Raw genomic sequence first — 56,660 nt, 5'->3', positions numbered from 1 at the left:
CCTCAAGCCGATCCCGCAAGGGCATCACGAGGAGAAGAAGGGCTTCTTCGGCTGGTTCAACCGCACGTTCAACACCAGCCGCGACAAGTACCACGTCGGCGTGCACCACGTGATCAAGCGCTCGGGCCGCTGGCTCATCATCTATCTGGTCGTGATCGTCGCGGTCGGGCTGCTGTTCGTGCGCCTGCCGAAGTCGTTCCTGCCCGATGAAGACCAGGGCCTGATGTTCGTGATCGTGCAGACGCCGTCGGGTTCGACGCAGGAAACGACCGCGAAGACGCTCGCGAACATTTCCGACTACCTGCTGAAGGACGAGAAGGAAATCGTCGAATCGGCGTTCACGGTCAACGGCTTCAGCTTCGCGGGCCGCGGCCAGAACTCCGGTCTCGTGTTCGTCCGCTTGAAGGACTATTCGCAGCGTCAGCATGCGAACCAGAAGGTGCAGGCGCTGATCGGCCGGATGTTCGGGCGTTACGGGAGCTACAAGGACGCGCTCGTGATTCCGTTCAACCCGCCGTCGATTCCGGAACTCGGTACCGCTGCCGGCTTCGACTTCGAGCTGACGGACAACGCCGGTCTCGGCCACGACGCGCTGATGGCCGCGCGTAACCAGCTGCTCGGGATGGCTTCGAAGGATCCGACGCTGCAGGGTGTCCGTCCGAACGGCCTGAACGACACGCCGCAGTACAAGGTCGACATCGACCGCGAGAAGGCGAATGCGCTGGGCGTGACGGCGGATGCGATCGACCAGACGTTCTCGATCGCGTGGGCGTCGAAGTACGTGAACAACTTCCTCGACACCGACGGCCGGATCAAGAAGGTGTACGTGCAGGCCGACGCGCCGTTCCGGATGACGCCGGAAGACATGAACATCTGGTACGTGCGCAACGGGTCGGGCGGGATGGTGCCGTTCAGCGCGTTCGCGACCGGTCACTGGACGTACGGTTCGCCGAAGCTCGAGCGCTACAACGGCGTGTCGGCGATGGAAATCCAGGGCCAGGCCGCACCGGGCAAGTCGACCGGTCAGGCGATGGCCGCGATGGAAACGCTCGCGAAGAAGCTGCCGGTCGGTATCGGCTATTCGTGGACGGGCCTGTCGTTCCAGGAAATCCAGTCCGGTTCGCAGGCGCCGATCCTGTACGCGATCTCGATTCTCGTCGTGTTCCTGTGTCTCGCGGCGCTGTATGAAAGCTGGTCGATTCCGTTCTCGGTGATCATGGTCGTGCCGCTCGGCGTGATCGGTGCGCTGCTCGCGGCCACGATGCGCGGCCTCGAGAACGACGTGTTCTTCCAGGTCGGCCTGCTGACCACCGTGGGCTTGTCCGCGAAGAACGCGATCCTGATCGTCGAGTTCGCGCGCGAACTGCAGCAGACGGAGAAGATGGGGCCGATCGAGGCCGCGCTGGAAGCGGCGCGCCTGCGGCTGCGTCCAATCCTGATGACGTCGCTCGCGTTCATTCTCGGCGTGATGCCGCTCGCGATCAGCAACGGCGCGGGTTCGGCCAGCCAGCACGCGATCGGTACGGGCGTGATCGGCGGGATGATCACGGCGACGTTCCTCGCGATCTTCATGATCCCGATGTTCTTCGTGAAGATCCGTGCGATCTTCAGCGGCGAGAAGGAAGATGCCGACGAGGCGCTGCGCCTGGCTCAGGAGCACTCGCACCACGAAGAGAAGCCGGGCAACGGCGACCAAGGCAACAAGGGACAGTGATGATGCAAAAACACGCTTTGACTGCAATCGCAGTCGCGCTCTTTGCCGCGGGCTGCACGATGGCGCCGCATTACACGCGGCCCGATGCGCCCGTCGCGCAGGCGTACCCGGCCGGCGGCGTCTACGCGACGCAGCCGGGCGCGGCCGGCGCGCGCAGCGCGAACGGCCAGGCGGCGACTGCCATCGGCTGGCGCGAGTTCTTCGTCGATCCGCGCCTGCAGCGGCTGATCGAGATCGCGCTGAAAAACAACCGCGACCTGCGCGTGTCGGTGCTGAACGTCGAGGCCGCGCGTGCGCAGTACCAGATCACGCGTGCGGGGCTGTTCCCGACGCTCGACGGGACGGGCACGGGCAGCATCCAGCGCGTGCCGCAGGGTCTTTCGCAGACCGGTGCGCCGTACATCTCGCGCGCCTACAACGTCGGCCTGTCGGCGTCGTGGGAGCTCGACCTGTTCGGTCGCGTGCAGAGCCTGAAGGACCAGGCGCTCGCGCAGTACCTGTCGACGTCGTACGCACGGCAGGCGTCGGAGATCTCGCTGGTGTCGCAGGTGGCGGATCAGTACCTGACGCTGCTGTCGACCGATGACCTGCTGAAGGTCACGGAGGACACGCTGAAGACCGCGCAGGCGTCGTACGACCTGACCAAGCTGCAATTCGACAACGGCACGGGCTCCGAGCTCGAGCTGCGTCAGGCGCAGACGGTGGTCGAGACGGCGCTCGCGAACCAGCAGGCGCAGGCACGTGCGCGCGCACAGGCGCTGAACGCGCTGGTGCTGCTGATCGGCGAGCCGCTGCCGGACGATCTGCCGGCGGGCATGCCGCTCGACGCGCAGAACCTGCTGACGGACGTGCCGGCCGGGTTGCCGTCGGATCTGCTGACGCGTCGTCCTGACGTGATGCAGGCCGAGCAGACGCTGCTGGCCGCGAACGCGAACATCGGCGCGGCGCGCGCGGCGTTCTTCCCGAAGATCTCGCTGACGGGCGCGTTCGGCACCGGCAGCCCGACGCTGGGCGGCCTGTTCAAGGCCGGCACGGCGGCGTGGTCGTTCGCGCCGCAGATCACGATGCCGATCTTCGAAGGCGGTCAGAACATCGCGAACCTGAATCTCGCGCATGTGCAGAAGCGCATCGAGATCGCGAACTACGAGAAGGCGATCCAGTCGGCGTTCCGCGAAGTATCGGACGGGCTCGCCGCACGCGGCACGTACGATCAGCAGATCGCGGCATTGGAGCGCAACGAGCACGCGCAGCAGCGTCGCTTCGATCTGTCGGACCTGCGTTACAAGAACGGTGTGGACAGCTATCTGTCGGTGCTGACCGCGCAGACGGATCTGTACTCCGCGCAGCAGTCGCTGATCAGCGCGCGCCTGGCGCGCTGGACGAACCTGGTCGATCTGTACCGCGCACTCGGCGGTGGGTGGATCCAGCGCGCCGGCGAAGCGCCGCGCGCACCGGATGCACCGGTCGACTACGACAAGGCGGCGGCTCCGGCGCCTGCGTCGGCGACGAACGGGTAACATGCGGTAATCCTGCCTGCGTGCGGTCGCTTCGCGCGCAGGCAGGACGTTGTTAGTCCTGTCGCAAGCTGGCCGTTACGAACGATGCGAAGCGTAACGAAGGAAACGTAAGGCTCGTCCATGATTGTTGGTCCTTAAGTGCGCGGTAACCTCGCGTGGGAGTGCTGCGGCGATCCACGCGGGACACGCGTCTACATCTGCAGCGGGCGCGAAATCCAGGGGCCGGGCGCCGTCGAGCACGACGCGTACGGACTAACCGTGCAGATTCTCGTTTCGCCCAATCGATGATCATCCCTCTCCGGTAGCCTGTCGCCCGGCCGCCAAATCCCCGCTCATTTCGCCCAACTCAGGCTCATTTGCTGTTGGACGGTCTTTATAACGATTAGTTATACGAAATTCGAACTCGTCTGATTGGTTCTTTTTTCTCGTCCGTGCAAATTGTGCATGGAGCATTTCTCACCCATTGTCGAGAAAGGAAATCCGGATGAAGAGCGAGCAGACTGCACCGCCCGATCTTTTTGCCACCATCGGCGCGCTCACTGAGCGCGGTGGGCGGGTAACCGAGGCTACGAGCGGCCTCACAGTCGCCGGGCTGGCGATGTCGTCACTTGCGAGGATGGCAGCGAGGCCGTCATCGTGGATGGTGCAGGCGAATATGCGATTTGCAGCGACAAGCCGTTTGCGCTGGTGGGTAGCAGGTTGAGCAACGGCGATCGTATCGTCGAAACGCTTCAGCGGTTGTCGGGAATTCACGTACCGGTTGGCGAAACGGCCGGAGGGTTGTTTAACGAGGATTATGCGCCGCCGCCTGCACTGCCGCGATACAGGTTGGCTGTACGAGGAGCCACGACGGCGCGAGGCGGTGCGTTGCGCGAAGCTACCGGCACGTGGGACACCGATGTCCGGCTTGGCAGGGCTGGTGTCGTAGGTGATCAGATTCACTATGCAGACGGTTCGACCGCGCGAATCATAAGCGGTCTTGGGCTGGTGGATAACGGACACTTCCAGCCGCTGGCTTTCGTCGGTCGCGAACTGGATAACGGCGACGTCATTACCGATAGCCCTGAGCGCGAGGGTCTGGTATCCGCTAACGCCTTCACCGTGGTGAAGCGTTCGACCGTTGTGCATCAAGGCGAGACCTCATGATTCGTTATTTCCTTGCCAAAGGGGATCAGGGCGGCAGCGCCACGATTACGGAAGGATTGGACGACGTAACCTGTTCCAATCCGCCGCCGCGCGTGCATATCGCAACGCTGTACATGAAGACGTACTGCACGGCATGCAAGCAGGAAGGGTTTGTCGCCCCGGTGGGTCCACGCTGGCCGGGCACAGGGCCAAACGGCAAGCCGTGGGCGTTGAGTGGTGATATCAACGTCTGCGATTGCAAGCCGCCACCGGTTTTCTATGCCGAGCGCGGCATGAAGATGACCTTTGCCGCAGACGAGGTGGCGCGGTTGACGGGCAAGCATGGCTTAGGCGTCGCCCCTGTAAGAAGAGGCACGGCAGTCCACGATCAGCAGTTCGTTATTCGCAACAAGAAGTCCAGGAAACCTGTTGTTGGCGCGCGGTATTGGATCACAAATTGCCGTGGCGACGTGCTGGCTTCAGGGATTACCGATGCGCAGGGGCATACTGTGCGAGTGATCACGCCGGAGGCCGAATCGGTAAAGCTCGAGGTCATCGGAGAAATAGAATGAGTGACGGCGATCGTGTGGCGATTGCAGAGGCGATGACGGACACGAGAGAAGGTTCGTTAATCGAAGCGTTGATATCGAATGGGCCACCCATCTGCCCAAACATGACTGATGCGGAATTTCGCCGTATGGTTCTAACGTTACGCGACAGAGCCGTACAAATGATTGATGTACGGCTCGTAGACTTGCGCAAGTGGGGGGCGGTCGAACGTCAGCGCGTCGCAACGTGGTTTGGCTCAAGCGATGAAACGATTCGGCAACGTCTGACAGTCGGCCTCGCACGAGTCAGTCGGGTGATGCGCGATCTCAAGCCTGGAAATTTTGTTCGCCAATCAGAGGAGCTTGATCGATATCTTGGTTGTACGCCGAATAACAAGGACCCTGATGGTGCCGTCGCGCATGTTTGCACCCCGGACACCGCTACACATACTATTTGTATCCACGAGAATTTTTGTGGGATGCGCCCCATATCCAGTGCAAAGGACTCGATGTTGTCGACACTGATTCATGAGTGCACTCATTTTGCCGACACTTTTGGCGCTCAGGATCATCAATATTTCATGCGCGAGTGCTTGGTATTGGCTCGGACGCGCCCCGATCTCGCAATCGATAATGCGGATAGCATTGCCGGGTATGTTATCTATGAGGATTAGAGGCGGTGTGGCAGCGCGATCCTGGTTGAATCTGATTGGGTCCAACGGAAAATTGATATGGGCATGTATCGCACTCGCATTTTTCTCGGCAGGGACATTCGCCTGCTCCCCAGTCCATACGCTTGATGTTTCGTTTGAAAGAGATTCTGCCAAGGTGTCCGGCGATGAGCTCACAAGGGTGGCCAATTGGGCGATAGACCTTCAACTCAAATATCCCAATCTCGATCGTACGTCTGTCGGTGGCCTTGCCGAAGCTGACGAAAGACAGCCGCACGTGCTGGCTCAACAACGCGCGGAAAGTATCAAGGGGCTTCTAGTCACATTGGGGCTTGGTCGAGCACCTATCGACGTCGACGCCAGGCTTTATAAGTCGCATCATTTGAGCGGTGTGCCGGATAATGGCCGACGAGTAGAAATCGACTTCCTTCCCGGTTGCCCGCATGAATGTCCTTGCCAAGTGAAATGAGGCCTTGGCCGCGAGCCGCCGCGCAGTGCTGCACATTTTGATGGTGTGCAGCAACCCCTTGCGCACCATGCGGTAAGCGCCGGCCGCCACAAGCCGACGCGTGCTTGGTGTCCGTCATCGCACACCGCACTTCGCACGATCGCTCCGTGCGTCCCCGCCTTTCGCCGTCCCCGCAAAGCAAAACGCCACGGCATGCCGTGGCGTTTTTCGTTACCGCTTCTCCGCGCGGACGCTCGCCGCGAGGCGATCAGTGATGCACGTCAGCGGGCCGCCCGTCGAAATCGTGCCCCGCGCGCCGAATCTCGCAGCGCGCATCCTTTTCGCCTTTCACGCCGTTGAACACGATGTTCAGGATCACGGCGCTGGCCGACGCCAGCAGGATGCCGCTGTGCAGGATCGGCGCGAGCGCGGGCGGCAGCTTCGAGAAGAAGTGCGGCGACACGACCGGCACGAGGCCCATGCCGACGCTCACGGCGACGATGAACAGGTTGTGCGAGTTGTTCACGAAGTCGACCTTCGACAGCACCTTGATGCCGTTCGCGGCGACCATCCCGAACATCACGATGCCCGCGCCGCCGAGCACGAACGGCGGCACCGACGCGACGACCTGCGCCATCTTCGGGAACAGCCCGAGCAGCACGAGGATCACACCGCCAGTCGCGCACACGAAGCGGCTCTTCACGCCCGTCACGCCGATCAGGCCGACGTTCTGCGAGAACGACGTATGCGGAAACGAGTTGAAGATGCCGCCGATCAGCGTGCCGAGGCCGTCGACGCGCAGGCCGCGCACGAGGCGCTCCTGGTTGACCGGGCGATCGACCATGTCGCCGACCGCGAGGAACATGCCGGTCGATTCGATGAACGTGACGAACATCACCGTGACCATCGTCACGATCGACAGCGGGTCGAAGTGCGGCCAGCCGAAGTGGAACGGCATCACGAAGCCGACCCACGGTGCAAGCGACACGCCTTCCGTGTTCACGCGGCCGATCGCGAACGCGATCACGAAGCCGGCGACGATGCCGAGCAGCACCGAGATGTTCGCGATGAAGCCGCGGCCGAACTTGTTGATCAGCAGGATCAGCGTGAGCACGACCAGCGACAGGCCGAGATAGACGGGGCTGCCATACTCGGGGTTGCCGACGCCGCCGGCCGCCCAGTTGATGCCGACTTCCATCAGCGACAGCCCGATCACCGCGATCACCGTGCCGACCACCACGGGCGGGAAGAACCGCAACAGCTTGCCGATCGTCGGCGCGAGCACGATGCCGATGATGCCGGCCGCGATGGTCGAACCGAAGATGTCGAGAATGCCGAGGCCCGGGTTCGTGCCGATCGCGATCATCGGACCGACGGCCGCGAACGTGCAGCCCATGATGACCGGCAGGCGGATCCCGAAGATCCACAGGCCGAGCGTCTGGATCAGCGTGGCGATGCCGCACGAAAACAGATCGGCGCTGATCAGGAACGCGATCTGGTCTTTCGGCAGCTTGAGCGCCGCGCCGACGATAAGCGGCACGGCGACGGCGCCGGCGTACATGACGAGGACGTGTTGCAGGCCAAGCGTTACCAGCTTGCCGGTCGGCAGCACCTCATCGCACGGATGGACCGTGTTCGATTGCATCTGTCTCACTCCATGATCTTGTTTTCGGGGTGATACGAAGTTATTCGGAATGAATCCATGCAACAAGAGCACTGGGTTCTATTCCGTTCTTTGCTGGTTCGATATGCCATTTCGGTATGGAACAGGGGGGCGATCATCGGGAAACTGCCGCGGGAGTGAGGTGTACCGGTTTTATAGCGCTTCAAAATAGCGCCGGCCCCCCTGTCAAATATGGGGTGCTTTATGGTGTGTATCGGGCGGGCCGCATAGTGGCAAAAAGCGGTGTTCGGAAATCGTGCCGGGTTAACCCGCGAACGGCCGCTTTTGCGTGCAAGGTGCAGCCCGGTGGAACGCGCCGGCCCGACCCCACGGTCGATGCGTCGACGCGGCGGCAAAAAGCGCGGTGCGCATCGCGATCCCGTTATCATCGACATCCGTTCATTCGAATCCCTCTTAGCTCATGCGCCTGCTCGGAATCGACCTCGGCACCGGCTCTGTCAAACTCGTCACGCTCGATGCCGACGGCGTCGAGCGGGCCGTCGCGAGCGAACCTTACGGGTTGTCGTCGCCGCAGCCCGGCTGGGCGGAAATCGCGCCCGACGCGTGGTGGCAGGCGCTCGTGCGCGCGGCCGCGCGGCTGCCGGGCGACGAGCGTGCGCAGGTCGCGGCGATCGGCTTTTCGGGCCAGATGCATGGCGTCGTGCTGATCGACGCGGCCGGCCAGCCGGTGCGGCCCGCGCTGCTGTGGCCCGACACACGCGCGGTGCGCGAGGCGGACGCGGCCGACTGGCCTGCCGCCGGATGGCCCGTCGCCGGATTACCCGTCGCCGGATTGCCCGTCGCCGGATTACCCGTCGTCCCGAACCCCGTCGCGCCCGGCATGGCCGGCCCGCTGTTGCGCTGGCTGGCGGCGCACGAACCCGACGCGCTACGCGCCGCGCGCTGGGCCGTGCAGCCGAAGGACTGGCTGCGCATCGCGCTCGGCGGCGACGTGGCGGCCGATCCGAGCGACGCGTGCGCAACGGCGCTCGCGACGCCCGACGGCGCGTGGGACACTGCATTGATCGACACGCTCGGCCTGACGGCCGACCGCTTCGCGCCGGTTCGCGCGTCCACCGCGCGCTGCGGCATGCTCGGCGCGCAGGCCGCCGCCGCGCTCGGCCTGCCGGCCGGCGTGCCGCTCGCGACGGGCGCGGCCGACACCGCATGCGCGGCGCTCGGCAGCGGGCTGGCCGCGGCAGGGGATGCGTTGCTGACGACCGGCAGCGGCGGGCAGATCGTCGTGCTCGCGGATGCGTTGCCGCCCGCGCGGCGCGGCTTGCATCGCTATCGTGCGGCGACGGGCGGCGGCTATTACACGATGGCGGCGATGCAGAACGTCGGGCTCGCGCTCGAAGCCGTGCGCGGCTGGCTCGGCTACGCGCAATGGGCCGATGCGTATGACGACGCGTTCGCGCAGCCGGCGTCCGAGCGGTTGTGCTTCCTGCCGTACCTGACCGGCGAGCGTTCGCCGTGGATGAACCCCGATGCGCGCGGCGGCTGGCTCGGCCTCGGGCTCGGCGACACGCGCGGCGCGATGATGCGCGCCGCGTTCGAAGGCGTCGCGTTCGCGTTGCGCGCGGGGCTCGATGCGATCCGCGATGCCGATCGCCGTGACGCGGTGACGACGCTGCGTCTCGCGGGCGGCGGCTCGGTCGATCCGCGCTGGCGCCAGTTGCTCGCCGATGCGCTCGGCGCGTCGCTGCATGCGATCGATTGCCCGAACGCCGCGACGCGCGGCGCCGCCTTGCTCGCGGGCGTCGCGATCGGGCATTGGCGTGAAGACGGGTTGCGCGCGCTGGCGCCGGCTGCTGCGCCGGTCGCGGCACCGCACGACGACCGCCTGCTGGCCGTACGCCAAGCGCGCTTCGTCGATCTGTATGCCCGCACGGATGCATGGTTCACGACGGGCGTTTAAACTCGACCACTTGTTCTTTTGCGCCAGCGATGACGCATCCTGGCAAGCCGGCGACCGTTTCGCGCACGCGATGCGCGGCGGGAGCGGCCATCATGGCGAGCACGATATTCTTGCGCCGTGCCGCGCGGCACGGCTTCGACCGCCTTGCATGAAACCCGGGCCGGCGCCGCACGCCGGCCCGGGCCGATCTCACCGACACACAGAGGAGTGACACGATGAAAACGAAAGCCGCGATTGCATGGAAGGCCGGTGCGCCGCTGACGATCGAGGAAGTCGATCTCGAAGGGCCGCGCGCTGGCGAAGTGCTGATCGAAGTGAAGGCGACGGGCATCTGCCATACCGACTACTACACGCTGTCGGGCGCCGATCCGGAAGGGATCTTCCCGGCGATCCTCGGCCATGAAGGCGCGGGCGTGGTGGTCGACGTCGGCCCCGGCGTTGGCACCGTGAGAAAGGGCGACCACGTGATTCCGCTCTACACGCCCGAATGTCGCGAGTGCAAGTTCTGCCTGTCGCGCAAGACCAACCTGTGCCAGAAGATCCGCGCGACGCAGGGCAAGGGCCTGATGCCCGACGCGACGTCGCGCTTCTCGCTCGACGGCAAGCCGCTGTTCCACTACATGGGCACGTCGACGTTCTCGAACTACATCGTCGTGCCGGAAATCGCGGTCGCGAAGGTGCGCGAGGACGCGCCGTTCGACAAGATCTGCTACATCGGCTGCGGCGTGACGACGGGCGTCGGCGCGGTCGTGTACTCGGCGAAGGTCGAGGCCGGCGCGAACGTGGTCGTGTTCGGCCTCGGCGGGATCGGCCTGAACGTGATCCAGGGCGCGAAGATGGTCGGCGCGGACAAGATCATCGGCGTCGACATCAACCCGAAGCGCGTCGAGCTCGCGAAGAAGTTCGGGATGACGCACTTCATCAACCCGAACGAAGTCGAGAACGTCGTCGACCACATCGTGCAGCTGACCGACGGCGGCGCCGACTATTCGTTCGAATGCGTCGGCAACGTGAAGCTGATGCGCCAGGCGCTCGAATGCACGCACAAGGGCTGGGGCCAGTCGTTCATCATCGGTGTGGCGGCAGCGGGCGAGGAAATCAGCACGCGTCCGTTCCAGCTGGTGACGGGTCGTGAATGGAAGGGCTCGGCGTTCGGCGGCGCGCGCGGGCGCACCGACGTGCCGAAGATCGTCGACTGGTACATGGAAGGCAAGATCAACATCGACGACCTGATCACGCACACGCTGCCGCTCGAGCGGATCAACGAAGGCTTCGACCTGATGAAGGCCGGCGAGTCGATCCGCTCGGTCGTGCTGTACTGACCGGGAGCGTACCGCCATGCTCGAACTCGTTTCCTCGCATGCGTGCCACGGCGGCGAGCAGCGTTTCTACCGTCACGATTCGGCGGCCATCGGCCTGCCGATGAAGTTCTCGGTGTACCTGCCGCCGCAGGCCGCGCAGGGCCGCGTGCCGGCGCTGTTCTATCTCGCGGGGCTCACGTGCACCGACGAGACGTTCGCGATCAAGGCCGGCGCGCAGCAATACGCGGCGCAGCACGGCATCGCGCTCGTGATGCCCGATACGAGCCCGCGTGGCGCGGGCGTGCCGGGCGAGACCGATGCGTGGGACTTCGGCGTCGGCGCGGGTTTCTACGTCGACGCGACCCAAGCGCCGTGGTCGACGCATTACCGGATGGAGTCGTACGTGACCGGCGAGCTGCGCGAGCTCGTCGTGGCCGAGCTGCCGATCGACGGCGCGCGGCTCGGCATCTTTGGTCACTCGATGGGCGGGCACGGCGCGCTGACGCTCGCGTTGCGTCATCCGGGCCTGTACCGGTCGGTGTCGGCGTTCGCGCCGATCGCCGCGCCGACGCGCTGCCCGTGGGGCGAGAAGGCGTTCTCCGGTTATCTCGGCGCCGATCGCGATGCGTGGAAGGCGCACGACGCGAGCGAGCTGGTCGCCCGTGCCGATGCGCCGAAGTTCGCGGACGGCATCCTCGTCGATCAGGGGCTCGCCGATCAATTCCTCGCGAACCAGCTGAACCCCGACGTGTTCGAAGCCGCGTGCGCGAAGGCCGGCCAGCCGCTGACGCTGCGCCGCCATCCGGGCTACGACCACGGGTACTACTTCATCTCGACGTTCATCGCCGATCACCTCGCGCATCATGCGCGCGTGCTGGCGCGGTGAGTTGTCCCTGACGCCACGTCGTTGCGCTCCAACGGGCGACGTGGCTGTCATCCATCGTTACGCATTCCACCGGGGCATTCGCCCGGAAAAATCACCTGCCGCCGCAAATTCGTACTCGTTCTATAGGATGCCAAATCGATTCGCCGAATAATGATCGCCGATTCAATCGTGGTGAAATTAATTCGAGCGAGGCTTTGACCTGAATGGGCGACATGGTTTGCGAGGTATCAAACAATTCCCCGAACTGGGGGGTTGATCAATCTGTTTGCGTGGAAACTTGTGCCCGAGCGATGGAGTGGTGGCATCAAATACATCCAGGCGTTCAAGGATGCGTGGGTCGTGCACAACAAGTCCCATATCCGAGCAGCAGCGGGGCGCCACCGTCTACCTCGGGAAATGCTCGCGGGCGTATGTTGGATCGAGGTTGGTGGCGACCCTGAATTCATCGATCGCGTTGCATTCGAAGTGCGCACGTTCGACTGGAGTGGTCCGCCGTTCGTCGACAGGCATCTGACACTGACACGTCATCCAGCGATGACATCGTTCGGCCCGGTGAGCATGCAGCTTCGCACGGCCGCACAAACGCTTGGAATGGATCCGTCGCAAATGTCAGCGTCGCAATTTCGGAGTTTGGCCCGCTGCCTTCAACGCGATATTTTTAATATCGATGTGGTTGCGCGTCATCTCGCCCAGTTGGCGAAGCGCGATGGGATCCAATATCCGTTCTCGATGGATCAAATTCGCATCATCGGCGCGCGCTACAACCGAGGAAGTGGGTTGTCTCTCGAGCAAATAAGACAAAATACCAGCTACGGTAACTTCATCGTTACGCATTGGTCGCGCTTCACTCGGCTCATGCAGTAATGCATCAGGATGCAAACATGGCCCGTCTCCTCCGCTTCGTCACTCATGTCGCATGTGTCATCGGATTGCTCGTCGTTATCACGATCACCGGGAACAAGTATGCGTGGATGCATGAAATCGATCCATCCGTCGCGATCGATGCGATCAAGGACGAAGCTGGCGACCATACGCTGGTCAGCTATGCATTGCTCATGGTCGTTGCGATCACACAGGTCGTGTTGCTCGCGAGGTCCAGGGCCACAGGTGCCAAACCCTGGGTCGGGTTCCTGATGCTCGCGGCAACGGCAGTGTGCGCATGGAAAACGATCACGTAACGCCATCCGCACGCATGCGAGTCGTCATGCCCTGCGCAACAAGCTCGCGCCGTACACGAGCGCCGACAGCGCGGTGATCCAGAAGCTCGTCGGCCAGTCGGTGTGATACGCGAGCACGATGCCGAGCCACGCTTCGAACAACGCGAACAGCGCGGCGAGCAGCACGCCGGTCGACAGCCGCGTCGTCACGTTCTGCGCGGCGGCAGCCGGCCCGACCAGCAGCGTGAACACCAGCAGCACGCCGACGATCTGCGTCGCCGCGGCCACTGCGAGCGCGCACACCGCGAGGAACAGCATCGACACCGTGCGCAGCGACACGCCCTTCGCTTCAGCGAGTTCGGGCTGGAGCGACGCGAACAGCAGCGGCCGTGCGATCAGCGCGAGCGCGAGCAGGCTCACCGTGCCGATGGCGGCGAGCACCGCGAGCGTGTCGTGGCTCACCGCGAGCACGTTGCCGAACAGCAGCGCGGTGACCTGCGTCGCGAACGACGTGTAGAAGTGCAGGAACAGCAGGCCGAAGCCGAGCGCGCCGGACAGGATCACGCCGATCGCGACGTCGCGGCCCGCGAGCTTTTCGCCGAGCGCGCCCATGCCGATCCCGGCCGCGAGCGTGAAGCCGACCATCCCCCAGATCGGCGAGATGCCGAGCAGCACCGCGCCCGTCGCGCCGGTGAAGCCGACGTGCGACAGCGCATGGCCGGCGAAGGTCTGCCCGCGCAGCACCAGGAAATAGCCGACGATGCCCGCGAGCACCGCGACGATCCCCGACGCGGCGAACGCGTTGATCATGAAGTCGTATTCAAACATCGTGCGAATGCCCGGGATGAGCGTGTCCGTGGTGGTGATGGCCGTGGCCGCCGCCACCGCCGTGCGAATGGCCGTCGTCGTCCTCGTGTTCGTGATCGTGTTTCTCGATCTCGACGTCGCCGGACATCACGAAGATCTTGCCGTTCACGCGCATCACGTCGATCGGCGATCCGTAGAGCCGCGACAGCACGGGCTTCGTGATCACCTCGTCGACGGTGCCGAGCGCCGCGACGCCGTTGCCGAGATACAGCACGCGATCGAGCGCGTTCAGCAGCGGATTCAGTTCGTGCGCGGAGAACAGCACGGTGATGCCGAGCTCGCGCTGCACGTTGCGCACGAGCTCGACGACGCCGCGCTGGTGGTTCGGGTCGAGGCTGATCAGCGGCTCGTCGAGCAGCAGCAGCTTCGGGTTGCCGAGCAGGCATTGCGCGAGCAGCAGCCGTTGGCGCTCGCCACCCGACAGTTCGGACAGCGGCCGGGGCGCGAGCGACGGGCCGCCGACGAGATCGAGCACGCGATCGACGTCGCGGCGCGTGGCCGCGTTCGTGTGCGGCAAGCCCCAGCGATGGCCGTCGGCGGCCATCGCGACGAAATCGTAGCCGCGCATCCGGCGGTTCGCGAGGCCGCTTCTGATCTGCGGCATGTAGCCGATCGACGCGTTGCCGCGCACGACCGGCACGCCGCCAACCGACAGCGTGCCGGCCGACACGGGGACGAGGCCGAGCACCGCGCGCATCAGCGTCGTCTTGCCCGCGCCGTTCGGCCCGAGCACGCCGACGAATTCGCCGGGCTCGATCGAGAAGCTGACGTCGCGCAGGATCGTGCGGCCGCCCAGTTCGAGCGTGACGCGATCGAGGGCGAGGGCGTGGGGAGTGGCGGTCATGTCGTGACGGTCGTCTATTACTTACTTGCCGGCTGAAAGCGCGCTGCCGAGCGCGTCGAGCTGGCCGATCATCCATTGCTGGAAGGTCTTGCCGGCCGGCTGCGTTTCGGTGACGCTGACGGTCGGCACGCCGCCGTCGCGTGCGATCTTCAGCATGCGCTTGGTCATCGGCTCTTCGGCCTGGCTGTTGTAGATCAGTGCGCGCACCCGCTTCTTGCGCAGGTCGCCCTCGAACGCGGCGACGTCCTGCGCGCTCGCCTCGGTGTCGTTCATCGTCGCGAGCTGGAAGCGCTGGTTGCGCATGTCGAGGCCGATCGCGTCCGACATGTAGCCGAACACGGGCTCGGTGGCCGTCACCGGCACGCCCTTGTACTTCGCGCGCAGCGCGGCGACCTTGTCGTCGACGGGCTTCAGCGACGCGACGAACTTTTGCAGGTTCGCATCGTATTCGGCCTGGTTCGCCGGGTCGGCGCGGCCGAGTTCGGCCGCGATCGCGCGTGCGGCGGCCGGCATCGTCGCCGGGTCGTACCACAGGTGCGGGTTGTCGCCGGCCTTCTTGCCGACGAGATCGGCGACGACGATCGTCGCGCGCTTCGCCTGCTTCGATGCGCCGAGCAGCTTGCCCATCCACGGATCGTAGTCGGCGCCGTTGTAGATCACGACCTGCGCGTGCTGCAGCGCGCGGGCCGTCTTCGGGCTCGCTTCGAACAGGTGCGGATCCTGGTCCGGATTGCTGAGGATGCTCGTGACCGCGACGTGGCGGCCGCCGATCTGCGACGCGACGTCGCCGTAGAAATTCTCCGCGGCGACGACGTTGACGGTCGCGGCCTGCGCGAACGCGGGCGCGGCGAACGACAGCGCGGCGACGGCCGCGGCGAGCCAGCGGGCAGGCGACAGGGCGCGCCGCGGCGCGCGCTTCAGGGCAATGGACATGGAACTCCTCGTTGGAAGGGCGGCGCAGGCGCCGCGCGATGCGGCGTCAGCGCTGCGCGGGCTTGCGCTTGCAGTGCCCGCACAGGCCGTTCAGCTCGACGACCTGGTGATGGACTTCGAATCCGTGCGCGGGCTCGCTCGCGGACAGCTGCTTCGCGAGGTCGCTGCCGGGAATCTCGACGGTGTCGCCGCACGAATCGCAGATCAGGAACTGGCCTTCGTGCGGCACGCCGATCTCGCAGCACGCGAGGAACGCGTTCTTCGATTCGATCCGGTGGATGAAGCCGTGCTCGACGAGAAAATCCAGCGCGCGGTAGACGGTCGTCGGCGGCACGCGGCCGCGTTGCGGTTCGAGTTCGGCGAGCAGGTCGTACGCGCCGATCGGGCGCTGCGCGGCCAGCACGCGTTCGTAGACCTGGCGACGCAGCGGCGTCCACGCGAGCCCGTGCTCGGCGGCGAATGCGTCGGCCCGGGACAGCCGGGCGTCGATGGACGATGAGGTAGCCATGGCGTGAAGCAGGGCGATGAAACACAGTATCGCGATGATATAACGTATCGCTGCGCCGTGCAGTGCCAATTCCGTTTTCCGTCCTTCCTCCATCCCCGTCAGCATCGATGCCACTGCGCCGCACCGTGCCCTTCTTGCCTTGCAGCGCGGGCGCGGCGGGATGCAGCCGTGCGCCGTCGTGCCGCAGCGCGTCATAGAAAGCCGTCGCGTCGTCTTGACAGCGCGTATCGCGTATCCGATCATTCGATCACTAACAGAGCAATTGATCGGTCGGAGAGCGTTCGCTCACCTCGCGACCGTCGTGCAGCAAGAACGAACCGGAGACAGCCAGTGAGACTGGAACACAAGGTCGCGATCCTGACGGGCGCCGCAAGCGGCATCGGCGAAGCGGTCGCGCAACGCTATCTGGACGAGGGCGCGCGCTGCGTGCTCGTCGACGTGAAGCCGGCAGGCGGTTCGCTCGCGCGGCTGATCGAGTCCAACCCCGGCCGCGCGGTGGCCGTCACGGCCGACGTCACGCGCCGCGACGACATCGAGCGGATCGTCGCGACGGCGGTCGAGCGCTTCGGCGGCGTCGACATTCTGTTCAACAACGCGGCGCTGTTCGACATGCGCCCGCTCCTCGACGAATCGTGGGACGTGTTCGACCGGTTGTTCTCGGTCAACGTGAAAGGGCTGTTCTTCCTGATGCAGGCCGTCGCGCAGCGGATGGTCGAGCAGGGGCGCGGCGGCAAGATCGTCAACATGTCGTCGCAGGCCGGCCGTCGCGGCGAGGCGCTCGTTTCGCACTACTGCGCGACCAAGGCCGCGGTGATCAGCTACACGCAGTCGGCCGCGCTGGCGCTCGCGCCCCACCGGATCAACGTGAACGGCATCGCGCCGGGCGTGGTCGACACGCCGATGTGGGAGCAGGTCGATGCGCTGTTCGCACGCTACGAGAACCGGCCGCTCGGCGAGAAGAAGCGGCTCGTCGGCGAAGCGGTGCCGCTCGGGCGCATGGGCGTGCCGGGCGACCTGACGGGCGCCGCGCTGTTCCTCGCGTCGGCCGACGCCGACTACATCACCGCCCAGACGCTGAACGTCGACGGCGGCAACTGGATGAGCTGAAAATGCTGCCGCTCGCACGCGCCACCTGCCGGCCGGCCCGCGACGCGGCGCCCGCCGTCGACCGAGGAGGGCTCGCCTGATGGCCGAGATCGTCGTCGCCGGCGAACTGCTGGCCGAATTCGTCGCCGCCGAGCGCGGCCAGGGTTTCGATACGCCCGGCCTGTTCGAAGGACCGTTCCCGAGCGGCGCGCCGGCGATCTTCGCCGATCAGGCCGCGCGGCTCGGCGCGCGCGTCGCATATGCGGGCTGTGTCGGCCGCGACGCGTTCGGCGATGCGATCGTCGCGCGGCTCGCCCGCGACGGCGTCGACGTCGCGCGCATTCGCCGCGTCGCGCGCCCGACCGGCACCGCATTCGTCGCGTATCGCGACGACGGTTCGCGCAGTTTCGTGTTCACGCTTTCGACCAGTGCGGCCGCGTGCGTCGATGCGTCCGACGTCGACACCGCGATGTTCGACGGCTGCCGCTACTTCCACGTGATGGGCTCGTCGCTGACGAGCGAATCGGCGATCGCGGCCGTGCAGCGCGGCGTGATCGAGGCCGCGCGCGCGGGCGCCAAGGTGTCGTTCGATCCGAACGTGCGGCCCGAAATGCTGAGCTTCCGCCCGATGCGCGCGGCGCTCGACGAGATGCTCGCCGCGTGTCACCTGTTCCTGCCGAGCGAAGCCGACCTGCCGTTCTTCTGCGGGCCGCAGCCGGCCGAGCGCGCGATCGCGGGCCTGCTCGCGACGCATCCGCTGCTCGAGCGCGTCGTGCTCAAGCGCGGCGCGCAAGGCAGCGTCGCGTTCGATCGCGCGAACCGGGCCGAAGCGCCGGCCTTTCCGGTCGACGAAGTCGATCCGACCGGCGCCGGCGACTGCTTCGGTGGCACGCTGGTCGCGAGCCTCGTCGCGGGCTTGGCCGTCGACGTCGCGCTGCGCCGCGCGAACGCGGCCGGTGCGATCGCGGTCACGCGGCGCGGCCCGATGGAAGGCAACAGCAGCGCGGCCGAGATCGACCGTTTCCTGACCGAACGAGGTATCGCATGTCCGGCCTGACGACCGTTGCCGAGCGCACGCGCACCGCGCACGCGGACACCGTGCTGCGGATGATCTTCGACGCGAACCGCGCGGACGCGCAGCGCGGCATCTATTCGATCTGCAGCGCGCACCGGCTCGTGCTGGAGGCCGCGTGCGAAGCCGCGCGAGCCGACGGCTCGCCGCTGCTGATCGAGGCGACCTGCAATCAGGTGAACCATCTCGGCGGCTATACGGGCATGACGCCCGCTGATTTTCGTCGCGACGTCGATGCGATCGCCGCACGCTGCGGGCTCGCGCCGTCGGCGCTCGTGCTTGGCGGCGACCATCTCGGCCCGAACCCGTGGCGGCACCGCCGCGCGGCCGACGCGATGCGTGAAGCGGCCGCGATGATCGCGGCCTACGTCGAAGCCGGTTTCGAAAAGATCCATCTCGATGCGAGCATGGCGTGCGCGGACGATCCGGCGCGGCTCGACGATCGCACGATCGCCGCGCGCGCGGCCGAGCTGTGCCGCGTCGCGGAAGACGCGGCGGCGCGCGCCGGGATCGCGCCCGTCTACGTGATCGGCACCGAGGTGCCGACGCCGGGCGGCGAAGTGAGCGGCGAGGCAAGTAACGACGCGAGCGGCGACGCGATCGCGCGGATCGCGGTCACGCGCAGCGACAGCATCGCGGCGACGCTCGACGCGCACCGCCGCGCGTTCGCGGCGGCCGGGCTCGACGATGCGTGGATGCGCGTCGTCGCGATCGTCGCGCAGCCGGGCGTCGACTTCGACGATCGCCACGTGCTCGACTACGACAGCGCGAAGGCGGCGTCGCTCGGCGCGAGTATCCTGCAGACACCGCGCCTCGTATTCGAAGCGCATTCGACCGATTATCAGACCGAAGCCGCGCTTGCCGCGCTCGTGCGCGACCACTTCGCGGTGCTGAAGGTCGGCCCCGCGCTGACGTTCGCGCTGCGCGAGGCGCTGTTCGCGCTGACGTACATCGAGGACGCGCTGATCGACGACGTCGCGCAGCGCTCGCGGTTGCGCGACGTCGTCGACGCGGCGATGCGCGCGCAGCCCGAGCACTGGGCGCCGTACTACCGCGGCGACGAGACCGCGCAGCGGCTCGCGCGCCAGTTCAGCTACAGCGACCGCATCCGCTATTACTGGCTGCAGCCGGCCGTCGCGGCCGCGGTCGAGCAACTGTTCGACAACCTCGCGCGGCAGCCGGTGCCGGAGACGCTCGTCGCGCAGTGGCTGCCGGACGTCTACGCGGCGTGCCGCGCGGGCGGCCTCGCGAAGGAGCCGCGCGCATGGGTGCGCCACCGGATACGCGACGTGATCGCGCACTATGCGCGCGCGTGCGGGATGCAGCGGCCGGCATGACGGGCCGCGAAGGAAGCGACGCAACACCACGCAAGACCGACGACATTTCGAACAATCACAGGAGACATGCCATGCAACGAAAGATGCTCGACGCCGCCGCACGCTGTTTCGCCGGAGCCGCGCTCGCGACGGCGGCCTGCGCGGCGTCCGCCGGCACGCTGACGATCGCGACGCTGAACAATCCCGACATGATCGAGTTGAAGAAGCTGTCGCCGGCGTTCGAGAAGGCGAACCCCGACATCAAGCTGAACTGGGTGATCCTCGAGGAGAACGTGCTGCGCCAGCGCGCGACGACCGACATCACGACCGGCAGCGGCCAGTTCGACGTGATGGCGATCGGCACCTACGAAACGCCGCAGTGGGGCAAGCGCGGCTGGCTCGCGCCGATCACGGGCCTGCCCGCCGACTACGACCTGAACGACATCGTGAAAACCGCGCGCGACAGCCTGTCGTACAACGGCCAGCTGTACGCGCTGCCGTTCTACGTCGAAAGCTCGATGACGTTCTACCGCAAGGACCTGTTCGCGGCGAAGGGGCTGAAGATGCCCGACCAGCCGACCTACGACCAGATCGCCGAATTCGCGGACAAGCTGACCGACAAGTCGAAGGGCACCTACGGGATCTGCCTGCGCGGCAAGGCCGGCTGGGGCGAGAACATGGCGTACGTGTCGACGGTCGTGAACACGTTCGGCGGGCGCTGGTTCGACGAGAACTGGAATGCGCAGCTCACGTCGCCCGAATGGAAGAAGGCGATCAATTTCTACGTGAACCTGCTGAAGAAGAACGGCCCGCCGGGCGCGAGTTCGAACGGCTTCAACGAGAACCTGACGCTGACCGCGTCCGGCAAGTGCGCGATGTGGATCGACGCGACGGTCGCGGCCGGGATGCTCTACAACAAGCAGCAGTCGCAGGTGGCCGACAAGATCGGCTTCGCGGCCGCGCCGGTCGCCGCGACGCCGAAGGGCTCGCACTGGCTGTGGGCGTGGGCGCTGGCCGTGCCGAAGACGTCGAAGCAGCAGGACGCCGCGCGCAAGTTCATCGCGTGGGCGACGTCGAAGCAGTACATCGAGATGGTCGGCAAGGACGAAGGCTGGGCGTCGGTGCCGCCGGGCACGCGCACGTCGACGTATCAGCGCGCCGAGTACAAGGCCGCCGCGCCGTTCTCGGACTTCGTGCTGAAGGCGATCGAGACGGCCGACCCGAACGATCCGTCGCTGAAGAAGGTGCCGTACACGGGCGTGCAGTACGTCGGGATTCCTGAATTCCAGTCGTTCGGCACGGTGGTCGGCCAGTCGATCGCGGGCGCGGTCGCGGGCCAGATGTCGGTCGACCAGGCGCTCGCCGCGGGCCAGGCCGCCGCCGACCGCGCAGTGCGGCAGGCAGGCTACAAGAAGTAACGCGCAAGCCGTCGCGCGGCCCGCGTCGTGCGCGATCGCACACGGCGCGGGCCGGCGAGGCCGACAGGCGGGCAGGCCGTTCGCGCCCGCGCATCAACCGGAGGGACTCCGTCATGCGTCACCTGCGTCTTCCCCTGAGCCATGCTCACGCGCCGTCGGTCGGCGACGCGTCGTCGCCGCCCGGCGCGCCGCGCCGCGCGCGCGGCGGCGCGAGCTGGCTCGTCTCGCCGTCCGTCGCGGTGCTGCTGCTGTGGATGTCGATTCCGCTCGCGATGACGATCTGGTATTCGTTCTCGCGCTACAACCTGCTGAACCCGGACGTGAAGGGCTTCGCCGGGTTCGACAACTACCGCTTCCTCGCGACCGATCCGTCGTTCCTGCCGGCGATCTGGCACACGCTCGTGCTGATCGGTGCGGTGCTCGCGATCACCGTGATCGGCGGCGTGCTGATGGCCGTGCTGTTCGACCGCAAGTTCTACGGGCAGGGCGCCGCGCGCCTGCTCGCGATCGCGCCGTTCTTCGTGATGCCGACGGTTTCCGCGCTGATCTGGAAGAACATGATCCTGCATCCGGTGTACGGGCTCGTCGCGAACGCGATGCGCGCGCTCGGGCTGACGCCGATCGACTGGTTCGCCGACTACCCGTTGACCGCGGTGATCATCATCGTTGCATGGCAGTGGCTGCCGTTCGCGTTCCTGATCCTGTTCACCGCGATCCAGTCGCTCGACCAGGAGCAGAAGGAAGCCGCGCGCATCGACGGCGCCGGCCCGATCGCGATGTTCTTCTACATCACGCTGCCGCACCTGAAGCGCGCGATCGCCGTGGTCGTGATGATGGAGACGATCTTCCTGCTGTCGATCTTCGCGGAAATCTACACGACGACCGGCGGCGGCCCCGGCGACGCGACGACCAACCTGTCGTACCTGATCTATGCGCTCGGCCTGCAGCAGTTCGACGTCGGCCTCGCGTCCGCGGGCGGCATCATCGCCGTCGTGGTCGCGAACGTCGTGTCGTTCTTCCTGGTGCGGATGCTCGCGCGCAACCTGAAAGGGGAGTACGAAAAATGAGCGACCTGACCTTGGCGGGCCGGCGCACGCCGGCCGTGTTCGACCTCGTGCGGCGTGCGCTGCCCGGCACGCTCGCGTGGCTGATCGCGCTGTTGCTGTTCTTCCCGATCTTCTGGATGGCGATCACCGCGTTCAAGACCGAGCAGCAGGCGTACGCGTCGTCGCTGTTCTTCATCCCGACGCTCGACAGCTTTCGCGAGGTGTTCGCGCGCAGCAACTACTTCGGGTTCGCGTGGAATTCGATCCTGATCTCGGCCGGCGTCACCGTGATCTCGCTGCTGTTCGCGGTGCCGGCCGCGTACGCGATGGCGTTCTTCCCGAACCACCGCACGCAGAAGGTGCTGCTGTGGATGCTGTCGACGAAGATGATGCCGTCGGTCGGCGTGCTCGTGCCGATCTACCTGCTGTGGAAGAACGCGGGGCTGCTCGATACGGTGTCGGGGCTCGTGATCGTCTACACGCTGATCAACCTGCCGATCGCGGTGTGGATGACCTTCACGTACTTCAACGAAATCCCGAAGGACATCCTGGAGGCCGGGCGGATCGATGGCGCATCGACGTGGCAGGAGATCGTCTACCTGCTGATGCCGATGGCGCTGCCGGGGCTCGCGTCCACCGCGCTGCTGCTCGTGATCCTGTCGTGGAACGAGGCGTTCTGGAGCATCAACCTGTCGAGCTCGAACGCCGCGCCGCTGACCGTATTCATCGCGTCGTACTCGAGCCCCGAAGGCTTGTTCTGGGCGAAGCTGTCCGCGGCGTCGCTGCTCGCGGTCGCGCCGATCCTGATCGTCGGCTGGCTGTCGCAGAAGCAGCTCGTGCGCGGGCTCACGTTCGGGGCGGTTAAATGAGCGATGCAAGCAAAGGTGCCGCTGGCAAACGTACGACCGGTCACGGCGTGAACGTGCTGATCTGCGATTGCGACGGCGTGCTGATCGACAGCGAGGCCGTGGCCGCCGACGTGATCGTGCGCGAACTCGATGCACGCTGGCCAGGGGTCGACGCACGGCCGGCCGTGATGCCGCTGCTCGGGCTGCGCATCGAGCGCGTGCTGGCCGGCGCGAGCGACGCCGTGGGCCGCACGCTATCGGCCGGCGACGTCGACGCGATCCGCTGCGCGGTCGAGGCGGCGGCCGTGAATGCGCCGATGGTCGAAGGCATCGACGCGGCGCTGGCCGCGATCGACCTGACAACGGCCTGCGCGAGCAACAGCTACCGTACGTACGTCGAAGCGGCGCTCGAGCGCACCGGCCTCGCGCGCTTCTTCGGCGACCGGCTGTTCTGCGCGGATGCGGTCGCGCGGCCGAAGCCGGCGCCGGACGTGTATCTGGCAGCCGCACGCACGCTCGGCGCGGTGCCCGCGCAATGCCTCGTCGTCGAGGACAGCGTGACCGGCATCACCGCCGCGGCCGCGGCCGGCATGACCGTGCTCGGCTTCATCGGCGGCGGGCACGCATCGGCGGCCCAGATCGACGCGCTGCGCGGCATCGGCGCGCGTCACGTATTCGACGACATGCACGAGCTGCCCGGCTACGTCGCGCGCTGGCAGGCGACGGGCGAGGTGCTGCCGAACTAGCAATCAGGAACGAAGGCGCGCCGCTTTCAACGCGGCGCATCACGAACGAACGGAGACAGATCATGGCAAGCGTGCTCCTGCGCAACATCGCGAAGCGCTACGACGACACCGAAGTGCTGCGCAACGTGAACCTCGACATCGCCGACGGCGAATTCGTCGTGTTCGTCGGCCCGAGCGGCTGCGGCAAATCCACGCTGATGCGGATGATTGCCGGCCTCGAAGACATTTCGAACGGCGACCTGCTGATCGACGGCGCGAAGGTCAACGACGTGCCGAGCGCGAAGCGCGGCATCGCGATGGTGTTCCAGTCGTATGCGCTGTACCCGCACATGACGCTGTACGACAACATGGCGTTCGGCTTGAAGCTCGCCGGCGCGAAGAAGCCCGAGATCGACCAGGCGGTGAAGCAGGCCGCGAAAATTCTGCACATCGATCATCTGCTCGACCGCAAGCCGAAGCAGCTGTCGGGCGGCCAGCGGCAGCGCGTCGCGATCGGTCGCGCGATCACGCGCAAGCCGAAGGTGTTCCTGTTCGACGAGCCGCTGTCGAACCTCGACGCCGCGCTGCGCGTGAAGATGCGGCTGGAATTCGCGCGACTGCACGACGAGCTGAAGACGACGATGATCTACGTGACGCACGACCAGGTCGAGGCGATGACGCTCGCCGACAAGATCGTCGTGCTGTCGGGCGGCGCGGTGCAGCAGGTCGGCACGCCGAACGCGCTTTATCACGCGCCGGCGAACCAGTTCGTCGCGGGCTTCATCGGCTCGCCGAAGATGAACTTCCTGAAGGGCACGGTCGAATCGGCCGATGCGGGCGGCGTGCTCGTGCGCTTCGACAGCGGCGAGACGCAGCGTGTCGCGGTGGACGCGGCGGGGCTGCAACGCGGCGCGGCGGTGACCGTGGGCGTGCGGCCCGAGCATCTGCTGGTCGATGCCGCCGCCGCGGGCGTCGCCGCGCGCACGATGGCGGTCGAGTCGCTCGGTGATGCCGCATATCTGTATGCGGAATCGGCCGTCGCGCCGGACGGGCTGATCGCGCGGATTCCGCCGCTCGACACGTACCGCACCGGCGACCCACTGCGCGTGCATGCGCAGGCGGAGCACTGTCACCTGTTCGACGAAAACGGGCAGGCGTTCCGGCGGCTGAGCGTGCACGCGAAGGCGGCGTGACGCGTCGGTGTTCGGCGGTTTGCGCGTCGATCGTGCGTCCTCCGCGGTAGCGCGAAGCAATGCCGGTACGGCCGAGCGCCGCGCAGGATCCATGGCCGCGTCAGGCCGCCTTCGCCGCGAGCGCGGCGCGCGCGCACGCTTCGTCGGTGACGAGCCCCGACAGCCAGCCGCCGCGCAGCGCGGCAATCACCGCGTCGTGTTTCTTCGGGCCGCCGGCGAACGCGATCGTCGGCAGCTTCGGCGGCGTGGCGAGCGCGACGCTGGTCACGCGCGCGCTCGTCGACACGGTGATCTGCGTGCCCTGCGCGTCGATCGGCACGCCGAGCAGCTCGGCCACCGCGCCGAGCGCGGTCATCTCGTCGCGCTCCTGTTCGGTGATGAAGCCGTCTTCGTAGAGCGGGCAGTGCGGGCCGATGTTGCCGATCCCGACGAACGCGACGTCGGCCTCGCCGGACAGCGCCTCGACGATCCGGTACAGCCGGTGGTTGCACCACTGCGCGCGTTCGGCGTCGCTGTCGGCGAACAGCGGCGCGGGCAGCAGGAAATGCTTGCTGCCGGTTTTCTCGGAGATGTACTGCGCGACGTCGTAGCGGTTCGACGAACCGTCGGCCGCGATCGCGCCGACCATCGACACGAGCCGGTGCTGCGGGCGGTCGATCTGCGCGATCTGCGCGACCGCGGCCTTCAGCGTCCGGCCGCTGCTGACCGCGATCACCATCGGTCGCGTCTCGTTCAGGTAGCGCTCCATCACCTGCGCGCCGGCGACCGCGAGCTTGCGGTCGATCGCGTCGGGCGCATCGGCGTCGACGGGCACGACTTCGCACATCGCGAGGCCGTAGCGTTTCGACAGCTGCGCGCCGAGGTCGAGACAGTCGGCGAGCCGATGGTCGACGCGCACGCGGATCAGGTTCTTCTCGACCGCGAACGCGACGAGGCGCTGCGCGACGGGGCGCGACACCTGCAGCTTTTCGGCGATTTCGTTCTGCGTGTCGCCCGCGACGTAATAGAGCCACGCGGCGCGCGTGGCGAGATCGAGTTTTTCTGAGGACTTGGACACGATAGCGATTCGGTTCGGATCGGGGGGGCCGCCCCGCGGGCCGGCCGGCGGGCCGCATGACGGCATCCACTGTAACGCATGTCGCACGGCTGGCCTGCGGCCGGCCGTGCGACGGAGCACGCTTACGCGAGCCGCGCGCGCGACGGCTCGTACAGCGGCCGCACGTGACGGTACAGCGTGCGGAACGCATCGAGGCGTTCGCGCAGCCGCGCATGGCGAGCCGCATCCGGTGCGTATTCGGCGCGTACCGGCGGCTTGGTCAGCACCGTATGCGCGTCGCCGCCGACGGCCAGCCAGCCGAGCCGCGCCGCGCCAAGCGCCGCGCCCGTTTCGCCGCCGCCGATCTGCTGCGTGCGCACGTTCAGCGCGTCCGCGATCAGTTGCGCCCAGAACGCGCTGCGCGCACCGCCGCCGATCAGCGACAGCTGGTCGGTTTCGACGCCGGCCGCGTGCAGCGCGTCGAGGCCGTCGGCGAGGCCGAGCGTCACGCCTTCGAGCACCGCGTAGCCCAAGTGCGCGCGCTCGGTCGCATGCGTCATCCCGAAGAACACGCCCTGCGCGTATGGATCGTTGTGCGGCGTGCGTTCGCCGGACAGGTAGGGCAGGAACAGCGGCGCCGCCGCGAGCGCGTCGGGATCGAGCGCCTCGACTTCGGCGAGCAGCGCGGGCTCGTCGGTGCCGGTCAGCTTGCAGACCCAGCGCAGGCAACTCGCGGCCGACAGCACGACGCTCATCAGTTGCCAGCGATCGGGAATCGCATGGCAGAACGCATGCACGGCCGACGCGGGATTCGGCATGAAGCGATCGCCGACCACGCTCAGCACGCCCGACGTGCCGAGCGACACGAAGCCGTCGCCCGCGTGGATCGCGCCGATGCCGAGCGCGCTCGTCGCGTTGTCGCCGCCGCCGCCCGCGACCAGCACGGCCTCCGACAGCCCGAGCTCGCGTGCGACGTCCGCGCGCAGCGTGCCGGACGGCGCGTTGCCTTCGACGATGCGCGGCATCTGCTCGCGCGTCATCCCGCACGCGGCGAGCAGCGCATCGGACCAGTCGCGGCGCGCGACGTCGAGCCACAGCGTGCCGGCCGCGTCGGACGGATCGGACACTTTCGCGCCGGTCAGCCGGAACCGCAGGTAATCCTTCGGCATCAGCACGCACGCGGTGGCCGCGAACACGTCGGGTTCGTGCGTCGCGACCCACAGCAGCTTCGGCGCGGTGAAGCCGGGCATCGCGAGGTTGCCGGCCAGCGCGTGGAGGTCGGGCGCACGTTCGGTGAGCAGCGCGCATTCGTCGGCGCTGCGCATGTCGTTCCACAGGATCGCGGGGCGCAGCACGCGGTCGTCGCGGCCGAGCAGCACCGCGCCGTGCATCTGGCCCGACAGGCCGATGCCGCGCACCTGCGCGAAAGCGTGGGGATGCCGTTCACGCAGCGCCGCGAGCGCGGCGAGCGTGCCTTGCCACCAGTCGTCCGGATGCTGTTCCGCCCAGCGCGGGTGCGGGCGCGACACGGTGAACGGCGAGCCCGCGGTGCCGACCACCGTGCCGTCCGGGGCCAGCAGCAGCACCTTCACTTCCGAGGTGCCGAGGTCGATGCCGAGATACATGAGCGATCCGTTCGGTCGGTGAGGAGCCGCTACTTTAGCCGTGCCGCACGGCCTGTGCCAAGCGGGTTCGCCCGGCTGCGCGGCCGGGCGCCGGCGCGCGCGTCGTCAACGCGCGGCGAGCCAGGCGTCGACGCGCGCGAGCCCGGCGCGCAACGCATCGAACAGCGCCGCGTTGCCGGCGAGCGAGCCCCACAGCGCGCGGTTGGCGCACAGCGCGACGACGGGGTCGTCGGCTTCGACGATCGCGCGTGCGCTGCTGTCGTCCATCACGCCGTCCTGGTACGCATAGGGCAGCGTGCCGCGCGCCCAGCGTTCGAGAAAGCGCAGGAACAGCGCGGGCAGCACGGCGGTGGCGACCGGCGCGGCGCCGCGCGCGAACGATTCGACGAGCGTCGGCGCGATGAAGCCGGGAATCTTCGAGAAGCCGTCGGCCGCGACGCGCTGGTTCGTGTCGAGCACGTACGGGTTGCCGAAGCGCTCCAGCACGACGTCGCGATAGCGCGCGAGATCGAGCGGGCTCGGCGTGAGGCACGGGATCACGTCCTGCGTCACGTAGTCGTGCGCGAAGCGGCGGATCGCCGCGTCGTGCGTGCCTTCATGGATGTAGGTGTAGCCCGCGAGCGTGCCGGCCCATGCGATGCAGCTGTGCGTCGCGTTGAGGATGCGGATCTTCGCTTCCTCGTACGGATGCACGTCGTCGACGAGTTCCGCGCCGGCCAGTTCCCAGCGCGGCCGGCCGGCCGCGAAGCGATCCTCGATCACCCACTGGATGAACGATTCGCCCATCACCGGGCACGCGTCGTCGATGCCGGTGGCCGCCCGCACGCGCTCGCGCACGTCGGCGGTCGGGCGCGGCGTGATGCGGTCGACCATCGCGCTCGGCGTCGCGACGTGCGCATCGAACCACGCGAGCAGGCCGCCCTCGCCGCGCCGTTCGAGGAATTCGCGCATCCCCGCGCGAAAGCGTGCGCCGTTGTTGCGCAGGTTGTCGCAGCTTTGCAGCGTGAGCGGGCCCGCGCCGCGCTTCACACGTTCGGCGAGCAGCGCCGCGAGCGCGCCGTACAGCGTCGTGCGCGCGCCCTGCAGGTCGGCGGCGAGATCGGCGTTCGCGACGTCGAGCCGGTTGTGTTCGTCGAGGTAGTAACCGCCTTCGGTGACGGTGAACGACACGATCCGACAGGCTGGATCGGCGCCCGCGTCGATCAGCGCGGCGAGGTCGATCGACCACGGCAGCACGCGCGTGATCGCACGGATCGTCTCGTACGCGCGCTCGCCTTGCGGCGTGACGGTTTCGAGCGTGTACGCGCCGTGCTGGGCGGCCAGTGCGTCCATCGTCGCGTGCATGTCGTCACGAATGTTGCCGATGGTCAGCGACCAGCGTTCGTCGGCCGGCACGGCCGCGTTCACGCGATGCAGATACCACGCCTGGTGCGCGCGGTGAAACGAGCCCGCGCCGATGTGCAGCAGCACGGGCGCGTGGGCGGAGGGCGATTCGCTCATCCGTGTCTCCTGTTCCTGGCTGTCTATCCTGTCGAATACGATCATTTGCTCTTTGTGTGAGCGAATGATCGTATTCGGGCGAGCGAAAGTCAAGGCGCGGACACGGCATTTCGATGGTGCGCTGCGGTGGCGTACGGGGCAGGGCGAGTGGGGCGGCGCCGGAGGAAAAAGGCGTCAGCGCCCTTCGCGCGTGAGGGCGACGAGTTCGTCGAGCAGCTTGCCGGCCGGCCCCGGCAGGATCCCGTGGCGGCGCCGGAACGCGGTGAGCGTGCGCACCGCGACGACTTCGCGTACCGGCAGCGTGTCGATCGTGCCGGCGCGCCGTTCGGCGCCGACCATCGGCTCGGCCATCCAGCTGAGGAAGCCCGCATGCGCGACCAGGCTTTTCAGCGTGATGACCGAGCGCGTCTCGACCGCGATGTCGGGCAACGGCAGCCCGTGCGCGTCGAAGGTCGCGCGCATGTGGTCGAACGGCGCGGTGCCGCGCGGCGGAATCGCCCAGCGCGCGTGCAGCGTATCGGCGAGCGTCGGTGCGCGGCCGAGCGCGCGCAGCGGATGGTGCGGCGCCGCAACGATATGGCTGCGATCTTCCCAGCGGCATTCGGGAATCGCGACGATCTCGTCGGTATCGGGCCCGTGCGCGGACAGCGCGAGGTCGATCTCGTGCTTGATCAGCCCTTCCGCGAGCCGGTCCCACACGCCCTCGATGATTTCGACACGCAGGTTCGGCCAGCGGTCGAGCACGCGGCCGACCGCGACCGGCAGCACCAGGCTCGCGATGCTGCCCACCGTGCCGACCTTGATCCTGCCCTTCGCGAACCCGCGCATCGCGTCCAGTTCCTCGCGCGCATGCTCGGCTTCGTGCTGCAGCAGCGTCGCGTGCGGCAGCAACGCTTCGCCGAACGCGGTGAGTTGCACGCCCTTCGAATGGCGTTCGAACAGCGGCGCGCCGACCTGCTCCTCGAGCCGCTTCAGGATCCGGCTCAGCGCCGGCTGCGTGACATGCAGCGCGTCGGCCGCACGGCCGAGGCTGCCGCACGCGACGATCGTCGTAAACGCGCGCAATTGTCGGAGATCGAAAGTCATGCGGGGACGTAATGGCTTTTCGCAGAAAATACAGTATCCGTGAATGGCTTGCGCTTCGATACTGTGGAAACCGCCAAGCCATCGAGGAGACGCCCGAGCATGTCCGGCACCCCGTCCCATTCCGCCGCATCGATCACCGTCCGCGACGCCGTGATCGATTTGCTCCGCCAGTTCGGCATCGACCGCGTGTTCGGCAATCCCGGCTCGACCGAGCTGCCGATGTTCCGCGACTTCCCCGACGATTTCCGCTACGTGCTCGGCCTGCACGAAGCCGTCGTGGTCGGGATGGCCGACGGCCATGCACAGGCCACTGGCAACGCGGCGGTCGTCAACCTGCATTCGGCGGCGGGCGTCGGCAACGCGATGGGCAATCTGTTCACAGCGTTCAAGAACCGCACGCCGCTGATCGTCACCGCGGGCCAGCAGGCGCGCGCGATTCTGCCGTTCGATCCGTTCCTTGGCGCGACGCAGGCCGCCGAGCTGCCGAAGCCGTACGTGAAATGGAGCATCGAGCCGGCGCGCGCGCAGGACGTGCCGGCCGCGATCGCGCGTGCGTACCGGATCGCGATGCAGGAGCCGCGCGGCCCCGTGTTCGTGTCGATCCCGGTCGACGACTGGGACCAGCCGGCCGAGTGGCTGCCGCGCCGTGACGTCAGCAGCGTCGTCCGGCCCGATCCGGACGCGCTCGCCCGGCTCGGCGACGCGCTCGACGCCGCGCGGCGCCCCGCGTTCGTGGTCGGCGCGGCCGTCGATCGCGCGGGCGCGTGGGACGACGTCGTGCGGCTCGCCGAGCGGCACCGTGCGCGCGTGTACGTCGCGCCGATGTCCGGGCGCTGCAGCTTTCCGGAGGACCATCCGCTGTTCGCCGGCTTCCTGAGCGCGATCCGCGAGAAGATCGTCGCGCGGCTCGACGGGCACGATCTCGTGTTCGCGTTCGGCGCGCCCGCGTTCACCTATCACATCGAGGGCTTCGGCCCGCACGTGCCGCCGGGCGCGACGCTCGTGCAGCTCGTCGACGATCCGGGCGTCGCCGCGTGGACGCCGTCGGGCGATGCGGTCGTCGGCAATTTGCGGCTCGCCGCGCGCGATCTGCTGGCGCGGCCCGCGCCGCCCGAGCGGCCGATGCCCGAGGCGCGCGCGCCGCGGGTGCGCGTCGATGCGCCCGCCGCCGGCGAGCGGATGTCGGTCGCGTTCGCGCTGCAGACGCTCGCCGACGTGCGCGACGCGCAGGACATCGTCGTCGAGGAGGCGCCGAGCGCGCGGCCGGTGATGCAGGAGCATCTGCCGTTCACGCTCAGCGGCACGTTCTACACGATGGACAGCGGCGGGCTCGGCTACGGGATGCCGGCCGCCGTCGGCGTCGCGCTCGCGCGGCCGGGCCGGCGCGTGATCGGGCTGATCGGCGACGGCTCGAGCCTGTATTCGATCCAGGCGCTGTGGAGCGCCGCGCAACTGAAGCTGCCGATCACGTTCGTGATCCTGAACAACCGGCGTTACGCGGCGCTGCAGGATTTTGCGCCCGTGTTCGGCTTCGGCCCGAGCGACCCGGTGCAGGGCACCGATCTGCCCGACCTGGATTTCGTCGCGCTCGCGCGAGGGATGGGCTGCCGCGGCGTGCGCGTGGCCGATGCGGCGCGCCTGCGCGACACGCTGACCGACGCGTTGCGTGCGGCGACGCCGGTCGTCGTCGAAGTCGAGATTGCCTGACGCGCCGCGCGCGTCTTTCCGGAGATTCCATGCAAACCGTAGCGATGCTGATCGGCGGGGAACGCCGCCACTCGTCCAGCGGCGCGACCTTCGTTCGCCGCAACCCGCTCGACGGCGACATCGCGTCGGCCGCGCCCGCGGGCACCGTCGACGATGCGCGCGCGGCGGCCGATGCGGCTGCCCGTGCGTTTCCCGGCTGGGCCTCGCGCGGCCCCGGCGCGCGGCGTGCCTTGCTGCTGAAGGCGGCCGCCGCGCTCGAAGCGAAGCAAGAGCAGTTCGTCGCCGCGATGGCGGCTGAAACGGGCGCATCCGCGCTGTGGGCCGGCTTCAACGTGCAGCTCGCGGCGAGCGGGCTCGTCGAGGCCGCGTCGCTGACCACGCAGGTCGGCGGCGAGCTGATCCCGTCCGACGTGCCGGGCTCGCTTGCGATGGGCGTGCGGCAGCCGGCCGGCGTCGTGCTCGGCATCGCGCCGTGGAATGCGCCGGTGATTCTCGCGGCGCGCGCGCTCGCGCTGCCGCTCGCCTGCGGCAACACGATCGTGCTGAAAGGCTCGGAGCTGTGCCCCGTCACGCACGGGCTGGTCGTCGAGGCGCTGCAGGAGGCCGGGCTGCCGCCGGGCGTCGTCAACTTCGTGACGAACGCGCCCGACGATGCGGGCGCCGTCGTCGACGCGCTGATCGCGCACCCGGCCGTGCGCCGCGTGAATTTCACCGGCTCGACGCGGGTCGGGCGGATCGTCGCCGAAGCGTGCGCGCGCCATCTGAAGCCGGCGGTGCTGGAGCTCGGCGGCAAGGCGCCGTTCGTCGTGCTCGACGATGCCGACCTCGACGCGGCGGTCGCCGCGGCCGCATTCGGCGCGTTCGCGAATTCCGGGCAGATCTGCATGTCGACCGAGCGCATCGTCGTCGACGCGTCGATCGCCGATGCGTTCGTCGCGAAGCTCGCCGCCAAGGCCGCGTCGCTGCCGCTCGGCGACCCGCGCCACGGGCCGGTCGTCCTTGGTTCGCTGATTGACACCAAGGCCGTCGAGCGCTGCAACGCGCTGATCGACGATGCGCTCGCGCACGGCGCGACGCTGCGGTGCGGCGGCAAGGCGGACAGCACGCTGTTTCCGGCGACGCTGCTCGACCACGTGACGCCGGCGATGCGCGTCTATGCGGAAGAATCGTTCGGCCCGGTGAAGGGCATCGTGCGCGTCGACGGCGAGGAGGCCGCGATCCGCTGCGCGAACGACAACGCGTTCGGGCTGGCGTCGGCCGTGTTCAGCCGCGACGTCGCGCGGGCGCTGCGCGTCGCGGCGCGCATCGAATCGGGCCTCTGTCACGTGAACGGCCCGACCGTGCACGACGAGGCGCAGATGCCGTTCGGCGGCGTGAAGGACAGCGGCTTCGGCCACTTCGGCGGCAACGCCGGCATCGCCGCGTTCACCGACCTGCGCTGGATCACCGTGCAGACGGCCCCGCGCCACTACCCATTCTGACGAGGCGGCCGACGATGAGAATCGCGATTCTGGGAGCGGGCGCGATGGGCTCGCTGTTCGGCGGGCGGCTCGCCGAAAGCGGCGAAGCCGTCACGCTGATCGACGTGAACGATGCGCATCTCGATGCAATCCGCCGCGACGGGCTGCGCATCGACGACGATCGCGGCGAACGGCGCATTCGCACGCTGCAGGCCGTGCGACCGGAAGCCGCGAATGCGGCCGCGGCCGGCGCGCCCGACACACCGTTCGACCTGCTGATCGTCTTCACGAAATCGCTGCACACGCGCGCGGCGCTCGATGGCGTGCGCGCGCTGCTGACGTCGGACACGTTCGTGCTGACGCTGCAGAACGGGCTCGGCAACGTCGAGACGCTGAATGCGTTCGTGCCGCTGGAGCGCATCCTGGTCGGCGTGACGACGTGGCCGGCCGATGCGGCCGGGCCCGCGCACGTGCGCTCGCACGGCGCCGGCACGATCCGCATGATGACGGCCGACGGCGCGGCGCGCCCGTTCGCGGCGGCGGTGGCCGACGCGCTGTCGCGCGCGGGGCTCGCGTGCACGCTCGACGCCGACGTGTGGGCCGCGATCTGGGAGAAGGTCGCGTTCAACGCGGCGCTCAACACGCTGTGCGCGGCGACGGGCTGCACCGTCGACCAGCTCGGCCATCATCACGACGGGCCGCGGCTCGCGCTCGCGATCGCGGCGGAGACGGCCGCCGTCGCGCGCGCGAAGGGCATCGCGGTCGATGGCGAGCGCATCGCGCGCAACGTCGAGCATGCGATCCGCGACCATCTCGGCCATCGCCCGTCGATGCTGCAGGACGTGCTCGCGGGGCGCCGCACCGAAATCGATGCGATCAGCGGCAAGGTCGTCGCGGCCGCACGCGAAACCGGCGTCGCGGTGCCGCATGCGGAGACGCTGCTCGCGCTGGTCCGGTTGATCGACGCGCGGACGAACTGAGCAACAGGCCGGCGGCCGGCTGGCGCCGCATGACGATACGGATGCCGTGCGCGCGAAGCAACGGCGCTGGATCTTGAAGGATGGGACGAGACACCGGTGCCGATCGATGAGCGCCGGTCGACTGCTGCACAGCATGAGATCCGGGCACGCGTGCGCGCGCCAGCCCGGACAACAGGAGACGCCATGAAAACCATCGAATACCGTTGTCTTGCCGCGCGCCGTTCGCGCCTCTTGCCGCCGACGCGCGGTGCATCGGAGGCCGCATGAGCACGCCCGACGCACTGAATGAACGGCGGCCGCCCTCGGTCGACATCGGCACGACGCTCGACGACGGGCCGTTCACGCCGATGCAGCGCGGCGTGGTGCTGCTCGCCGCGCTCGCGATCGTGCTCGACGGTTTCGACGGCCAGTTGATCGGTTTCGCGATTCCGGTGCTGATCCGCGAATGGGGCGTCACGCGCGGCGCGTTCGCGCCGGCCGTCGCGGCGGGGCTGGTCGGGATGGGGATCGGCAGCGCGTGCGCGGGGATCGTCGCGGACCGCTTCGGCCGCCGCCAGGCCGTGATCGGCAGCGTGTTCCTGTTCGGCATCGCGACCTGCGCGATCGGGTTCGCGCCCGACGTCGCGACGATCGCGATCCTGCGCTTTTGCGCGGGGCTCGGGATCGGCGGCGCGCTGCCGACGGCCACGACGATGACCGCCGAATACACGCCCGCGCGGCGCCGCACGATGATGGTGACCGCGACGATCGTCTGCGTGCCGCTCGGCGGGATGCTGGCCGGCCTGTTCGCGCACGAGGTGCTGCCGCGCTACGGCTGGCGCGGGCTGTTCTTCGCGGGCGGCGCGTTGCCGCTCGTGCTCGGCTTCGTGCTCGTGCGCGCGCTGCCCGAATCGCCGCGCTATCTGGCGCGACGCCCCGCGCGCTGGCCGGAACTCGGCGCGCTGCTCGCGCGGATGCAGCGGCCGGTCGCGCCGGGCACCGTGTTCACCGATGCGAAGGACGCCCGCGCGCCAGGCGGCCGCGGCGGCTTCGGCGCGCTGTTCGCGAGCGGGCAGGCGCGCGACACGGTCGCGCTGTGGTGCGCGTTCTTCATGTGTCTGCTCGCCGTGTATGCGGCATTCAGCTGGCTGCCGACGATGCTCGCGGCGAGCGGGTTGAGCGTGTCGGTTGCGGGCTCGGGACTCACCGCGTACAACCTCGGCGGCGTGATCGGCGCGCTGTTGTGCGCGTGGGCGATCGCGCACGCGGGGTCGCGCTGGCCGCTCGCGCTGTGCAGCATCGGGGGCGCCGCGAGCGCGGTGTGGCTGATGGGTGTCGACGCGAGCCGCCACACGAACTGGCTGATCGTCGGGCTCGGCCTGCACGGGCTGTTCGTCAATGCGGTGCAGTCGACGATGTATGCGCTGTGCGCGTACATCTACCCGACGGCCGTGCGCGCGACGGGGACCGCGAGCGCGCTCGCGTTCGGCCGGCTCGGCGCGATTCTCAGCGCGTTCGCGGGCGCGCTCGTGATCACGGCGGGCGGCGCGGGCGCGTACCTGACGATGCTGGCCGTTGCGATGGGCGCGGTGTGCGTTGCGCTGCTCGCGGTGCGGCGGCACATTCCGCGGCTGTCGCGCGCGCAAACGCAGCCGCGCGAAGGGGACGAACTCGCCCGCACGTCGTCGTGACGTGCGGACGCATCGCGTGCGTTACAGCGTGGTGCGCACGTGCCAGAGCTCGGGGAACAGCACGACGTCGAGCATCTTGCGCAGATACGGCGCGCCGCTCGTGCCGCCGGTGCCCTGCTTGAAGCCGATGATGCGTTCGACCGTCGTCACGTGACGGAAGCGCCACTGGCGGAACGCATCCTCGAGATCGACGAGTTCCTCGGCCATCTCGTACAGTTCCCAGTGCTGCTGCGGATGACGGTAGACCTCGAGCCACGCGGCCTCGACCGTCTCGTCGTGCCGCATCGGCTGGGTCCAGTCGCGCTCGAGCCGCTCGGGCGCGATCGGGAACCCGCGCCGCGCGAGCAGGCGCACGACCTCGTCGTAGAACGACGGCGCTTCGAGCGTCGCGCGCACCTGTTCGAGGATGTCGGCCCGGTGCGCATGCGGCTGCAGCATCTGCGCGTTCTTGTTGCCGAGCAGGAATTCGAGCTGCCGATACTGGTACGACTGGAAGCCCGACGACTGGCCGAGATACGGCCGCATTGCCGAATACTCGGACGGCGTCATCGTCGACAGCACGTTCCACGCCTGGACCAGTTGCTCGAGGATGCGCGACACGCGCGCGAGCATCTTGAACGCGGGCGGCAGCGCGTCGGTGCGCACCGCGTCGAGCGCGCCGCGCAGCTCGAACAGCGCGAGCTTCATCCACAGTTCGCTCGTCTGATGCTGGATGATGAACAGCATCTCGTTGTGATCGGGCGACAGCGGATGCTGCGCGTCGAGGATCGAATTCAGCGACAGGTAGTCGCCATAGCTCATCGACTTCGAGAAATCGAGCTGCGCGTCGTGCCAGCCGGCTTGAGCGTTGGCCTCGCCCGGCACGTGCGGGGCCTCGTGCGCGGCTTGCGCCGGTTGTGCGGCGCGTGTGCCCGAGAACGGGCAGCCTGCCGGCGCGTCGCCGCCGGGCGGCTGCATGTGACCAGAATTCACGACTTTCTCCAGATTTGAATGACGAACGCGTGGCGCGCGCTGCGCATGCGGCGGCGGCGCGCCACGCAATACCGCTCAGGTCACCGCGCCGCGTTCGGCGAACTCGGGCGCCTTCCACGCGTCGGTGGCGAGGATGTCGCGCAGCGTCTCGACCGCATCCCATACGTCGGCGAAGCGCGTATAGAGCGGCGTGAAGCCGAAGCGCAGCACGTACGGCTCGCGGTAGTCGCCGATCACGCCGCGCGCGATCAGCGCCTGCATCACTTCGTAGCCGTGCGGATGCTCGAAGCTCGCCTGCGAGCCGCGCTGGTGATGCGCGCGCGGCGTGACGAGCTTCAGCGACAGGCCCGCGCAGCGTTCCTCGACGAGCGCGATGAACGCGTCGGTCAGCGCGAGCGACTTGCGGCGGATCGTCTGCATGTCGGTCTGCAGGAACACGTCGAGCCCGCATTCGACCATCGACATCGACACGATCGGCTGCGTGCCGCACAGGAAGCGCGCGATGCCCGGATCGGGCGCGAAGCCCGGCTGCATCGCGAACGGCGCGCGGTGGCCCCACCAGCCCGACAGCGGCTGCGAGAAATGCGCGAGGTGACGCTGCGGCACCCACACGAATGCGGGCGAGCCGGGGCCGCCGTTCAGGTACTTGTACGTGCAGCCGACCGCGCCGTCCGCGCGCGCGCCGTTCAGATCGACCGGCACCGCGCCGGCCGAGTGCGCGAGATCCCACAACATCAGCGCGCCCGCATCGTGCACCAGTTGCGTGACGGCCGGCATGTCGTGCATGTAGCCGGTGCGGTAGTTCACGTGCGTGATCATCGCGACGGCCGTGTCCGCGCCGAGCGCGCCGGGCAGGTCGGCCGGATCGTCGATCAGGCGCAGTTCGTAGTTGCCGCCGAGCTGCTCGATCAACCCTTGCGCGATATACAGGTCGGTCGGGAAGTTCGAGCGCTCCGACACGATCACGCGACGCTCGGGCGCGCGCTCGGCCTGGTGGCGCAGCATCGCGGACAGCAGCTTGAACAGGTTGATCGAGATGGTGTCGGTGACGACCGTCTCGCCGGGCGCGCCGCCGATCAGCGTCGCGAGCTTGTCGCCGAGGCGGCGCGGCAGCGCGAACCAGCCGGCCGTGTTCCAGCTGCGGATCAGGCCTGCGCCCCATTCGGCGCCGATCACCTGCTGCGCGCGGGCGGCCGACGCGCGCGGCTGCGCGCCGAGCGAGTTGCCGTCGAGGTAGATCACGCCGTCGGGCAGCGAGAACTGGTCGCGCAGCGGGGCCAGCGGGTCGTCGCGGTCGAGCGCGAGCGCATCTTCACGGGTCTTGATCATCATGATGTGAGGTCGTAGGTCGGGTAGTCAGGAAGCCTGCGCGGGCAGCGCGCGCAGCACCGCGCGCACGGGGCTCGCGTCGAGCGTCGCGAATTTCAGCGGCAGCGCGATCAGTTCGTAGTCGCCGGTCGGCACGTCGTCGAGCACGATCCCTTCGAGGATCGCCATCCGGTGCGCGCGTACGCGGTGATGCGCATCCATCGTCTTCGATTCCTGGGGATCGAGCGACGGCGTATCGATGCCGATCAGCTTCACGCCGTGCGCGGCGAGCAGGTCGACGGTGTCGGGCGCGACCGCGCAGAAGTTGCTGTCCCACTGCTCGACCGCGGCGCGCGCATAAGTGCGCAACAGCACGCGCGGCGGCACGCCGTCGAGCGCGGCTTCCACATCGGCCGGCCGCACGACGGGCGATGCGCCGATGCAATGGATCACGCGGCACGGGCCGAGATAGGTGTCGAGCGGCACCGCGCCGATCGGCGCGCCGTCGGCGTCGTAGTGCAGCGGCGCGTCGCAGTGCGCGCCCGTGTGCGGCGACAGCGTCAGCCGCGCGACGTTGACCGGCGAACCGGCCTCCATCCGCCACACGCGTTCGACGGAAACCGGCGTATCGCCCGGCCACACGGGCGTGGCGGGGCTGACTGGCGGCGAAATGTCCCAGAGTGTGTCCATGGCATGACGAAGCGTGAATCGATGCTTCGAATGATAGGTGGACGCTCGCAGAAAGTGCTTGCGAAATAAACATGGACAATCCGCCGGATTGGCAGATAATTCGACTCAGAGGGAAAACGGGGACCAAAAATGCACGCGATCACGCTCGATGCCACCGACTGCCGGATTCTGGCGGTATTGCAGGAGGAGGGCAGAATCAGCAATCTCGACCTGGCCGAACGCATCTCGCTTTCGCCATCCGCCTGCCTGCGCCGCATGCGCCTGCTCGAGGAGCAGGGCGTGATCGAGCACTATCGCGCGTGCCTGAGCCGCGAGAAGCTCGGCTTCGAGCTCGAGGCGTTCGTGCAGGTGTCGATGCGCAACGAAGAAAATCAATGGCACGAGCGCTTCGCGGAAGCGCTGCGCGAATGGCCGGAGGTGGTCGGCGCGTTCGTCGTGACGGGCGAGAGCCACTATCTGCTGCGCGTGCTCGCGCACAACCTCAAGCACTATTCGGATTTCGTGCTGAACCGCCTGTACAAGGCGCCGGGCGTGATGGACATCCGTTCGAACATCGTGCTGCAGACGCTGAAGGACGAAGCGGGCGCGCCGGTCGGGCTGGCGCGCACGGGGGCGATCAAAGCGGTGTGAGGCCGTGGAAGCCGCCGCCGTGGAACACGAGCGGCGGCGCCGTGTCCGATACCGCGCGCACGCCGCAGCGTTCCACTTCGCCGACGAAGATCACGTGGTCGCCTTCGTCGTAGCGGCTGCGGTTGTGGCATTCGAACCACGCGAGCGCGCCGTCGAGCACGGGCATCCCGGAGTTGCCGGCCGCATGCGCGATCCCTTCGAAGCGGTCGCCCTTGTAGGTCGAAAAGCGCTTGCACAGGTCGAGCTGCGACGCCGCGAGCACGTTCACCACGTAGTGGCTGTTGCCGCGGAACACGGGCGTCGACGCCGATTTGTGCGCGAGGCTCCACAGCACGAGCGGCGGATCGAGCGAAACGGAATTGAACGAACTGGCGGTGATGCCGATCAGCTGGCCGGACGGCGCGCGCGTCGTGATCACCGTCACGCCCGTCGCGAACTGGCCGAGCGCTTGCCGGAACGCGGCCGCGTCGAAATCCGGCGGATTGGCCTGGCTCATCGGGCAGCCATCCGGAACGGGACGGGCGGGCGCGACACGACACGGGCGTGACGGGTGCGGCGGACGAAAGACGACAAGGCGGTCGATTGGGAAGGGGTGCGCATGGCCCGATTTTAGCGGAATCGGGGCCGCCGGGCCCGGTCGGGCGGCGCATCGCGACGGCAGGGTGACGTAGCGAACACTGCGGCGCGCGACCGGCAGCGCGGTTCTGTCCCGTTTTTAACGCCGCGGCCATGCCGCGCGGCATGTCGTTGCGCCAGCGAGCGATCGCTACCCGCGCTATCGCGCCGCCGCCAGCCCGAGCGACAACGCCCCCGTGACGATCAGGCTCGACGCCCACACCGTATCGAGATTGAACCAGCTGCGCGACACGAACTTCAGCCCGAGATAGCGGTACACGAGCCACGCGAGCCCGCCGCCGGCGGCGATCATCGCGGCCGCATGCACGGCCGCGACGACGAGCGCCATCCCGAGATGCGCATCGACGAGCGTTGCCGCCGCGCGGTGGCCGGCATCGCGATCCAGCCCGCACAGACCGAGGTAGATCGGCACGAGCATCAGCCCCGCGCCGTGCGCGAGCGCGACCGCGAACGACCACAGGCCGAGCCGCGCCGGCGGAATCCGCGCGAGCGCCCGCGGATGCCGGCGCCGGATCAGCAGCACCGCGCCGAAGCCGATCACCAGCGCGCTCGCGCCGATCCGGATCGCCGACTGCCACGCGAGCAGCGCCGCGAGCAGCCCGAACGGCAGCATCACCGCGAAGACGGCCAGCGCATGACCGACCGCGAGATAGCCGAGCGCCGCGACGAGGGCGCGACCGCGGCGCGTCATCAGCGCGTTCGACACCGCGAGCGGCCAGCCCATCGCCGGGTTGAGCCCGTGATAGACGCCGCTCGCGAGCACGGCCGCCCACAGCGCGAACGGCGCGGGAAGGCCGGCGCTCAACGCTTGACCGACGGATAGCAGAACGAGTCGGTCGAGCAGTCGCCGCCTTCGAGCCGGATCTGGTGCGCGCGATAGCCGTCGGGGAATTCGACCCAGTAGTCGTCGGCGAGCGTCAGCCCGCCGTCCGGCCCCGCGTGCGCGAGCACCTGCGCGGCCGGCACGCCGTCCGGATAGAACTGATCGTCCCACGTCGAATAGAGCGAGTTGGTCCAGTACACGCGCCGGCCGTCGCGGCTGATCTCGACCATCTGCGGGCCGCCCGCGAACGCGCGGCCGTTCGAGTGCGGCGCACGGCGCGCGATGCCGCCGATGCGCACCGACCCGGCGAGCACCGGGTTGTGCGGGTCCGACACGTCGTACTGGCGCATCTCGCCGGTGCCCCAGCACGACACGTACAGGAAGCGGTCGTCGAGCGACAGGTCGATGTCGGTCACGAGCGGCGGCACCGCGCCGAATCCTTGCAGCAGCGGCGGCAGCTCGTCGGCCGTGGCCGGCTCGGCCGGGATCGTCGCGGTCTTCTTCACATGGAACCTGCCGTCTTCGCGCCACCAGGTCCAGATCGAGCCTTCGAGATTGGTCGTGTCTACCACGACGCCGACGAATCCGTATTCGCGCACCGGGTCGTGCGCGGGCCGCACCTCGAGCGCCATCTGGTGCTGCGCGCCGAGATCGATCGTCTGCACGTTGCGCCGCGCGCGCAGGTCCCAGAAATGCAGCCGGTGCCCGTACTTGTTCGCGAGCAGGTCCTCGGGGACGATCCCGTTCTCGAATTGCGGCGGCAGCGCCCATTCGCTCGACACCATGTAGTCGCGCGGCAGGTTCCACCAGAAGTCGTAATGCTTGTCCTGCGGGCCGCGGTCGATCTCCCAGCGGCCGAGCACGTCGAAGGTCTCGCAATCCATGATGAAGATGCCGGGCGCGCCGTCGGTGCCGTCCTTGCCCGCGCCGCCGAGCGTGCTCACGTAGATGCCCTCGGGCCCGCAATGCACGGTGTGCGGCCGCGAATAGCCGGTTTTCGCGAAGATCTCGTCGGGTTCGATGATCTTGTGGATGCGCGCCTGCGTCGGATGCGGCTTCGTGTCGATCACGTAGATGCGCGACGAGCGCAGGCCGGGGATGATCAGGAAGCGGCGCTCGAGGAACGCATGGCCGGTGAGCGGCGACAGCGACGACGAGCACGCATTCCAGCCGAAATGGTGAAACTCGTCGCCGGTATTCGGCATCGTCACCGTATGGACGATCTTGCCGTACGTCGGCGAACCGGGCTTCACGTCGATCACGGCGAGCGCGTCGGGTCTGGAAAAATCGGGGCTCAGCAACAACGTATAGGCAAACGCTTCCGCCGGCGCCTGCATCGCAAGCTCGGGCGAAGCGTGAAACGTCGGGTCGGGCCGCATGCTCATGGTGATGCCTCCTCGATGGGTTGGGATCGTGAACGCACGGCCGTTCGTTGCGGGCGTGCGGGTCGGGATGGCCGCGCGGGGTGCATCGTGCCGGCGGGTGCGATCGACGCACGGACGCACGTGTCGGTGCCACGCGCGGCGCCGTGCATCAGATCGTGAAAGCGGGGAAAGCGGGTGACGGCGACAGGCCGGATCGCCGCACCGGCGGCGGGGCGGACGGGCGGCAACGTGATGAAGCAGCCGAAGCGGCGCCTCGCGACGCGGCAGCGGCCGGGCGGGTGATGCGGGTGAATTCTGTTAAGGCATGCATAGCGATGTTCCGGCAGATGATGTTTGCATCAGGGTCGGGCATGCATCGAACGCTGCGCGCGTGGCGGCGGGTTTGCCGCCGCGCCAGCGCGTGCCTAAGTGTAGACGAGAATCGTGCAGGCGAGTCGGGCGCGGCACCTGGGTGATCTGCCAGTTTCGCGCGCGAGTGAGATACTTGCCGGAGTGCCGCTGCGTGCCGCCCCGCGGGCGGGCGGCGGCGACGCGAAACGACGGCGCCGGTACTGGCGTGCCGGCTGCCTTCATCCACGAGGGACTGATTTCATGGGGAACGAGATGCTTGAAACCGCGACGCTCGGAGGCGGGTGTTTCTGGTGCACGGAGGCCGTGTTTCTCGACGTCGACGGCGTGACGGCCGTGCAGTCGGGTTACGCGGGCGGCCATACGCGCAACCCGGGCTATCGCGACATCTGCGAAGGCGACACCGGCCACGCGGAAGTCGTCAACGTGACGTTCGATCCGGCGCGCATCGGCTATCGCGAGATCCTCGAGATCTTCTTCGCGACGCACGATCCGACCACGCTGAACCGGCAGGGCAACGACGTCGGCACGCAGTACCGGTCGGTTGTGTTCACGCATTCGGATGCGCAGCGCGACACGGCGCTCGACGTGATCCGCGAGCTCGAACGCGAGCAGGTGTTCGGCCAGCCGATCGTCACACAGGTCGTGCCGCTCGACGGCAACTACTGGCCGGCCGAGGACTATCACCAGAACTATTACGCGCGGAACCCGGGGCAGGGCTATTGCTCGGTCGTGATCGGGCCGAAGCTCGCGAAATTCCGGCAGAAGTTCTCGCACCGGCTGAAGTCGCTGCGCGGCGCCTGAGCGTCGGCGGCGCAAGCCGGCGAAACCAGCGTCAAGCCGCCTCGTTGCGCCACTGCGCGCACGCGGCGGCGATTTCGCGGGCGAGCGCGATGCACGACAGCGGCGCGGAGCCTTCCGCCTTGTTGTTGATCGTGATGATCACCGGCTGCCCGGCCAGCGCATAGCGCGCGGCGAGTTCTGCGAGCGCCGAGCGCGTGGCCGGATCTTCGTCGACGAGCTTGTCGAACGGCTCGTATTTCGCTTTCGCCTGCTCGTACTTGAAGCCGCCGTGCAGGCTCCAGCGCACGATCAGCGGGCCCGGCGCATCGCCGTCGAGCAGTGCGAGCGCGGCGGCCTGGCGCAGCGGGTCGGGCATCCGCGCGTGCAGGCCGACGCAGTAGCGCACGCCGAGCGCGGCCAGCGCGCGGATGAAGCGCGGCGTGAGCAGGCTCGCGTCTCGGATCTCGATCGCGTAGCGCGTGCCGTCGGCGTCCGGCGGCAGCGGCGGCAGCGCCGCGAAGAACGCGGCGAGCCGGTCGATCAGCGCGGCCGGCTCCGCGAGCAGCTGATCGGGCAGTGGCGAGAACTGGAACACGAGCACGCCGGCTTTCCGGCCGAGCCCGTCGAGACACGGCTGGACGAATTCGCGGGTCGCGAGCTGGGCATCGAGGAAGGTCGGGTTCGGCCCGGACGGCTCGCCGCGCCGGCCGCGGATCACCGCGTCGGTCACCGCGGCCGGCGCCTTCACGACGAAGCGGAAATCGTCGGGCACCTGCTGCGCGTAGCGCAGGTAGTCGGCCACCGACAGCGGCCCGTAGAACGACCGGTCGAGGCTCACGCTCTTCAGCAGCGGATGCGCGCCGTACGCTTCGAGCCCTTCGCGCGACAGCTTCGTCTGCGCGAAATCGCCGTCGTAGACGATGCCGTTCCAGCCGGGGAAATACCACGACGACGTGCCGAGCCGCACGTTCGGCGGGAGGCCTGCCGCGGCGTCGGCCACGTCCGCCGAGATCGGCGCGGGCAGTACGCCGCGCTTGCGGCGGCCTTTCTTCGGCTCGGCGGCCGGCGGGGGCGGTTCGTCCCACAGCAGGCCGGACGACGGGGCAGGCTCGTCGTCATCGGCGGCGGGGCGGGAGGTCTGTCGGGCAAGCCGCGTCGGTCGCGCGTCCTCCTGCGCGTCCGGCGTCACGTGCTCATCGGCGCTGGCGGGGCGATCGTCGTCCGGCGGCGACGCGCGTGCGGCATCCGTCGGCACGCCGAACAGATCGAACTGTCCGTCGGCGTGCGACTCGTTGGCGTCGTCGCGCGGCTGTCGTTGCGGCGGCGCGTTGCGCCGCGTCCTGCCGTCACCCATGCATGCCCTGCGTGATGCGCCGCCTAGCGCGGCAGCGCGTGTTCGTACATGTAGCGCCGCGACCACGGCAGCGTTTTCGCGCTGCGTCCGGCCTTGCGGCACACGATCTGGAAGATCGACACGTCGTCGTGCTCGAACGCATACGCGCAGCCGGCGAGATACACGCGCCAGATGCGGAATTTTTCGTCGTCGACGAGCTTTCTCGCTTCCTCGGCTTTCGCTTCGAAGTTTTCCGTCCAGATATCGAGCGTGCGCGCATAGTGCCGGCGCAGGCTTTCGACGTCAACCGCCTCGAGGCCGCCGCGCTGCGCCGCTTCGAGCGCGAGGCTGATGTGCGGCAGCTCGCCGTCCGGGAACACGTAGCGATCGATGAATTCGCCGCCGCCGAGCGCCGTTTCGCCGCTTTCCGCGTCGGTCGACGTGATCCCGTGATTCATTGCGATGCCGTCGTCGGTGAGCAGCTCGCGCACGCGCGAGAAGTAGAGCGGCAGGTTCTTGCGGCCGACGTGCTCGAACATCCCGACGCTCGTGATCCGGTCGAACTGGCCGTCGATCTCGCGGTAATCCTGCAGACGAATCTCGATCTTGTCCTCGAGCCCCGCGGCCTTCACACGCGCGGTCGCGAGGTCGAACTGGTTCTGCGACAGCGTCACGCCGAGACACGTCGCGCCGAACTTCTGCGCGGCGCGCAGCACGAGCGCGCCCCAGCCGCAGCCGATGTCGAGCAGGCGCTGGCCGGGCTCGAGCTGGATCTTCGTCAGGATGTGGTCGATCTTCTTGATCTGCGCGGTGGCGAGATCCTCGTCGCCGTTCTCGAAGTACGCGCACGAGTACACCATGTTCTCGTCGAGCCACAGCTGGTAGAACGCGTTCGACACGTCGTAGTGGTACTGGATCGCCTTCTTGTCGGTGCTCTTCGTGTGATTGAAGTAGCGTTTCACGCGGGCCAGCTTGCTCGCGCTCGTCACGGTGCTGCGCGCGAGCGAGTAGCCGATGTTGATGATGTCCGACAGCTTGCCTTCGATGTCGATCTTGCCCTTCACGTACGCCTCGCCGAGATTGTCGAGGCTCGGTTCGAGCAGCAGCGGCAACGCCGATGCGCTGTTCACCTTCAGCGTGACCTGCGGCGCGCTGAAGGTGCCGAAATCGAGTTGATCGCCGTTCCACAGCACGAGTCGCGCCGGTATGTTCGCTTTTGCCCGTACTTCATCCGCCCACTGTGCCAGCTTCTTTTCCCAGAACATTTGGATTCTCCGTTTGTTCGTTGAATCGAATACAGCCAAGTATCTTGACCGGCGCCCACCGCTTGCGGCGCAGGCACCCGGATGCAACACGAGACACGACCGGCGCACGCCGGCGCCGCGCTTACGGCGACAGGCGCGAGATCGTCCAGCCCGGCGCCGCCGCGGCGTCGCGCGTATAGAGCAGGCGGTCGTGCAGCCGCGACGGGCGCCCCTGCCAGAATTCGATCGCGTCGGGCACGAGGCGGTAGCCGCCCCAGTGCGGCGGGCGCGGCGGATTGTCGCCGTAGCGTTCGCTGACGGCCTGTTCGCGCGCTTCGAGCGTCGCGCGGCTGTCGATCACGGTGCTCTGGTCCGACGCCCATGCGCCGATGCGCGAGCCGAGCGGGCGCGACGCGAAATAGCGGTCGCTTTCTTCCGCGCTGGTTTTCTCGATCCGGCCCTCGATGCGCACCTGGCGCTCGAGCTCGATCCAGTAGAACAGCAGCGCGGCTTGCGGATGCACGGCGAGATCGTGGCCCTTGCGGCTGTCGTAATTGGTGAAGAAGACGAACCCGCGTTCGTCGACGCCCTTGATGAGCACGATTCGGGCCGACGGCCGGCCGTCGGCGCCGACGGTCGCGAGCGTCATCGTGTTCGGCTCGGGCAGCTTGGCGGCGAGCGCCTCCTTGAACCAGCGATCGAACTGGGCGAACGGGTCGGGGGCGGCATCGGCTTCGTCGAGCGAAGCACGCGAATAGTTGATGCGAAGATCGGCGAGAGTCGTCATGTTATGCAAACGCTTCAATCTGGGGCCAGTATAGCTAACGCGCGAGAATCGTGCGTGCACAGTGGGGCGGGGGAGCGGGGAGTTCAGGCAAAATAGAGGGCTGCACGACTTACGTTTTCCTTGCTGCCATGTCCTCCGCCGACGCTGCCCCGCCCCGTTCTTCTGATCTTACCCCGACCCCGGAAATCCAGCTTGACGTGGATCGCGCCCGGCGTTTCGGCGGCGTCGCGCGCCTGTACGGCGCGCCGGCGGCCGCCGCGTTCGAGCGGGCGCACGTCGCGGTGATCGGGATCGGCGGCGTCGGGTCGTGGGTGGCCGAGGCGCTCGCGCGCAACGCGGTCGGCACGCTGACGCTGATCGATCTCGACAACGTCGCGGAAAGCAACACGAACCGGCAGGTTCATGCGCTCGACGGCAATTACGGCAAGCCGAAGGTCGACGCGATGGCCGAGCGGATCGCGCTGATCGATCCCGCGTGCCGCGTGAACCGGATCGAGGATTTCGTCGAGCCCGACAACTTCGACGCGCTGCTCGGCGGCGGCTTCGACTACGTGATCGATGCGATCGACAGCGTGCGCACGAAGGTCGCGCTGATCGCATGGTGCGTCGCGAAACGGCAGCCATTGATCGTCGTCGGCGGCGCGGGCGGACAGCTCGACCCGACGCGCATCCGCATCGACGATCTCGCGCTGACGATCCAGGATCCGCTGTTGTCGAAGGTGCGCGCGCAATTGCGCAAGCAGCACGGTTTTCCGCGCGGGCCGAAGGCGCGCTTCAAGGTCAGCGCCGTATATTCGGACGAGCCGCTGATCTATCCGGAAGCGGCGGCCTGCGACATCGAGGACGGCGCGGAGCCGTCCGCTGCCGCGCATGTCGCGGGGCTCAACTGCGCAGGCTTCGGTTCGAGCGTGTGCGTGACCGCGAGCTTCGGTTTCGCGGCGGCCGCGCATGCGCTGCGGGCGATCGCGGCACAGGCGGCCGGCTGAGCGCGCGGCGCGCGGGCAGGGAAGGATGACGCTTCGGCGCGGGGAGCGCGCCGCGGGCGAGACGGCGATGCAGCCGGGCCGTTGCGGTCCGGCCAGTCGCGCGTCAGGTCAGTTGAGCGCCATGCTCAGCTTGCGTCGCCATGCGGCGACGAGGTCGGGGCGATCGCCGGCCAGTTCGAACACCGAGATCATCGTGCGGCGGCCGAGGTCGTCGCCGTATGCGCGATCGCGCGTCACGATTTCCAGCAACTGCTCCAGCGCCCCTTCGTACGCGCGCCGCGCGATCAGGCTCTGCGCGAGGTCGAAGCGCGCGTCGAGATCGGCCGGGTTCGCCGCGATGCGTGCCTCGAGCGCGTCGGTCGGCGGCAGGTCGGCCGTGGCGTCGAGCGCGTCGAAACGGGTCTTGATCGCCTGGTAGCGCGGGTCGCCGTTCTGCACGGTCTGCGGCGACAGGCGCTCGGTCTCCGCGCGCGCGGCGTCGACTTCGTTGCGCGCGAGCAGCAGCTCGATCAGGTCGAGGCGCGCGTCGTCGTAGCCGGGGTTCAGCGCGAGCGCCGCTTCGAGGTGCGTGAGCGCATCGTCGAAGCGCTGTTCGGCCATCGCGTACTGCGCGGCGCGGCGCTCGGCTTCCTCGGCCGCCGGCAGCAGCCGGTCGAGGAACGCGCGCAACTGCCCTTCGGGCAGCACGCCGACGAACTGGTCGACCGGCCGCCCGTCGGCGAACGCGATCACGTGCGGGATGCTGCGCGTCTGGAAGTGCGCGGCGAGTTCCTGGTTCTCGTCGACGTTGACCTTCACGAGCTTCCAGCGGCCGGCGTAATCGGCTTCGAGTTTTTCCAGCAGCGGGCCGAGCGTCTTGCACGGGCCGCACCACGGCGCCCAGAAGTCGACCAGCACGGGCGTGTCCAGCGACGCCTCGATGACGTCTTTCTCGAATGTGGCAAGCGTGGTGTCCATGTCGTTCTCTTCCGTTCGAATATCGTCAGGATGGGGGCGGCGCGCCGCTTTTTCAACGCGGCTTCGATTCGGGCAGCGGAATCCACTCGGTCTCGCCGGGCACCTTGCCCATTTCCTGGCGCGTCCATGCTGCTTTCGCGTGCTCGATCGCGTCGCGGCTGCTCGCGACGAAATTCCATTCGATGAAGCGTTCGCCGTCGATCCGGTCGCCGCCGAGCAGCATCGCGCGCGCACCGCTGCCGCTCGTCAGCGCGACCGTCGCGCCCGGCGCGAGCACGGCCATCCGTTCGGCCGGCACCGGCGTGCCGTCGATCGCGAGATCGCCATCGACCACGTAGACCGCGCGCTCCTCGTGCGACGCATCGAGTTCGAGCCGGCCGCCGACCGCGAATTCGGCCGCGACGTACAGCGTGCGCGAGAACGTCGTCACGGGCGAATGCAGCCCGAACGCGTCGCCGGCGATCACCGTCAGCGCGACGCCGTTTTCATCGCGCTTGGGCAGCGTGTCGGCGGCGTGGTGCTCGAACGACGGCTCGGTCGTCTCGTGCGTTTTCGGCAGTGCGACCCAGGTCTGGATCCCGTGCACGGTGTGGCCGTTCGCGCGCTGCGCGTCGGGCGTACGCTCGGAGTGGACGATCCCGCGGCCGGCCGTCATCCAGTTCACGTCGCCCGGCACGATTTCCTGCAGCGAGCCGAGGCTGTCGCGATGCAGGATCGCGCCGTCGAACAGGTAGGTGACCGTCGCGAGCCCGATGTGCGGATGCGGGCGCACGTCGAGCCCCGTGCCGGCCGGCAGTGCGGCGGGCCCCATGTGATCGAAGAAGATGAACGGGCCGACGAGGCGTGCGGCGAGCGCGGGCAGCGTGCGGCGCACCTGCAGGTTGCCGATGTCGCGCACGTGCGGCTTCAGCAGGGCTTTGATCGAGTCGGTCATGGCGGGCCTCGTGGGGAGCGGCTGGGTTGGCGGTCATTGTACTGGCGGCGCGAGGCGGCCGCGGCAGGCACGCGTCGTGCTGCGTCCGCCGCGCGGCACAAGCCACCGCGTCCGCCGCCGATTCCATATGCGCCGTGCGGGTATCGGGCGCGGCGGCGAAACCCGGTAGACTGACCGGCTTCACAACGACAATTCGACAATCGAGGAGACGCCGATGATGGCCCCGAAGGACTTGCTGCTCGCGCTGGTCGTGATCCTGGCGTGGGGCGTGAACTTCGTCGTGATCAAGGTCGGCCTGCACGGCATGCCGCCGATGCTGCTCGGCGCGCTGCGCTTCACGCTCGCGGCCGTGCCGGCGGCGTTCTTCGTGCGGCGGCCGCAGATTTCGTGGCGGCTGCTGGTGCTGTACGGCGCGACGATCCAGCTCGGCCAGTTCGTGTTCCTGTTCACCGGCATGTACGTCGGGATGCCGGCCGGCCTCGCGTCGCTCGTGCTGCAATCGCAGGCGTTCTTCACGCTGGTGTTCGCGATGCTGTTCCTCGGCGAGCGGCTGCGCGTGCAGAACCTGGTCGGGCTCGCGATCGCCGCGGCCGGGCTCGTCGTGATCGCCGCGCAGGGCGGCCGCGCGATGACGCTCGCGGGCTTCCTGCTGACGATCTGCTCGGCCGCGATGTGGGCCGTCGGCAACATCGTCACGAAGAAGGTCGGGAAGGCCAACCTCGTGTCGCTCGTCGTGTGGGCGAGCCTCGTGCCGCCCGTGCCGTTCTTCCTGCTGTCGCTGTGGTTCGAGGGGCCGCGGCGGATCGCGACCGCGCTCGCCGGGCTCGACGGCGCGTCGATCTTCGCGGTCGTCTATCTCGCGTTCGTCGCGACGCTGCTCGGCTACGGGCTGTGGAGCCGCCTGCTGTCGCGCTACCCGGCCGCGCAGGTCGCGCAGTTCTCGCTGCTGGTGCCGATCGTCGGGCTCGCGTCGTCGGCGCTGCTGCTCGACGAGCATCTGACGCAATCGCAGCTGATCGGCGCCGCGCTCGTGATGGGCGGGCTCGCGGTGAACGTGTTCGGCGGGAAACTGCTGAGCCGCTTCGCGGCATCGTGACGCGCCGGCACGCGCGGCGTGCCGGCGGCAGGGAACGGGTGACGCTCAGGCCATCCGGTTCTTCGCGAGCGGCGGATTCGCGGCGAAATAACGCTTGATGCCGCGGAAGATCGCGTCGGCCATCTCGTCGCGATAGCTGTCGTCGTTGAGGCGGCGCTCTTCGTCCGGGTTGCTGATGAACGCGGTCTCGACGAGGATCGACGGAATGTCGGGCGCCTTCAGCACCGCGAACCCGGCCTGCTCGACCGAGCCCTTGTGCAGCTTGTTGATGCCGCCCACTTCCTTCAGCACGTAGTTGCCGTAGCGCAGCGAGTCGCGGATCTGCGCGGTCGTCGACATGTCGAACAGCGCGCGGTTCACGGCCGCGTCCGCCGTCTTGATGTTGATGCCGCCGATCAGGTCCGACGAATTCTCCTTGTTCGCCATCCAGCGCGCCGCGGCACTCGTCGCGCCGTGGTCGGACAGCGCGAACACCGACGAGCCGCGCGCGGACGGCGTCGTGAACGCATCCGCGTGGATCGACACGAACAGGTCGGCGCCGACGCGGCGCGCCTTCTGCACGCGCACGTTCAGCGGCACGAAGAAGTCGGCGTCGCGCGTCATCATCGCGCGCATGTTCGGGGCGGCGTCGATCTTCGCGCGCAGCTTCTTCGCGATGTCGAGCGCGATGTGCTTCTCGTACGTGCCGCCGCCGCCGATCGCGCCCGGATCCTCGCCGCCGTGGCCCGGGTCGATCGCGACCGTCAGCAGGCGTACCGTGCCGCCCTTGCCGGATTTTGGCGCGGTGAACTTGTAGGTGTCCCCGTCGTCGTCGTTGTCGTCGCGGCGCGCGATGACGGGCGGCGGCTTGACGGCCGGCTTCGCGGGCGTCGACGGCGTGCCGGCGGCCGGCGGCGTATGCGGCGCGGCCGGGGTGTTCTGCGCGAAACGCTGGAAGAATGCGTCGCTGTTGTCGCCCGCGCCCGCGCCCGCGCCGGGCGGCGGGGTGCCCGGGCCGGCCAGCGTGGACGGCGGTTGCATCTGCTGCGCGCGCGCGGTGTCGTTGAGCGCCTGTTCCTTGCGTTCCGTCTGCGCGATCAGGTCGGACAGCGGATCGGGCGCGACGGCCGGATACAGGTCGAACACGAGCCGGTACTTGTACGTGCCGACGGGCGGCAGCGTGAACACCTGCGGCTTCACCGAGCCTTTCAGGTCGAACACCATCCGCACGACGTGCGGCTGATACTGGCCGACGCGCACCGACTGGATCTGCGGATCGTTCGGCGCGATCTTCGATACGAGATCGCGCAGCGCCTGGTCGAGGTCGAGGCCGTTCAGATCGACGACCAGGCGGTCGGGACCCTGCAGCAGCTGTTGGCTATTCTGCAGCGGCTGGTCGGATTCGATCGTGACGCGCGTGTAATCGCGTGCGGGCCACACGCGCACGCCGAGCACCGACGACGCGTGCGCGAGCCGCGGCGCGACGAGACCGAGCACCAGCGTCGACGCCCCCGCGCGCAGGATCTGACGGCGCCGCCAGTTGTGCGTCGCGGTGGCCGCCGATTCGATCGAGCGGAACGGTTTGATCAACATCTTTCGAGACATGCCTTTCCTGAAGCGCTGTACGCCCGGACGGTGAGGGCACGGCCGTCGCCATCCACGTCGAGCGAGAAAACCAGATCGGGCACGCCGAGCAGCGCACCCGCCTGTTGCGGCCATTCGACGAGGCAGATCGCGCTGGAATTGAAATATTCGCGAAAGCCTGCATCGGACCATTCGGCCGGATCGTTGAATCGATACAGATCGAAGTGATAGACCTCGAGTTCCCCGTCGCTGCGCTCGAGCGCGTACGGCTCGACGAGCGTATAGGTCGGGCTGCGCACGCGCCCCGGGTGGCCGAGGCCGCGCAGGATCGCGCGCACGAGGGTCGTCTTGCCCGCGCCGAGATCGCCGACCAGCTGGATCTGCAGCCCGTCGAACGCATGGGCGCGGCCGAGCTCGATGCGCGCCGCGTCGAGCGCGTGCGCGAAGCGGGTGCCGAAGGCCTCGGTTGCCGCTTCGTCGGCGAGCGCGATCACGCGCTCCGCGAGCGGGGCGGGCAACATGGCATGAGGCGGTTGGCTGGACGTGGCTGGCATTCTCGTAAAATAGTGCGATGAACCGACTACCGGAACGCGCCGCATCCGACAGGCCTTCGACTCATGGCGAAGGCGCGGCGCCGTGCGCGCTCGACGATGCGGCGTTGAGTGCGCTCGCCGCTCGCATCAGGGCGTGGGGGCGCGAATTGGGTTTCGGGGCGATCAGCATCAGCGACACCGATCTCTCGGATGCCGAAGCGGGCCTTGCCGCCTGGCTGGAAGCCGGATACCACGGCGAAATGGATTATATGGCCAAACATGGGATGAAACGCGCGCGGCCGGCCGAACTTGTGGCCGGTACGCGACGCGTGATTTCCGTGCGGCTCGCCTATGTGCCGGCCGAAACGCTCGCGGCCGACACGCCCGACGACGAGCCGGGCGCGCTCGCGCCGCACGACTGGCGCGCGCGCGAACGGGCGCGGCTCGACGATCCGCAGGCGGCCGTCGTGTCGATCTATGCGCGCGGCCGCGACTATCACAAGGTGCTGCGCAACCGGTTGCAGACGCTCGCGGAGCGCATCGAGCACGAGATCGGCGGGTTCGGCTACCGCGTGTTCACCGATTCGGCGCCCGTGCTCGAAGTCGAGCTCGCGCAGAAGGCCGGGGTCGGCTGGCGCGGCAAGCACACGCTGCTGCTGCAGCGCGATGCCGGCTCGCTGTTCTTTCTCGGCGAGATCTACGTCGACCTGCCGCTGCCGACCGACGCGCACACGTCGCCCGACAGCGCGCCCGAGGCGCCCGGCGCGCACTGCGGCAGCTGCACGCGCTGCATCGACGCGTGCCCGACCGGCGCGATCGTCGAGCCGTACCGCGTCGACGCGCGCCGCTGCATCTCGTATCTGACGATCGAACTGAAAGGCAGCATCCCCGAGCCGCTGCGGCCGATGATCGGCAATCGCGTGTACGGTTGCGACGACTGCCAGCTCGTGTGCCCGTGGAACAAATTCGCGCAGGCCGCGCCCGTCGCCGACTTCGACGTGCGGCACGGCCTCGACCGCGCGACGCTCGTCGAGCTGTTCGCGTGGGACGGCGAGACGTTCGATACGCGGATGCAGGGCAGCGCGATCCGGCGCATCGGCTACGAAAGCTGGCTGCGCAATCTCGCGGTCGGGCTCGGCAATGCGCTGCGCACCGGCGCGGACCGGCTCGCGCCGCCGGCGCGCGCCGCGATCGTCGCCGCGCTGCGCGCCCGCGCCGACGATCCGTCGCCGATCGTGCGCGAGCATGTCGAATGGGCGCTGCGAGCCGCGTGAAGGCGGCGTAAAGTGTCGTCGGCGCGCGGGCAGGGCCGCGCGCATTCCGGTCAGGAGAAGTCCATGTTCAACGCAGTCATCGACGCGCCGTTCGGCAAGGTCGGCATCCGCACGGATGCCGCGGTGGTGCGCGAGATCGTCTATCTGCCCGAATCGATGAAGTCGGTCGATCCGGACTCGGCGCTCGCGAAGCGCGCGGTCGAGCAGATCGAACGTTATTTCGAGCGCGCATCGGCGCGCTTCGACCTGCCGCTCGCCGACGTCGGCAGCGCATTCCAGCACCGCGTATGGGACGTGATCAGCGACATCCCGCCCGGTACGGTGCTGACCTACGGCCAGGTCGCGAAGCGAATCGGCAGCGCGCCGCGCGCGGTCGGCCAGGCGTGCGGCGCGAACTACTTCCCGCTCGTGATTCCGTGCCATCGCGTCGTCGCGGCGGGCGGCCTCGGCGGATTCGCGAACCACGACGACAACGGCTATTACCAGCAAGTGAAGCGCTGGCTGCTGGCGCACGAGGGCGTGCCGTACCAATGAGCGAACCGATGATTTCCCCCCGCGCCGACAACGACAGCGAGATCGACGCCGTTGCGGCATCGCCCGCGCTGCTCGCGAGCCGCGCGTCGATCGACGTGTTCTGCGATGCGCTGTGGCTCGAGCACGGGCTCGCGCGCAACACGCTCGATGCGTACCGGCGCGACCTGGCGCTGTTTTCCCACTGGCTGGCCGCGACGCACGGCGCGCCGCTCGACTCGGCCGACGAGGCGATGGTGACCGGCTACATCGCCGCGCGCAGCGACGGCAAGGCGACGTCGTCGAACCGGCGGCTGTCCGTGTTCCGCCGCTATTACGGCTGGGCCGTGCGCGAGCATCGCGCGAGCGCCGACCCGACGCTGCGGATCACGTCCGCGAAACAGGCGGCCCGATTCCCGTCGACGCTGTCCGAGGCGCAGGTCGAGGCGCTGCTCGGCGCGCCCGACATCGGCACGCCGCTCGGCCTGCGCGATCGCACGATGCTCGAGCTGATGTACGCGAGCGGGCTGCGCGTGAGCGAACTCGTGACGCTGAAGACGGTCGAGGTCGGCCTCAACGAAGGCGTCGTGCGCGTGATGGGCAAGGGGTCGAAGGAGCGGCTCGTGCCGTTCGGCGAAGTCGCGCACGGCTGGATCGAACGCTACCTGCGCGATGCGCGGCCGGCGCTGCTCGGCGCACGCGCGGCCGATGCGCTGTTCGTGACCGCGCGCGGGGACGGGATGACGCGCCAGCAGTTCTGGAACATCATCAAGCGTCACGCGCAGCAGGCCGGCGTGCGCGCGCACCTGTCGCCGCACACGCTGCGGCACGCGTTCGCGACGCACCTGCTGAACCACGGCGCCGACCTGCGCGTCGTGCAGCTGCTGCTCGGCCACAGCGACATCTCGACCACGCAGATCTATACGCACGTCGCGCGCGAGCGGCTCAGGACGCTGCACGCGCAGCATCACCCGCGCGGCTGACACGCGCCGCGCGTGCATTCGCGGCGCGGACTGCAATGCGGACGCGCGCAGCGCGCCGGCGGCGGCGTCAGACCAGTTCGCGCAGCCGGTGCTTGAGCACCTTGCCGGTCGACGCGGCCGGCAGCGCATCGAGCACGCGGATATGCGCAGGGCGCTTGTAAGCGGTGAGCCGATCCGCGCACCACGCGTGCAATGCCGCCTCGTTCGCCGCCGCGCCGGGCACCAGCTCGACGAACGCGAGCACTTCCTCGTTGCCGTCGATCGCGCGGCCGATCACGGCCGCCTGCACGACGTCCGGATGCGCATTCAGCACCTGTTCGACCTCGACCGGATACACGTTGAAGCCCGAGCGGATGATCAGCTCCTTGCTGCGGCCCACGATCGTCACCGCGCCGTCCGCGTCCTGCCGCGCCAGATCGCCGGTGCTCAGCCAGCCGTCCGGCGACACGGCCGCGCGCGTCGCGTCCGTGTCGCGGTAGTAGCCGAGCATCACGTTCGGCCCGCGCACGCGGATTTCGCCGACTTCGCCCGGCGGCACGTCGGTGCCGTCCGGCGCGACGATCCGCATGTCGACGCCCGGGATCGGCACGCCGACCGAACTGTCCGCGCGCGGCGCGTCGAGCGGCGTCTGCGTGATCGTCGGGCTGCTTTCGGTCATCCCGTAGCCGTTGTGCAGCGGCACGCCGTACAGGCGCTCGACGCGGGCCTTCAGGTTCGCATCGAGCGGCGAGCCGCCCGAATACGCGAAGCGCAGCCGCGGCGCGCGCCACGCGTGGCCGTGCGTGTGCAGGTGTTCGAGCAGCTTCGCGTGCATCGCGGGCACGCCCTGGAAGATCGTCACGCCTTCGTCGGCGAGCGCGACACGCACGGCTTCCGGCGAGAAGCGCGGCGCGAGCCGCAGCGTCGCGCCTGCGTAGAGGCTGCCGACGCATACCGACGCGAGCCCGTACACGTGCGACACGGGCAGCACCGTGTAGACGACGTCGTCAGGAGACACGCGGCGCAGCGTGCTCGATA

53 protein-coding genes (2 of these 53 cut by a window edge) are annotated in these 56,660 nt (G+C 68.3%); 30 read left to right on the top strand and 23 right to left on the bottom strand.

Features of this window, described 5'->3' with window-relative positions; translation table 11 throughout:
• The 6 genes from bpeB to HWX76_RS17885 form a co-directional block, all read left to right on the top strand.
• A protein-coding gene (bpeB, locus tag HWX76_RS17910) for an efflux RND transporter permease BpeB (RefSeq protein ID WP_060734073.1) crosses the window boundary here: on the top strand, positions 1–1,714 show its 3' portion. It extends 1,487 nt beyond the left edge of the window; the window shows 1,714 of its 3,201 coding nt (coding positions 1,488–3,201); its start codon lies beyond the left edge, outside the window; it ends in the stop codon at positions 1,712–1,714.
• Positions 1,714–3,231: an efflux transporter outer membrane subunit gene (locus tag HWX76_RS17905; RefSeq protein ID WP_176016111.1), complete on the top strand. Its 1,518-nt coding sequence runs from the start codon at positions 1,714–1,716 to the stop codon at positions 3,229–3,231. Before bpeB ends, HWX76_RS17905 begins: the two co-directional genes overlap by 1 nt.
• Positions 3,232–3,867: 636 nt before the next feature.
• The gene (locus HWX76_RS17900; RefSeq protein ID WP_244137979.1) at positions 3,868–4,377 is read left to right on the top strand and encodes a hypothetical protein; all 510 of its coding nucleotides are present in this window, start codon (positions 3,868–3,870) and stop codon (positions 4,375–4,377) included.
• The gene (locus HWX76_RS17895) at positions 4,374–4,928 is read left to right on the top strand and encodes a hypothetical protein (protein WP_176016110.1); all 555 of its coding nucleotides are present in this window, start codon (positions 4,374–4,376) and stop codon (positions 4,926–4,928) included. The genes HWX76_RS17900 and HWX76_RS17895 overlap by 4 nt, the downstream gene beginning before the upstream one ends.
• Positions 4,925–5,578, top strand: coding sequence for a M35 family metallo-endopeptidase (locus HWX76_RS17890; protein WP_176016109.1), 654 nt, complete (start codon positions 4,925–4,927; stop codon positions 5,576–5,578). Before HWX76_RS17895 ends, HWX76_RS17890 begins: the two co-directional genes overlap by 4 nt.
• Positions 5,579–5,585: 7 nt before the next feature.
• Positions 5,586–6,044, top strand: coding sequence for a hypothetical protein (locus tag HWX76_RS17885; RefSeq protein WP_124595555.1), 459 nt, complete (start codon positions 5,586–5,588; stop codon positions 6,042–6,044).
• Positions 6,045–6,291: 247 nt separating this feature from the next.
• Here the strand turns inward: HWX76_RS17885 and HWX76_RS17880 are convergent, their stop codons facing one another.
• Entirely contained in the window at positions 6,292–7,668 is a 1,377-nt protein-coding gene (locus HWX76_RS17880) for a nucleobase:cation symporter-2 family protein (protein WP_176016108.1), read from the bottom strand.
• A 439-nt stretch (positions 7,669–8,107) separates the two neighbouring features.
• Between HWX76_RS17880 and HWX76_RS17875 the strand changes: the two genes are divergently transcribed.
• From HWX76_RS17875 to HWX76_RS17855, 5 genes are all read left to right on the top strand, one after another.
• Positions 8,108–9,604, top strand: a complete 1,497-nt coding sequence (locus HWX76_RS17875; protein ID WP_176016107.1) for an FGGY family carbohydrate kinase — start codon at positions 8,108–8,110, stop codon at positions 9,602–9,604.
• A gap of 215 nt (positions 9,605–9,819) precedes the next feature.
• A complete protein-coding gene (locus HWX76_RS17870) occupies positions 9,820–10,926 on the top strand; it encodes an S-(hydroxymethyl)glutathione dehydrogenase/class III alcohol dehydrogenase (protein WP_006483756.1) in 1,107 nt (368 codons plus the stop codon).
• Positions 10,927–10,942: 16 nt separating this feature from the next.
• A complete protein-coding gene (gene fghA / locus HWX76_RS17865) occupies positions 10,943–11,791 on the top strand; it encodes an S-formylglutathione hydrolase (RefSeq protein WP_050016980.1) in 849 nt (282 codons plus the stop codon).
• 252 nt (positions 11,792–12,043) lie between these two features.
• Complete coding sequence (locus HWX76_RS17860; RefSeq protein ID WP_235356283.1) at positions 12,044–12,655, top strand: hypothetical protein; 612 nt, start codon at positions 12,044–12,046, stop codon at positions 12,653–12,655.
• Positions 12,656–12,672: 17 nt separating this feature from the next.
• Positions 12,673–12,969: a hypothetical protein gene (locus tag HWX76_RS17855; protein ID WP_050016983.1), complete on the top strand. Its 297-nt coding sequence runs from the start codon at positions 12,673–12,675 to the stop codon at positions 12,967–12,969.
• A 24-nt stretch (positions 12,970–12,993) separates the two neighbouring features.
• Here HWX76_RS17855 and HWX76_RS17850 read toward each other — a convergent pair whose 3' ends face one another.
• The 4 genes from HWX76_RS17850 to HWX76_RS17835 are packed head-to-tail and all read right to left on the bottom strand — an operon-like array spanning position 12,994 to position 16,100.
• Positions 12,994–13,776, bottom strand: a complete 783-nt coding sequence (locus HWX76_RS17850; RefSeq protein WP_050017091.1) for a metal ABC transporter permease — start codon at positions 13,774–13,776, stop codon at positions 12,994–12,996.
• A complete protein-coding gene (locus HWX76_RS17845) occupies positions 13,769–14,659 on the bottom strand; it encodes an ABC transporter ATP-binding protein (protein ID WP_176016106.1) in 891 nt (296 codons plus the stop codon). The genes HWX76_RS17850 and HWX76_RS17845 overlap by 8 nt, the downstream gene beginning before the upstream one ends.
• A gap of 21 nt (positions 14,660–14,680) precedes the next feature.
• Positions 14,681–15,592 carry a metal ABC transporter solute-binding protein gene (locus tag HWX76_RS17840; protein ID WP_176016105.1) on the bottom strand — a complete coding sequence of 304 codons (912 nt, stop codon included), beginning with the start codon at positions 15,590–15,592 and terminating at the stop codon, positions 14,681–14,683.
• Positions 15,593–15,638: 46 nt separating this feature from the next.
• On the bottom strand, positions 15,639–16,100 hold the full coding sequence (locus tag HWX76_RS17835) for a Fur family transcriptional regulator (RefSeq protein ID WP_050017093.1): 462 nt from the start codon (positions 16,098–16,100) through the stop codon (positions 15,639–15,641).
• 330 nt (positions 16,101–16,430) lie between these two features.
• Here HWX76_RS17835 and HWX76_RS17830 point away from each other — a divergent pair, with 330 nt between their 5' ends.
• The 8 genes from HWX76_RS17830 (at position 16,431) to ugpC (ending at position 24,804) form a co-directional block, all read left to right on the top strand.
• On the top strand, positions 16,431–17,207 hold the full coding sequence (locus tag HWX76_RS17830; RefSeq protein WP_050016989.1) for an L-iditol 2-dehydrogenase: 777 nt from the start codon (positions 16,431–16,433) through the stop codon (positions 17,205–17,207).
• A 79-nt stretch (positions 17,208–17,286) separates the two neighbouring features.
• On the top strand, positions 17,287–18,243 hold the full coding sequence (locus tag HWX76_RS17825) for a sugar kinase (RefSeq protein ID WP_050016991.1): 957 nt from the start codon (positions 17,287–17,289) through the stop codon (positions 18,241–18,243).
• Entirely contained in the window at positions 18,231–19,595 is a 1,365-nt protein-coding gene (locus HWX76_RS17820; protein ID WP_050016993.1) for a D-tagatose-bisphosphate aldolase, class II, non-catalytic subunit, read from the top strand. The genes HWX76_RS17825 and HWX76_RS17820 overlap by 13 nt, the downstream gene beginning before the upstream one ends.
• A 71-nt stretch (positions 19,596–19,666) precedes the next feature.
• Positions 19,667–20,992, top strand: coding sequence for a sugar ABC transporter substrate-binding protein (locus HWX76_RS17815; RefSeq protein WP_006477974.1), 1,326 nt, complete (start codon positions 19,667–19,669; stop codon positions 20,990–20,992).
• A 113-nt stretch (positions 20,993–21,105) separates the two neighbouring features.
• Entirely contained in the window at positions 21,106–22,059 is a 954-nt protein-coding gene (locus HWX76_RS17810; protein WP_176016104.1) for a sugar ABC transporter permease, read from the top strand.
• Positions 22,056–22,907, top strand: a complete 852-nt coding sequence (locus tag HWX76_RS17805; protein WP_050016995.1) for a carbohydrate ABC transporter permease — start codon at positions 22,056–22,058, stop codon at positions 22,905–22,907. Before HWX76_RS17810 ends, HWX76_RS17805 begins: the two co-directional genes overlap by 4 nt.
• A complete protein-coding gene (locus HWX76_RS17800; protein WP_176016103.1) occupies positions 22,904–23,632 on the top strand; it encodes an HAD family phosphatase in 729 nt (242 codons plus the stop codon). Before HWX76_RS17805 ends, HWX76_RS17800 begins: the two co-directional genes overlap by 4 nt.
• A gap of 62 nt (positions 23,633–23,694) precedes the next feature.
• Entirely contained in the window at positions 23,695–24,804 is a 1,110-nt protein-coding gene (gene ugpC / locus HWX76_RS17795; protein WP_124595544.1) for a sn-glycerol-3-phosphate ABC transporter ATP-binding protein UgpC, read from the top strand.
• Between the two features lie 100 nt (positions 24,805–24,904).
• On the opposite strand, the gene HWX76_RS17790 is transcribed toward ugpC, so the two are convergent.
• From HWX76_RS17790 to HWX76_RS17775, 4 genes are all read right to left on the bottom strand, one after another.
• The gene (locus HWX76_RS17790; protein ID WP_034174431.1) at positions 24,905–25,861 is read right to left on the bottom strand and encodes a sugar-binding transcriptional regulator; all 957 of its coding nucleotides are present in this window, start codon (positions 25,859–25,861) and stop codon (positions 24,905–24,907) included.
• Positions 25,862–25,983: 122 nt separating this feature from the next.
• A complete protein-coding gene (gene xylB / locus HWX76_RS17785; protein WP_124631681.1) occupies positions 25,984–27,465 on the bottom strand; it encodes a xylulokinase in 1,482 nt (493 codons plus the stop codon).
• A gap of 105 nt (positions 27,466–27,570) precedes the next feature.
• On the bottom strand, positions 27,571–28,965 hold the full coding sequence (gene dalD, locus HWX76_RS17780) for a D-arabinitol 4-dehydrogenase (RefSeq protein ID WP_124595542.1): 1,395 nt from the start codon (positions 28,963–28,965) through the stop codon (positions 27,571–27,573).
• A 174-nt stretch (positions 28,966–29,139) separates the two neighbouring features.
• Positions 29,140–30,051, bottom strand: a complete 912-nt coding sequence (locus HWX76_RS17775; RefSeq protein WP_124557313.1) for a LysR family transcriptional regulator — start codon at positions 30,049–30,051, stop codon at positions 29,140–29,142.
• A 99-nt stretch (positions 30,052–30,150) separates the two neighbouring features.
• Between HWX76_RS17775 and mdlC the strand changes: the two genes are divergently transcribed.
• From mdlC to HWX76_RS17755, 4 genes are all read left to right on the top strand, one after another.
• Complete coding sequence (mdlC, locus tag HWX76_RS17770; protein ID WP_124631682.1) at positions 30,151–31,758, top strand: benzoylformate decarboxylase; 1,608 nt, start codon at positions 30,151–30,153, stop codon at positions 31,756–31,758.
• Positions 31,759–31,787: 29 nt separating this feature from the next.
• The gene (locus HWX76_RS17765) at positions 31,788–33,239 is read left to right on the top strand and encodes an aldehyde dehydrogenase family protein (RefSeq protein ID WP_176016102.1); all 1,452 of its coding nucleotides are present in this window, start codon (positions 31,788–31,790) and stop codon (positions 33,237–33,239) included.
• 14 nt (positions 33,240–33,253) lie between these two features.
• Positions 33,254–34,198, top strand: a complete 945-nt coding sequence (locus HWX76_RS17760; RefSeq protein ID WP_124595539.1) for a 2-dehydropantoate 2-reductase — start codon at positions 33,254–33,256, stop codon at positions 34,196–34,198.
• Positions 34,199–34,461: 263 nt separating this feature from the next.
• Complete coding sequence (locus HWX76_RS17755) at positions 34,462–35,868, top strand: MFS transporter (RefSeq protein ID WP_050017013.1); 1,407 nt, start codon at positions 34,462–34,464, stop codon at positions 35,866–35,868.
• 21 nt (positions 35,869–35,889) lie between these two features.
• Here the strand turns inward: HWX76_RS17755 and kynA are convergent, their stop codons facing one another.
• From kynA to kynB, 3 genes are all read right to left on the bottom strand, one after another.
• On the bottom strand, positions 35,890–36,825 hold the full coding sequence (gene kynA, locus HWX76_RS17750) for a tryptophan 2,3-dioxygenase (protein WP_050017015.1): 936 nt from the start codon (positions 36,823–36,825) through the stop codon (positions 35,890–35,892).
• A 90-nt stretch (positions 36,826–36,915) separates the two neighbouring features.
• Complete coding sequence (gene kynU, locus HWX76_RS17745; RefSeq protein WP_089488931.1) at positions 36,916–38,166, bottom strand: kynureninase; 1,251 nt, start codon at positions 38,164–38,166, stop codon at positions 36,916–36,918.
• A gap of 30 nt (positions 38,167–38,196) precedes the next feature.
• Positions 38,197–38,838 carry an arylformamidase gene (gene kynB, locus HWX76_RS17740; RefSeq protein ID WP_050017019.1) on the bottom strand — a complete coding sequence of 214 codons (642 nt, stop codon included), beginning with the start codon at positions 38,836–38,838 and terminating at the stop codon, positions 38,197–38,199.
• Between the two features lie 129 nt (positions 38,839–38,967).
• Here kynB and HWX76_RS17735 point away from each other — a divergent pair, with 129 nt between their 5' ends.
• Positions 38,968–39,468: an Lrp/AsnC family transcriptional regulator gene (locus tag HWX76_RS17735; protein ID WP_006477992.1), complete on the top strand. Its 501-nt coding sequence runs from the start codon at positions 38,968–38,970 to the stop codon at positions 39,466–39,468.
• On the opposite strand, the gene HWX76_RS17730 is transcribed toward HWX76_RS17735, so the two are convergent.
• The 3 genes from HWX76_RS17730 to HWX76_RS17720 form a co-directional block, all read right to left on the bottom strand.
• A complete protein-coding gene (locus tag HWX76_RS17730; RefSeq protein WP_050017021.1) occupies positions 39,455–39,964 on the bottom strand; it encodes a flavin reductase family protein in 510 nt (169 codons plus the stop codon). The genes HWX76_RS17735 and HWX76_RS17730 overlap by 14 nt on opposite strands.
• A gap of 279 nt (positions 39,965–40,243) precedes the next feature.
• Positions 40,244–40,909: a hypothetical protein gene (locus tag HWX76_RS17725; protein WP_050017023.1), complete on the bottom strand. Its 666-nt coding sequence runs from the start codon at positions 40,907–40,909 to the stop codon at positions 40,244–40,246.
• The gene (locus tag HWX76_RS17720; protein ID WP_176016101.1) at positions 40,906–42,312 is read right to left on the bottom strand and encodes a selenium-binding family protein; all 1,407 of its coding nucleotides are present in this window, start codon (positions 42,310–42,312) and stop codon (positions 40,906–40,908) included. Before HWX76_RS17720 ends, HWX76_RS17725 begins: the two co-directional genes overlap by 4 nt.
• Positions 42,313–42,903: 591 nt before the next feature.
• Between HWX76_RS17720 and msrA the strand changes: the two genes are divergently transcribed.
• The gene (gene msrA / locus HWX76_RS17715) at positions 42,904–43,464 is read left to right on the top strand and encodes a peptide-methionine (S)-S-oxide reductase MsrA (protein ID WP_050017027.1); all 561 of its coding nucleotides are present in this window, start codon (positions 42,904–42,906) and stop codon (positions 43,462–43,464) included.
• 31 nt (positions 43,465–43,495) lie between these two features.
• On the opposite strand, the gene HWX76_RS17710 is transcribed toward msrA, so the two are convergent.
• The 3 genes from HWX76_RS17710 to pdxH form a co-directional block, all read right to left on the bottom strand.
• Positions 43,496–44,797 (bottom strand): DUF72 domain-containing protein, encoded by a 1,302-nt coding sequence (locus HWX76_RS17710; protein ID WP_050017029.1) that lies wholly within the window; start codon positions 44,795–44,797, stop codon positions 43,496–43,498.
• Between the two features lie 23 nt (positions 44,798–44,820).
• Positions 44,821–46,041 carry a cyclopropane-fatty-acyl-phospholipid synthase family protein gene (locus tag HWX76_RS17705; RefSeq protein WP_050017030.1) on the bottom strand — a complete coding sequence of 407 codons (1,221 nt, stop codon included), beginning with the start codon at positions 46,039–46,041 and terminating at the stop codon, positions 44,821–44,823.
• 121 nt (positions 46,042–46,162) lie between these two features.
• Positions 46,163–46,807 (bottom strand): pyridoxamine 5'-phosphate oxidase, encoded by a 645-nt coding sequence (gene pdxH / locus HWX76_RS17700; protein WP_050017032.1) that lies wholly within the window; start codon positions 46,805–46,807, stop codon positions 46,163–46,165.
• Between the two features lie 128 nt (positions 46,808–46,935).
• Between pdxH and HWX76_RS17695 the strand changes: the two genes are divergently transcribed.
• The gene (locus HWX76_RS17695) at positions 46,936–47,793 is read left to right on the top strand and encodes a tRNA threonylcarbamoyladenosine dehydratase (protein WP_050017033.1); all 858 of its coding nucleotides are present in this window, start codon (positions 46,936–46,938) and stop codon (positions 47,791–47,793) included.
• 108 nt (positions 47,794–47,901) lie between these two features.
• Here HWX76_RS17695 and trxA read toward each other — a convergent pair whose 3' ends face one another.
• Together trxA and HWX76_RS17685 are read right to left on the bottom strand one after the other, a co-directional pair.
• Entirely contained in the window at positions 47,902–48,750 is an 849-nt protein-coding gene (gene trxA, locus HWX76_RS17690) for a thioredoxin (protein WP_050017034.1), read from the bottom strand.
• Between the two features lie 52 nt (positions 48,751–48,802).
• Positions 48,803–49,684 (bottom strand): pirin family protein, encoded by an 882-nt coding sequence (locus HWX76_RS17685; RefSeq protein ID WP_050017036.1) that lies wholly within the window; start codon positions 49,682–49,684, stop codon positions 48,803–48,805.
• A gap of 217 nt (positions 49,685–49,901) precedes the next feature.
• On the opposite strand from HWX76_RS17685, the gene HWX76_RS17680 reads away from it, so the two are divergent.
• Positions 49,902–50,780, top strand: coding sequence for an EamA family transporter (locus tag HWX76_RS17680; RefSeq protein WP_176016142.1), 879 nt, complete (start codon positions 49,902–49,904; stop codon positions 50,778–50,780).
• Positions 50,781–50,825: 45 nt separating this feature from the next.
• Here HWX76_RS17680 and HWX76_RS17675 read toward each other — a convergent pair whose 3' ends face one another.
• Positions 50,826–52,364 carry an N-acetylmuramoyl-L-alanine amidase gene (locus tag HWX76_RS17675; protein WP_124557301.1) on the bottom strand — a complete coding sequence of 513 codons (1,539 nt, stop codon included), beginning with the start codon at positions 52,362–52,364 and terminating at the stop codon, positions 50,826–50,828.
• A complete protein-coding gene (gene tsaE / locus HWX76_RS17670; RefSeq protein WP_050017041.1) occupies positions 52,346–52,897 on the bottom strand; it encodes a tRNA (adenosine(37)-N6)-threonylcarbamoyltransferase complex ATPase subunit type 1 TsaE in 552 nt (183 codons plus the stop codon). Before tsaE ends, HWX76_RS17675 begins: the two co-directional genes overlap by 19 nt.
• A 17-nt stretch (positions 52,898–52,914) precedes the next feature.
• On the opposite strand from tsaE, the gene queG reads away from it, so the two are divergent.
• The 3 genes from queG to xerD all read left to right on the top strand — a co-directional run bounded on the left by queG (position 52,915) and on the right by xerD (position 55,643).
• Complete coding sequence (gene queG / locus HWX76_RS17665; protein WP_176016100.1) at positions 52,915–54,150, top strand: tRNA epoxyqueuosine(34) reductase QueG; 1,236 nt, start codon at positions 52,915–52,917, stop codon at positions 54,148–54,150.
• A 63-nt stretch (positions 54,151–54,213) separates the two neighbouring features.
• On the top strand, positions 54,214–54,684 hold the full coding sequence (locus HWX76_RS17660; protein WP_126363037.1) for a methylated-DNA--[protein]-cysteine S-methyltransferase: 471 nt from the start codon (positions 54,214–54,216) through the stop codon (positions 54,682–54,684).
• A complete protein-coding gene (xerD, locus tag HWX76_RS17655) occupies positions 54,681–55,643 on the top strand; it encodes a site-specific tyrosine recombinase XerD (RefSeq protein ID WP_176016099.1) in 963 nt (320 codons plus the stop codon). The genes HWX76_RS17660 and xerD overlap by 4 nt, the downstream gene beginning before the upstream one ends.
• Positions 55,644–55,710: 67 nt before the next feature.
• On the opposite strand, the gene HWX76_RS17650 is transcribed toward xerD, so the two are convergent.
• Positions 55,711–56,660, bottom strand: partial view of an AMP-binding protein gene (locus HWX76_RS17650; protein WP_124631689.1) — the 3' portion only. The gene runs 613 nt beyond the window's last position; only the last 950 of its 1,563 coding nucleotides appear in the window; its start codon lies beyond the right edge, outside the window — the gene reads right to left on this strand; its stop codon occupies positions 55,711–55,713.

Source organism: Burkholderia sp. BCC0398, assembly GCF_902833245.1.
Lineage (GTDB): Bacteria > Pseudomonadota > Gammaproteobacteria > Burkholderiales > Burkholderiaceae > Burkholderia > Burkholderia sola.
The sequence above is the reverse complement of the archived record's forward strand: the minus strand, read 5'-3'. Positions and strand labels throughout refer to the sequence as shown.

Bases quoted from the DNA above. Each gene is read 5' to 3' on its own strand.
- HWX76_RS17905 (WP_176016111.1), top strand. From the start codon at position 1,714: ATGATGCAAAAACACGCTTTGACTGCAATCGCAGTCGCGCTCTTTGCC.
- HWX76_RS17895 (WP_176016110.1), top strand. From the start codon at position 4,374: ATGATTCGTTATTTCCTTGCCAAAGGGGATCAGGGCGGCAGCGCCACG.
- HWX76_RS17890 (WP_176016109.1), top strand. From the start codon at position 4,925: ATGAGTGACGGCGATCGTGTGGCGATTGCAGAGGCGATGACGGACACG.
- HWX76_RS17880 (WP_176016108.1), bottom strand. From the start codon at position 7,668: ATGCAATCGAACACGGTCCATCCGTGCGATGAGGTGCTGCCGACCGGC.
- HWX76_RS17875 (WP_176016107.1), top strand. From the start codon at position 8,108: ATGCGCCTGCTCGGAATCGACCTCGGCACCGGCTCTGTCAAACTCGTC.
- HWX76_RS17870 (WP_006483756.1), top strand. From the start codon at position 9,820: ATGAAAACGAAAGCCGCGATTGCATGGAAGGCCGGTGCGCCGCTGACG.
- fghA (WP_050016980.1), top strand. From the start codon at position 10,943: ATGCTCGAACTCGTTTCCTCGCATGCGTGCCACGGCGGCGAGCAGCGT.
- HWX76_RS17855 (WP_050016983.1), top strand. From the start codon at position 12,673: ATGGCCCGTCTCCTCCGCTTCGTCACTCATGTCGCATGTGTCATCGGA.
- HWX76_RS17850 (WP_050017091.1), bottom strand. From the start codon at position 13,776: ATGTTTGAATACGACTTCATGATCAACGCGTTCGCCGCGTCGGGGATC.
- HWX76_RS17845 (WP_176016106.1), bottom strand. From the start codon at position 14,659: ATGACCGCCACTCCCCACGCCCTCGCCCTCGATCGCGTCACGCTCGAA.
- HWX76_RS17840 (WP_176016105.1), bottom strand. From the start codon at position 15,592: ATGTCCATTGCCCTGAAGCGCGCGCCGCGGCGCGCCCTGTCGCCTGCC.
- HWX76_RS17835 (WP_050017093.1), bottom strand. From the start codon at position 16,100: ATGGCTACCTCATCGTCCATCGACGCCCGGCTGTCCCGGGCCGACGCA.
- HWX76_RS17825 (WP_050016991.1), top strand. From the start codon at position 17,287: ATGGCCGAGATCGTCGTCGCCGGCGAACTGCTGGCCGAATTCGTCGCC.
- HWX76_RS17820 (WP_050016993.1), top strand. From the start codon at position 18,231: ATGTCCGGCCTGACGACCGTTGCCGAGCGCACGCGCACCGCGCACGCG.
- HWX76_RS17815 (WP_006477974.1), top strand. From the start codon at position 19,667: ATGCAACGAAAGATGCTCGACGCCGCCGCACGCTGTTTCGCCGGAGCC.
- HWX76_RS17810 (WP_176016104.1), top strand. From the start codon at position 21,106: ATGCGTCACCTGCGTCTTCCCCTGAGCCATGCTCACGCGCCGTCGGTC.
- HWX76_RS17805 (WP_050016995.1), top strand. From the start codon at position 22,056: ATGAGCGACCTGACCTTGGCGGGCCGGCGCACGCCGGCCGTGTTCGAC.
- HWX76_RS17800 (WP_176016103.1), top strand. From the start codon at position 22,904: ATGAGCGATGCAAGCAAAGGTGCCGCTGGCAAACGTACGACCGGTCAC.
- ugpC (WP_124595544.1), top strand. From the start codon at position 23,695: ATGGCAAGCGTGCTCCTGCGCAACATCGCGAAGCGCTACGACGACACC.
- xylB (WP_124631681.1), bottom strand. From the start codon at position 27,465: ATGTATCTCGGCATCGACCTCGGCACCTCGGAAGTGAAGGTGCTGCTG.
- dalD (WP_124595542.1), bottom strand. From the start codon at position 28,965: ATGAGCGAATCGCCCTCCGCCCACGCGCCCGTGCTGCTGCACATCGGC.
- HWX76_RS17775 (WP_124557313.1), bottom strand. From the start codon at position 30,051: ATGACTTTCGATCTCCGACAATTGCGCGCGTTTACGACGATCGTCGCG.
- mdlC (WP_124631682.1), top strand. From the start codon at position 30,151: ATGTCCGGCACCCCGTCCCATTCCGCCGCATCGATCACCGTCCGCGAC.
- HWX76_RS17765 (WP_176016102.1), top strand. From the start codon at position 31,788: ATGCAAACCGTAGCGATGCTGATCGGCGGGGAACGCCGCCACTCGTCC.
- HWX76_RS17760 (WP_124595539.1), top strand. From the start codon at position 33,254: ATGAGAATCGCGATTCTGGGAGCGGGCGCGATGGGCTCGCTGTTCGGC.
- HWX76_RS17755 (WP_050017013.1), top strand. From the start codon at position 34,462: ATGAGCACGCCCGACGCACTGAATGAACGGCGGCCGCCCTCGGTCGAC.
- kynA (WP_050017015.1), bottom strand. From the start codon at position 36,825: ATGCAGCCGCCCGGCGGCGACGCGCCGGCAGGCTGCCCGTTCTCGGGC.
- kynB (WP_050017019.1), bottom strand. From the start codon at position 38,838: ATGGACACACTCTGGGACATTTCGCCGCCAGTCAGCCCCGCCACGCCC.
- HWX76_RS17735 (WP_006477992.1), top strand. From the start codon at position 38,968: ATGCACGCGATCACGCTCGATGCCACCGACTGCCGGATTCTGGCGGTA.
- HWX76_RS17730 (WP_050017021.1), bottom strand. From the start codon at position 39,964: ATGAGCCAGGCCAATCCGCCGGATTTCGACGCGGCCGCGTTCCGGCAA.
- HWX76_RS17720 (WP_176016101.1), bottom strand. From the start codon at position 42,312: ATGAGCATGCGGCCCGACCCGACGTTTCACGCTTCGCCCGAGCTTGCG.
- msrA (WP_050017027.1), top strand. From the start codon at position 42,904: ATGGGGAACGAGATGCTTGAAACCGCGACGCTCGGAGGCGGGTGTTTC.
- HWX76_RS17710 (WP_050017029.1), bottom strand. From the start codon at position 44,797: ATGGGTGACGGCAGGACGCGGCGCAACGCGCCGCCGCAACGACAGCCG.
- HWX76_RS17705 (WP_050017030.1), bottom strand. From the start codon at position 46,041: ATGTTCTGGGAAAAGAAGCTGGCACAGTGGGCGGATGAAGTACGGGCA.
- pdxH (WP_050017032.1), bottom strand. From the start codon at position 46,807: ATGACGACTCTCGCCGATCTTCGCATCAACTATTCGCGTGCTTCGCTC.
- HWX76_RS17695 (WP_050017033.1), top strand. From the start codon at position 46,936: ATGTCCTCCGCCGACGCTGCCCCGCCCCGTTCTTCTGATCTTACCCCG.
- trxA (WP_050017034.1), bottom strand. From the start codon at position 48,750: ATGGACACCACGCTTGCCACATTCGAGAAAGACGTCATCGAGGCGTCG.
- HWX76_RS17685 (WP_050017036.1), bottom strand. From the start codon at position 49,684: ATGACCGACTCGATCAAAGCCCTGCTGAAGCCGCACGTGCGCGACATC.
- HWX76_RS17680 (WP_176016142.1), top strand. From the start codon at position 49,902: ATGGCCCCGAAGGACTTGCTGCTCGCGCTGGTCGTGATCCTGGCGTGG.
- HWX76_RS17675 (WP_124557301.1), bottom strand. From the start codon at position 52,364: ATGTCTCGAAAGATGTTGATCAAACCGTTCCGCTCGATCGAATCGGCG.
- tsaE (WP_050017041.1), bottom strand. From the start codon at position 52,897: ATGCCAGCCACGTCCAGCCAACCGCCTCATGCCATGTTGCCCGCCCCG.
- queG (WP_176016100.1), top strand. From the start codon at position 52,915: ATGAACCGACTACCGGAACGCGCCGCATCCGACAGGCCTTCGACTCAT.
- HWX76_RS17660 (WP_126363037.1), top strand. From the start codon at position 54,214: ATGTTCAACGCAGTCATCGACGCGCCGTTCGGCAAGGTCGGCATCCGC.
- xerD (WP_176016099.1), top strand. From the start codon at position 54,681: ATGAGCGAACCGATGATTTCCCCCCGCGCCGACAACGACAGCGAGATC.